44 protein-coding genes and 1 tRNA gene are annotated in these 57,671 nt (G+C 66.1%); 14 read left to right on the top strand and 31 right to left on the bottom strand.

Translation table 11 applies throughout. From position 1 onward, the window contains the following. Positions 1-59: 59 nt before the first annotated feature. Positions 60-575: a CvpA family protein gene (locus tag NLR35_RS32020; RefSeq protein WP_257170538.1), complete on the bottom strand. Its 516-nt coding sequence runs from the start codon at positions 573-575 to the stop codon at positions 60-62. Between the two features lie 112 nt (positions 576-687). On the opposite strand from NLR35_RS32020, the gene NLR35_RS32015 reads away from it, so the two are divergent. Then, complete coding sequence (locus NLR35_RS32015; protein ID WP_257170537.1) at positions 688-1,449, top strand: SDR family NAD(P)-dependent oxidoreductase; 762 nt, start codon at positions 688-690, stop codon at positions 1,447-1,449. Here NLR35_RS32015 and NLR35_RS32010 read toward each other — a convergent pair. Both NLR35_RS32010 and NLR35_RS32005 read right to left on the bottom strand, forming a co-directional pair. Continuing rightward, positions 1,446-3,050, bottom strand: coding sequence for a GMC family oxidoreductase (locus NLR35_RS32010; RefSeq protein WP_257170536.1), 1,605 nt, complete (start codon positions 3,048-3,050; stop codon positions 1,446-1,448). The genes NLR35_RS32015 and NLR35_RS32010 overlap by 4 nt on opposite strands. A gap of 170 nt (positions 3,051-3,220) precedes the next feature. Continuing rightward, positions 3,221-4,654 carry a coniferyl aldehyde dehydrogenase gene (locus tag NLR35_RS32005; protein ID WP_257170535.1) on the bottom strand — a complete coding sequence of 478 codons (1,434 nt, stop codon included), beginning with the start codon at positions 4,652-4,654 and terminating at the stop codon, positions 3,221-3,223. Between the two features lie 502 nt (positions 4,655-5,156). Here NLR35_RS32005 and NLR35_RS32000 point away from each other — a divergent pair. Further along, a tRNA-Met gene (locus NLR35_RS32000) sits at positions 5,157-5,233 on the top strand. 189 nt (positions 5,234-5,422) lie between these two features. Here NLR35_RS32000 and NLR35_RS31995 read toward each other — a convergent pair. From NLR35_RS31995 to NLR35_RS31980, 4 genes are all read right to left on the bottom strand, one after another. Continuing rightward, positions 5,423-6,373, bottom strand: a complete 951-nt coding sequence (locus NLR35_RS31995; RefSeq protein WP_257170534.1) for an oxidoreductase — start codon at positions 6,371-6,373, stop codon at positions 5,423-5,425. 1 nt (position 6,374) lies between these two features. Further along, entirely contained in the window at positions 6,375-7,043 is a 669-nt protein-coding gene (locus tag NLR35_RS31990) for a DsbA family oxidoreductase (protein ID WP_257170533.1), read from the bottom strand. Positions 7,044-7,192: 149 nt separating this feature from the next. Continuing rightward, on the bottom strand, positions 7,193-7,810 hold the full coding sequence (locus NLR35_RS31985) for an FMN-dependent NADH-azoreductase (protein WP_257170532.1): 618 nt from the start codon (positions 7,808-7,810) through the stop codon (positions 7,193-7,195). A 16-nt stretch (positions 7,811-7,826) separates the two neighbouring features. Beyond that, entirely contained in the window at positions 7,827-8,468 is a 642-nt protein-coding gene (locus tag NLR35_RS31980) for an SDR family oxidoreductase (protein WP_257170531.1), read from the bottom strand. Between the two features lie 191 nt (positions 8,469-8,659). On the opposite strand from NLR35_RS31980, the gene NLR35_RS31975 reads away from it, so the two are divergent. After that, a complete protein-coding gene (locus NLR35_RS31975; protein ID WP_257170550.1) occupies positions 8,660-9,043 on the top strand; it encodes a helix-turn-helix domain-containing protein in 384 nt (127 codons plus the stop codon). A gap of 195 nt (positions 9,044-9,238) precedes the next feature. Here the strand turns inward: NLR35_RS31975 and NLR35_RS31970 are convergent, their stop codons facing one another. The 12 genes from NLR35_RS31970 to NLR35_RS31915 form a co-directional block, all read right to left on the bottom strand. Further along, positions 9,239-10,948: a GMC family oxidoreductase gene (locus NLR35_RS31970; RefSeq protein WP_257170530.1), complete on the bottom strand. Its 1,710-nt coding sequence runs from the start codon at positions 10,946-10,948 to the stop codon at positions 9,239-9,241. Beyond that, positions 10,938-11,606: a gluconate 2-dehydrogenase subunit 3 family protein gene (locus NLR35_RS31965; protein ID WP_257170529.1), complete on the bottom strand. Its 669-nt coding sequence runs from the start codon at positions 11,604-11,606 to the stop codon at positions 10,938-10,940. The genes NLR35_RS31970 and NLR35_RS31965 overlap by 11 nt, the downstream gene beginning before the upstream one ends. Further along, the gene (locus NLR35_RS31960) at positions 11,599-12,573 is read right to left on the bottom strand and encodes a hypothetical protein (protein ID WP_257170528.1); all 975 of its coding nucleotides are present in this window, start codon (positions 12,571-12,573) and stop codon (positions 11,599-11,601) included. Before NLR35_RS31960 ends, NLR35_RS31965 begins: the two co-directional genes overlap by 8 nt. Continuing rightward, on the bottom strand, positions 12,570-13,676 hold the full coding sequence (locus NLR35_RS31955) for an enolase C-terminal domain-like protein (protein ID WP_257170527.1): 1,107 nt from the start codon (positions 13,674-13,676) through the stop codon (positions 12,570-12,572). The genes NLR35_RS31960 and NLR35_RS31955 overlap by 4 nt, the downstream gene beginning before the upstream one ends. Then, positions 13,676-15,451 carry a thiamine pyrophosphate-requiring protein gene (locus NLR35_RS31950; protein ID WP_257170526.1) on the bottom strand — a complete coding sequence of 592 codons (1,776 nt, stop codon included), beginning with the start codon at positions 15,449-15,451 and terminating at the stop codon, positions 13,676-13,678. Before NLR35_RS31950 ends, NLR35_RS31955 begins: the two co-directional genes overlap by 1 nt. Positions 15,452-15,730: 279 nt before the next feature. Then, entirely contained in the window at positions 15,731-16,729 is a 999-nt protein-coding gene (locus NLR35_RS31945) for an FAD:protein FMN transferase (protein ID WP_257170525.1), read from the bottom strand. A 10-nt stretch (positions 16,730-16,739) separates the two neighbouring features. Further along, the gene (locus NLR35_RS31940) at positions 16,740-17,282 is read right to left on the bottom strand and encodes a nitrous oxide reductase accessory protein NosL (RefSeq protein ID WP_257170524.1); all 543 of its coding nucleotides are present in this window, start codon (positions 17,280-17,282) and stop codon (positions 16,740-16,742) included. Beyond that, a complete protein-coding gene (locus NLR35_RS31935) occupies positions 17,279-18,109 on the bottom strand; it encodes an ABC transporter permease (RefSeq protein WP_257170523.1) in 831 nt (276 codons plus the stop codon). The genes NLR35_RS31940 and NLR35_RS31935 overlap by 4 nt, the downstream gene beginning before the upstream one ends. Beyond that, complete coding sequence (locus NLR35_RS31930) at positions 18,106-19,026, bottom strand: ABC transporter ATP-binding protein (RefSeq protein ID WP_257170522.1); 921 nt, start codon at positions 19,024-19,026, stop codon at positions 18,106-18,108. Before NLR35_RS31930 ends, NLR35_RS31935 begins: the two co-directional genes overlap by 4 nt. Further along, a complete protein-coding gene (locus NLR35_RS31925) occupies positions 19,023-20,426 on the bottom strand; it encodes a nitrous oxide reductase family maturation protein NosD (protein WP_257170521.1) in 1,404 nt (467 codons plus the stop codon). The genes NLR35_RS31930 and NLR35_RS31925 overlap by 4 nt, the downstream gene beginning before the upstream one ends. 2 nt (positions 20,427-20,428) lie before the next feature. Next, a complete protein-coding gene (gene nosZ, locus NLR35_RS31920) occupies positions 20,429-22,348 on the bottom strand; it encodes a TAT-dependent nitrous-oxide reductase (RefSeq protein ID WP_257170520.1) in 1,920 nt (639 codons plus the stop codon). A gap of 10 nt (positions 22,349-22,358) precedes the next feature. Next, complete coding sequence (locus NLR35_RS31915; RefSeq protein WP_257170519.1) at positions 22,359-24,626, bottom strand: NosR/NirI family protein; 2,268 nt, start codon at positions 24,624-24,626, stop codon at positions 22,359-22,361. Positions 24,627-24,876: 250 nt separating this feature from the next. On the opposite strand from NLR35_RS31915, the gene NLR35_RS31910 reads away from it, so the two are divergent. Then, positions 24,877-25,746: a ferritin family protein gene (locus NLR35_RS31910; RefSeq protein WP_257170518.1), complete on the top strand. Its 870-nt coding sequence runs from the start codon at positions 24,877-24,879 to the stop codon at positions 25,744-25,746. A gap of 21 nt (positions 25,747-25,767) precedes the next feature. Here NLR35_RS31910 and NLR35_RS31905 read toward each other — a convergent pair whose 3' ends face one another. Then, positions 25,768-28,926, bottom strand: a complete 3,159-nt coding sequence (locus NLR35_RS31905; RefSeq protein ID WP_257170517.1) for an efflux RND transporter permease subunit — start codon at positions 28,924-28,926, stop codon at positions 25,768-25,770. Then, positions 28,919-29,929 (bottom strand): efflux RND transporter periplasmic adaptor subunit, encoded by a 1,011-nt coding sequence (locus NLR35_RS31900; protein ID WP_257170516.1) that lies wholly within the window; start codon positions 29,927-29,929, stop codon positions 28,919-28,921. The genes NLR35_RS31905 and NLR35_RS31900 overlap by 8 nt, the downstream gene beginning before the upstream one ends. Positions 29,930-30,592: 663 nt before the next feature. On the opposite strand from NLR35_RS31900, the gene NLR35_RS31895 reads away from it, so the two are divergent. The 3 genes from NLR35_RS31895 to NLR35_RS31885 are packed head-to-tail and all read left to right on the top strand — an operon-like array spanning position 30,593 to position 37,926. Beyond that, positions 30,593-35,794 carry an AAA family ATPase gene (locus NLR35_RS31895; RefSeq protein ID WP_257170515.1) on the top strand — a complete coding sequence of 1,734 codons (5,202 nt, stop codon included), beginning with the start codon at positions 30,593-30,595 and terminating at the stop codon, positions 35,792-35,794. A 32-nt stretch (positions 35,795-35,826) separates the two neighbouring features. Then, the gene (locus tag NLR35_RS31890) at positions 35,827-37,302 is read left to right on the top strand and encodes a formylglycine-generating enzyme family protein (RefSeq protein WP_257170514.1); all 1,476 of its coding nucleotides are present in this window, start codon (positions 35,827-35,829) and stop codon (positions 37,300-37,302) included. Between the two features lie 9 nt (positions 37,303-37,311). Continuing rightward, positions 37,312-37,926, top strand: a complete 615-nt coding sequence (locus NLR35_RS31885; protein ID WP_257170513.1) for a DUF4399 domain-containing protein — start codon at positions 37,312-37,314, stop codon at positions 37,924-37,926. 323 nt (positions 37,927-38,249) lie between these two features. Here NLR35_RS31885 and NLR35_RS31880 read toward each other — a convergent pair whose 3' ends face one another. After that, positions 38,250-38,768, bottom strand: a complete 519-nt coding sequence (locus NLR35_RS31880; RefSeq protein ID WP_257170512.1) for a hypothetical protein — start codon at positions 38,766-38,768, stop codon at positions 38,250-38,252. Here NLR35_RS31880 and NLR35_RS31875 point away from each other — a divergent pair. The 4 genes from NLR35_RS31875 to NLR35_RS31860 all read left to right on the top strand — a co-directional run bounded on the left by NLR35_RS31875 (position 38,749) and on the right by NLR35_RS31860 (position 42,747). Next, the gene (locus tag NLR35_RS31875; RefSeq protein WP_006611581.1) at positions 38,749-39,027 is read left to right on the top strand and encodes a PepSY domain-containing protein; all 279 of its coding nucleotides are present in this window, start codon (positions 38,749-38,751) and stop codon (positions 39,025-39,027) included. The genes NLR35_RS31880 and NLR35_RS31875 overlap by 20 nt on opposite strands. Positions 39,028-39,037: 10 nt before the next feature. Then, positions 39,038-39,835, top strand: a complete 798-nt coding sequence (locus NLR35_RS31870) for a cytochrome b/b6 domain-containing protein (protein WP_257170511.1) — start codon at positions 39,038-39,040, stop codon at positions 39,833-39,835. 597 nt (positions 39,836-40,432) lie between these two features. Continuing rightward, positions 40,433-40,774: a cupredoxin domain-containing protein gene (locus NLR35_RS31865; RefSeq protein ID WP_257170510.1), complete on the top strand. Its 342-nt coding sequence runs from the start codon at positions 40,433-40,435 to the stop codon at positions 40,772-40,774. A 107-nt stretch (positions 40,775-40,881) separates the two neighbouring features. Further along, the gene (locus NLR35_RS31860) at positions 40,882-42,747 is read left to right on the top strand and encodes an outer membrane beta-barrel protein (protein ID WP_306577827.1); all 1,866 of its coding nucleotides are present in this window, start codon (positions 40,882-40,884) and stop codon (positions 42,745-42,747) included. 501 nt (positions 42,748-43,248) lie between these two features. On the opposite strand, the gene NLR35_RS31855 is transcribed toward NLR35_RS31860, so the two are convergent. The 8 genes from NLR35_RS31855 to NLR35_RS31820 all read right to left on the bottom strand — a co-directional run bounded on the left by NLR35_RS31855 (position 43,249) and on the right by NLR35_RS31820 (position 54,162). Further along, positions 43,249-44,037: an energy transducer TonB gene (locus tag NLR35_RS31855; RefSeq protein ID WP_257170508.1), complete on the bottom strand. Its 789-nt coding sequence runs from the start codon at positions 44,035-44,037 to the stop codon at positions 43,249-43,251. Between the two features lie 27 nt (positions 44,038-44,064). After that, on the bottom strand, positions 44,065-44,514 hold the full coding sequence (gene exbD / locus NLR35_RS31850) for a TonB system transport protein ExbD (protein ID WP_006611586.1): 450 nt from the start codon (positions 44,512-44,514) through the stop codon (positions 44,065-44,067). 6 nt (positions 44,515-44,520) lie between these two features. After that, entirely contained in the window at positions 44,521-45,564 is a 1,044-nt protein-coding gene (exbB, locus tag NLR35_RS31845) for a tonB-system energizer ExbB (protein WP_257170507.1), read from the bottom strand. Positions 45,565-46,669: 1,105 nt separating this feature from the next. Continuing rightward, a complete protein-coding gene (locus NLR35_RS31840) occupies positions 46,670-47,359 on the bottom strand; it encodes a Fe2+-dependent dioxygenase (protein WP_257170506.1) in 690 nt (229 codons plus the stop codon). A 45-nt stretch (positions 47,360-47,404) separates the two neighbouring features. Next, the gene (locus NLR35_RS31835) at positions 47,405-49,936 is read right to left on the bottom strand and encodes a TonB-dependent siderophore receptor (protein WP_257170505.1); all 2,532 of its coding nucleotides are present in this window, start codon (positions 49,934-49,936) and stop codon (positions 47,405-47,407) included. Between the two features lie 18 nt (positions 49,937-49,954). Continuing rightward, positions 49,955-50,206: a hypothetical protein gene (locus NLR35_RS31830; protein ID WP_257170504.1), complete on the bottom strand. Its 252-nt coding sequence runs from the start codon at positions 50,204-50,206 to the stop codon at positions 49,955-49,957. A gap of 162 nt (positions 50,207-50,368) precedes the next feature. Next, entirely contained in the window at positions 50,369-52,777 is a 2,409-nt protein-coding gene (locus tag NLR35_RS31825; protein WP_257170503.1) for a TonB-dependent siderophore receptor, read from the bottom strand. Positions 52,778-53,046: 269 nt separating this feature from the next. Further along, positions 53,047-54,162: a ring-opening amidohydrolase gene (locus tag NLR35_RS31820; protein WP_257170502.1), complete on the bottom strand. Its 1,116-nt coding sequence runs from the start codon at positions 54,160-54,162 to the stop codon at positions 53,047-53,049. Positions 54,163-54,284: 122 nt separating this feature from the next. On the opposite strand from NLR35_RS31820, the gene NLR35_RS31815 reads away from it, so the two are divergent. The 3 genes from NLR35_RS31815 (at position 54,285) to NLR35_RS31805 (ending at position 56,312) form a co-directional block, all read left to right on the top strand. Continuing rightward, positions 54,285-55,088 (top strand): MBL fold metallo-hydrolase, encoded by an 804-nt coding sequence (locus NLR35_RS31815; protein WP_257170501.1) that lies wholly within the window; start codon positions 54,285-54,287, stop codon positions 55,086-55,088. 109 nt (positions 55,089-55,197) lie between these two features. Then, positions 55,198-55,686 (top strand): DUF427 domain-containing protein, encoded by a 489-nt coding sequence (locus tag NLR35_RS31810; RefSeq protein WP_257170500.1) that lies wholly within the window; start codon positions 55,198-55,200, stop codon positions 55,684-55,686. A 143-nt stretch (positions 55,687-55,829) separates the two neighbouring features. Next, on the top strand, positions 55,830-56,312 hold the full coding sequence (locus NLR35_RS31805) for a hypothetical protein (protein ID WP_257170499.1): 483 nt from the start codon (positions 55,830-55,832) through the stop codon (positions 56,310-56,312). A gap of 294 nt (positions 56,313-56,606) precedes the next feature. Here the strand turns inward: NLR35_RS31805 and NLR35_RS31800 are convergent, their stop codons facing one another. Next, entirely contained in the window at positions 56,607-57,260 is a 654-nt protein-coding gene (locus tag NLR35_RS31800; RefSeq protein ID WP_257170498.1) for an HAD-IA family hydrolase, read from the bottom strand. Between the last annotated feature and the right edge of the window lie 411 nt (positions 57,261-57,671).

Below are 57,671 nucleotides of genomic sequence, written 5' to 3'. Positions count from 1 at the left end.
CGTCCCGTGCCAATTTGCATGGCTCCAGATTTCATGGCTCCAGATTTCATGGCTCGCGATCAGATGCGCCGTTCCTGCTTCAACCTGTCGATCAGGCCCGCGACCTCCGGCGGCAGCGAGCGGAAGCCCTTGGCGCCTGCGAGCGAGAGGATCGGCCGCAGCCGCGAGCCGTCGAGGAAACGCGGCTGACGCTCCGGCGGAACGATCCGGTCGAACACCAGGACCAGCGTGATCGCGACCATGCCGACCCTGATCGCGCCGAGCAGGGCGCCGGCCAGGCGGTCGCCGAAGCCGGCTTCGGAACCGATCGCCTCGTCCAGCATGATGCGCCCGATCTTGCCCAGGGCGACGCCGATGACCACGAAGGCCGCGAAGAATTGCAGCCAGTTCTGCGCCAGCGGCGCCCCGTGCGCATCCTGAAGCTGCGGGCTCATGGCCGCGACCGCGCCCATCGCAAGCGGCATCGCGAGCAGATAGGCCAGGATCGTGATCGCACTGCGCAGCAGTCCAGTGGCAAAGCCGCTGTACACGGCGACCATCAGGGCAATACAAGCGGCAAGGTCGAAAGGATTCATGACTGATATGCTGCGGTTGTAGGACCCGCCCGGTAAACAAATCCGGTTTGCGCTGCTTCAAATCGTCTGTATCAATGCGCCGCAACAAAAGACGGAAACGCAAGGTGGTGCCATGTCCGGCCTGTTCGACATCAGTCAGGAAGTGATTCTGATCACCGGCGCGAGCCAGGGGCTCGGCCGGCAGTTCGCCCGGGTGCTGTCCGCCCATGGCGCCGCGGTCGCGCTGGCCGCGCGGCAGACCGGCAAGCTCAAGGCACTGGAGGACGAGATCAAGGCCAAGGGCGGTCGCGCCGTCGCGGTCGAGATGGACGTGACGAGCAATGCGTCGATCGCACGGGGACTCGATGCCGCAGAAGCCGCGCTCGGACCGGTGACGGTGCTGATCAACAATGCCGGCATTGCGGTCGAGAAGCTCGCCGTCGAGCAGAGCGAGGCCGACTGGGACGCCGTGATCGGCGCCAATCTCAAGGGCGCCTATTTCGCAGCGACCGAGGTCGCACGCCGGATGATCGCGCGCAAAGCGGGCGGCAACATCATCAACATCGCCTCGGTGCTCGGCTTCAGCGTGGTGAAGTTCATCTCGCCTTACGCAATCTCCAAGGCGGGCGTCGTGCAGGCCACCAAGGCGCTGGCGCTGGAGCTCGCCGCCAACAACATCCGCGTCAATGCGCTGGCGCCCGGTTATATCGACACCGACATCAACCACGACGTCTGGGAGACGCCGGCCGGCGAGAAGCTGATCAAGCGCATCCCGCAGCGGCGCGTCGGCCATGAGAGCGATCTCGACGGCGCCATCATGCTGCTGGCGTCGAATGCGTCGCGCTACATGACCGGCAGCGTGGTCACCGTCGATGGCGGCTTCCTGCTGACCTAATTGGCTCGCATCTCGCCCCGGATCACGTCCGCGGCCTTCTCACCGATCATGATCGTTGGCGCATTGGTGTTGCCGCCGATCAGGGTCGGCATGATCGAGGCATCGACGATGCGCAGACCGGACAGGCCGTGCACGCGGAGTTGCGGATCGACCACCGCGAGAGGATCGGCCGTGCCCATCTTGCAGGTGCCGACGGGGTGATAGACGGTATCGACGCGGGCGCGCAGGACGCTGCGGATATCGTCGTCGGTCCTGACATCGGAGGTGAACAGGTCGCGCGTGGCGAGGCTGCGCATCGCCGGCGTCTCCATCAGCCGCTGCGTGGTCTTGTAGCCCGCGACCATGGTCTCGACGTCGTCCTCCTCGCCGAGGAAGTTCGGATCGATCAGCGGCGCCGCCAGCGGATCGGCTGTTTTCAGCGACACCGTACCGCGGCTCTTCGGCCGCAGCAGGCAGAAGTGGCAGGAGAAGCCGTTGCCGTGGCGCTTGCGGCCGTGATCGTCGGTGACGGCCATGCCGAAATGCAGCTGGATGTCCGGGGTCTCGAGATTGGGATCGGTCTTCAGGAAGCCGCCGCATTCGGCGAAGTTCGAGGTCAGCACGCCCCGCCGCTCGCGCCGGTACTGACCGATTCCCGCGAGCAGCCTGCGGATGCCCTTCGGCGACAGCGACGAGAAGTTCGGGTTGTCGGAGGTGTAGGCGAAGATGAAGTCGGGATGATCCTGCAGGTTCTGGCCGACGCCCGGCAGATGGTGCACGCTCGCAATACCCAGCTTCGCGAGCGCCGCGGCATCGCCTACTCCTGAGAGCATCAACAGTTGCGGCGTCTGGAATGCGCCCGAGGCCAGGATCACTTCACGGCGGCAGCGGATCTCCTTGATCTCCTTGCCCTGGCGATACTTCACGCCGACGGCGCGCTTGCCGTCGAACAGGATCAGAGAGGCGTGCGCCGCGGTCTCGACGCGGAGATTGCGGCGGTGACCCAGATGCGGCTGGATATAGGCGCGCGCCGAACTCCATCGCTCGCCATTCTTCTGGGTCACCTGATACAGGCCGAGGCCCTCCTGGGTCTCGGCGTTGAAGTCCTCTCGGATCGGAAACTGCGCCTCGCGTGCCGCCTGAAGGAAGATCTCGTGCACGGGGTTGCTGGTGCGCAGGCGGTTCACCGGCAGCGGTCCGGCTTGGCCGTGATACTCGCCATTGAACTCGGCATTGTTCTCGGCGCGCTTGAAATAGGGCAGCACGTCGTCATAGGACCAGCCGGTGTTGCCGAGCGCGGCCCATTGATCATAGTCGGCGCGGTGGCCGCGGATGTAGACCATCGCATTGATCGCCGAAGAGCCGCCGAGCCCGCGACCGCGCGGCTGATAGCCGATGCGGCCGTTGAGGCCCGGCTGCGGCACGGTCGTGAACGACCAGTTGTTGACGGGGCCGGCCACCATCAGGAACAGCATGTAGGGCGTGGTGACGATCCAGTTGTCGTTGCGCCCGCCGGCGTCGAGCAGCATCACCGACGTGCCCGGATCCTCCGACAGCCGCCCTGCAACCGTGGCGCCGCCACTGCCGCCACCCACGACGATGAAATCGACTTCCTCCGCCACGCGCTATATCTCCCTGATTGACTTGTTGTTGTGCCGTTGTTGTTTTGCCGTCATTCCGGGGCGCCGCGCATCTGCGCGGCGAACCCGGAATCTCGAGCTTGGCTTGCGTCTCAATCATCTCGAGATTCCGGGTTCGCTGCGCGCGCCCCGGAATGACGATGACTGTGGCGCTAGCTCAGAAATCGCAGCAGCTTCTCGATCCGGGCGATGCTGGCGCCATAGGGTGGATAGAGATCCTTCATGCGATTGAAGGGCGAGCGGTAGAACACCGGCTTCAGCTTGCTGAAGCTGTTGAAGCCCCATTCGCCATGATAGTGGCCGATGCCGGAGGCGCCGACGCCGCCCATCGGCTGGTTCATCTGCGCGAAGTGCAGCAGGCAGTCATTGATGGTGACACCGCCGGACACGGTGCGCGCCAGCACGTTGTCGCGCGCCGCCTCGTCTTTGCCGAACCAGTACAGCGCCAGCGGCCGGTCGTGGGCGTTGATGAAGCGGATCACCTCGTCGGCGTCGCGATAGGTCAGCACTGGAAGCAGGGGGCCGAAGATCTCCTCCTGCATGATCGCCATCTCGGCGGTCGCGCCGACCACGACCGTCGGCGGGAATTTGCGCAGCTTCTTCCAGGCGGGATCTTCCGGGCTGGTTGCGCTCAACGGCCTGGCGCCGCGTGCGATCGCATCGCGCAGCAGGCCTTCAAGACGCTGATAATGCCTATCGGAGATGATCGAGGTGTAGTCGCCATTGGCTGGGTTGGTGCCGAACATGCTGAGCATGTGGCCGTGGAGCCTGCCGGCGAACGCGTCTCGCCGCGCTTCCGGCACGAACACGTAGTCGGGTGCGATGCAGGTCTGTCCCGCATTGAGCAGCTTGGCATAGGCGATGCGCTCGGCGGCCTCGTCGAGATCGGCGGAGACATCGACGATGGTCGGCGACTTGCCGCCGAGCTCCAGCGTCACCGGCGTCAGATTGCGTCCCGCCGTCTCGGCGACGATGCGGCCGACGCGGGTCGATCCGGTGAAGACGAGATGATCGAACGGCAGGCCTGCGAACGCCTGCGCGACACCATCCTCGATGCCGGTGACGGACAGCTCGGTCGGATCGAATGCCGCGGCGATCAGCTCCCGCAGCAGCGCCGAGAAATGCGGTGTCAGCTCGCTCGGCTTGATCAGCACGCGATTGCCGGCCGCGATTGCGCCGATGGCCGGCGCGAGTGTCAGCTGGAGCGGATAGTTCCAGGGCGCGATGATGCCGACCACGCCGAGCGGCTGCGGGATCAGCCGGTTGCGGGCAGGGAAGAACTGCAGCGAGGTTGCGATCCGCCGCGGCGCCATCCAGCGCGGCAGCCTCTTCAGTGTGTGCTTGAGCTCGGTCTGCAGGAACAGCGTCTCTGCGATGGTGGTCTCGACCGCGCAGCGATGGCCGAAATCCGCCGAGATCGCCTGCTCCAGGCGTTTCTCGTTGCCGGCCAGCATGGCCCGTAACCGCCTCAGGCTGTCCTGTCGCGCAGCCAGGTCGGGCGGCGACGTCCCGCGCGAGGCCTCGATCATGGCGTGAAATGCGTCGTCGAGCGCGGTGACCGGGGGGCTCTTCAGGGAGTGGTCCATCGACGTCTCCTCGCATGGGCTGCGGCCGCGATCCGGCCGTCGTTCTGGTTCGTCGGCGAAGCTGCCGCGTTGCGGAACTGTTGGCAAGCGCGGTGACGTGCCGGATTTGGCCGACTGGTTACGGAAGGAGTCGGCGGCTCCGTCGCAGGGGCTACTCTCCCTGAGGCGGCCTTCGCAAGCCGCCAGGGACTTTGCGCCGCCGCTGAACCAGTGGCCGGCTCGCGCCGGGCAGCACGTTCCGCGCCTTCATCCATAATTATATGATTTCACTCGAGTTTTCCGGAGGCTCGAATTCCGCCGGCCGCTGTCACAATCCGGCAAAAAAACTTCCAAAAGGCCCTTTCCAAACCAGCCTCGCATTGGTACATACCGCCCGCACCCGATGGCCGAACCGGCCGACGGGCTCAAGCCTTCTCAGGAAGCCTTTGGGATGTACTCGGCGGCGCTCAGACGCGTCAGCCAGGAGCACCCGATAATTCCCTGAAGGCCGTGCAGAAGTTAACGCGGGGTGGAGCAGCCCGGTAGCTCGTCAGGCTCATAACCTGAAGGTCATAGGTTCAAATCCTATCCCCGCAACCAACGAAACGGAGCCCCTGAAATCGTGAAGATTTCAGGGGCTTTTGTATTTCGGCACCCTTTGAGCCCGCAACCAAATGAATTTGATGGTGGCTGCGCGCTGCTGCTGGCCATCTGCGCTCTGAGCCTCTTTGAGTGCTTTCGAAGAGTCCGGGATGAACTCCAAAGCCTTGATTCTTGCCGCTTCCGCATTCAGTTGCCGGAACGCGCGTGGTGCCCGGCAGGGACGGATAGATCGAAGCGCAGACCTATGAGGTTCTCGGTCTTGACCCACAGGCGTTTCGCAACGTCCTCGTCCAGGGCTCGCTCATTGATCCGCGCGCGCACGGGCGGGCCTTTGTGCTCGAAGAAACGACCGGGGCCCCAGTAACTACCCGGCTCTGCATTTGGATCTGTCGCGGCGCGCATGGTGTTAAGTGCGCCTTGAGTCGTTGTCAGCTGCAAGATCGGGTTGAGCACGCTCGCCATGAGACGCTCGTGGGGGCGCAAATGGCGCTGAAGATCAGACTTCGTCCAGCCAGGGTGAGCCGCCGTGACGCGTGCGTCCGAACCCGAGACTGTAAGCCGTCGTTGTAGTTCGAGTCCGAACAGCAGGTTTGCGAGCTTGCTCTGTTGGTACGCCTTCAGAGGGTGGTAGGGACGGCTATTCCAGTTCAGGTCGTCGAAGTCGATGACCCCGCCATGATGGGCCATGCTGGATACGATGACGAACCGTGCGCCTGGTGTCCGGAGCACCAGCGGGGCAAGGCGTGCCGTGAGCGCGGCGTGGCCGAGGTGGTTGGTACCGAACTGGAGTTCGAAGCCCTGCTTAGTGCGGGAGAGCGGCGGAAGCATCAGGCCCGCGTTGTTGATAAGCAGATCGAGCCTGTCGTGAGACGCCGCAAAGCGCCCGGCGAAAGCCGCGATGGAATCGAGGTCTGCAAGATCGAGCATATCGAGCGCAATCTTGCCCTTGGGCTTCTCTTCGTGAATCCGGGCGAGTGCGTCCCTGCCCTTGTCCGGATTCCTGCACGCAAGCACGACATCGGCGCCGCGCCGGGCAAGCATGCGCGCCGTCTCGAAACCCAGGCCCGTATTGGCCCCGGTCACGATCGCCGTGCGCCCGGTCTGATCGGGGATGTCGTTGAAGGTCCAGGCGGTCATGCTATCTTCCAATTGATTGACGCTGGTTCACCCGAGCGCGCGCGGCGTCTTGGATGTGCAGAGCGATCTCGTCTTCGCTGCGGCCGCCGTTGATCGCGGCGCGTCCGCCAAAGATGAAATGGGGCACCGAGCGGACGCCTGCTGCCGCAGATCGGGCCGCCTCCTCCTCCACGCGCTTGTGCTGGATGGGATCGACGGCGACTGCGCGTGCTTCCGTACGCTCGAACCCATGGTCTGCGGCGATACCGGCGAGCACATCTGCATCACCGATATTCATGGCATCGAGGAAATATGCCTCGGTGATCGCCACCGCGAGCCGATGCTGTGTGCCACGTTCCCTTGCGGCAAGGATGAGGGCGTGGGCAGGCTGCGTGGCATAGGCCCAAAGCTGGCGGCTGAGGTCGAGCTTTAGCCCCGAGGCTCGCGCTTCGCCTTCGGGCCGTGCAAACGCCACCTTCGGATCGGTGATGCCGTAGCGCGAGCGAAGCAGGTCGGGAATGTAGAGCCCTGCGGCAGGCACTCCGGCGAGCAGCAGGACGGGATGATGGTGGATGTCCACGGCAAGATGGGGGAAGCGCTCCGCCAGAACCTTATCAAGCCGGAATTGCCCGACCAGGCACCAGGGGCAGGTGATCTCCGTATAGAGGTCAATTATCAAGGCATCGGTCATGACGGGGAAGCCTGCGAACGAGCGGAGACCGCCCAAATGCCGAGATGCGAGCCCATTGCGGCGCGGGGTGTGGATGCATGTGTTGTCTTTAGCGAACTCATCGTTGTCTCCTGGTCATCCTGAACCGCTTGTCGCTCATTCGCAGGCCCTCAGGCGGCGCCTTCGAGCGCAGTGCGGATCTGCGCTTCAGCGGAGACCATCGCCGCCCTTACGGCGTCGGGGCCGTAAGCGGTGCCTTCGACACGGATCAGCTCGATATCAATCAACCCGATGAAGCGCAGCAGGTGCATGAGGTAACCGGTCTGGAAGTCGAACGACGCGTATTGTCCTTCAGAGAAAACGCCGCCGCTGGCTGTTACGAGATAGACCTTCTTGCCGGACAACAGACCCTTTGGGCCGTTCTCGTCGTATTTGAACGTGACGCCCGGCCATGTGACGTGATCGATCCAGGCCTTGAGTTGCGAGGACGGACCGAAATTGATCATGCTCGAACCGATGACAATTGTGTCGGCGGCCTCGATCTCATCGACCAGCGCTTCGGCGAGCCCGACGGCCTGCGCCTGCTCCGGCGTACGTGCTTCCGACGACGCCATGCGGCCGTTGATGTAGGCCGGTGTGATATGCGGAAGCGGCTCCGCCGAGAGATCCCGCGTATTGAGCGTGCCGCCTGAGCGGGCTTTGATCTGTTCGGCGACATCGGTTGCGACGCGGCTCGACAGGCCTTCGGCACCGCGTGGGCTCGACGTGATGAGGAGGATGTTGGTCATGCTTGCTCCGGATTTCTCAGTGATTGGCGATTGCAGGAGCAGCGCGAACGAACTCCCTGTTTGACACCTGCTCGACGAGGAACTTCGCGAGATCGCCTCTCGACAATTGCGTACGGAGCTTGGACTTTCCGTACCAGCCGACGTCGATGGTCCCGCTGGCCGGGCCATCCTTGAGGTTTGGAATCCTCACCAGCGTCCAGTCCAGCCCCGAATCCCGAACCAATTCGCCGGTGGCCCTGATGTCATCGACGGCCTTTGGTACGATGAGCTTGAACACCATCAGAAGCGATTGGGCCTTGAGGTCGAAGCCATCTTTTGGATCGCGATAACTCGCCGTGGAGATTTGAATCAGGCGTTGAACACCCAACCTCTTCATCACCGAGACGATGTTGCCGACACCGTGCATGATCGGACGGTCGCCCTTGATCTTGAGGCTGTTGGGTCCCAATGCGCTGATGACCGCCGTAGAATCACGGATGCACTCGGCCATCGCCGTCACGTTCGTCAGGTCGCCGACGACGGTCTCAATCGTCCCTTGGTAGTCCCTGAGTTTGCTGGCATCGCGCGTATAGACCGACAGGCTGTAGTTTTGCCTGAGCGCCTCCTCGATGAGGTACCGTCCGGTTGGACCGGTGGCGCCGAATAGCGAAATCTTCATTGCGCTTCCTCGCGAATTCAACGCGGCGAGGCAGAGCTGCACCGATGGCGGTGCTGGTGCCCAGGTTGGAAGGTGTCATCTTTGTCAGCCATACACGCATTCCCTTGGTTGGTATGTTCTGCTGACTAGATGATTGGAGTAGACTGCCCGATAGACAAGAACGTAAATTTTTGAGGCCTAGTCACATGCCTATGACCGACCCCATTCCACTCCAGCCGGGAACGAATCCCGGCTGCGGACCAGTCAAGGAGGTCCTTGGCCGCATGGGCGACAAGTGGACCATTCTCGCCATCACGATGCTGGCCGAGCAGCCACGCCGCTTTAACGAGTTGAAGCGGCTGATAGGTGGGATTTCGCAGCAGATGCTGACCCGTACGCTCAAGGCCTTGGAGCGCGACGGGATGGTGACACGCAAGGTTCATCCGAGCGTCCCGCCTCAAGTCGAGTACAGCCTTACCGATCTAGGGAAGTCGCTTGCCATACCGTTGATGCAGCTGGCCACCTGGGTGCTGGATCACATGAGCGACATCGAAAATTGTCGGGCACGACACGATGAGGCCGCTCACCACCGATGAGTAGATCGGCGCGAATATGCACCGGCCAAGTGAAACGCTCCGGCCCAAGTCGCGCTGCTCGCAGGCATTTAAAACCAAGGTAATTACGATCGGTGGAGTTCGAGAGGAGCGCGTGTGTAGGCCCCGCTACCATCAAGACAGCAACGCCCGCAGCCTTGGCCGCGGGCGTTTTAGTTCGTGCGTCCTCCTTCCAGCTCAGGCCATTTGGCTGGCGGTCCTCGTCTGTGCTGCGCGCCTGCTCGAGCCCGTCAACTCTCCGCGCCGTGCCATCGCGTGAATGCGGTCGGCGGTGCGGCAGGCGATGGCCTGGATTGTGAGTGATGGATTGACGCCGCCGACGGTCGGAAATACCGAGCCGTCGCAGATCCAGAGGTTCGGGATGTCCCAACTGCGGCAGTCGGCATCGACGACGCTGCTGCGCGGATCGTCGCCCATGCGGGCCGTGCCGTTGAGGTGGCAGGTGTCGTCCTCCTGGGCCCAGATATCCTTGGCACCGGCGGCCTGCAGGGCGCGTGTCATGAAGGCGAGCGAGTGGTCGATCAGCCGCCGGTCGTTGTCGCACCAGGAATAGGTCACGCGGGGAATGCGCAGGCCGTATTGATCGACCTCGTCCGCCAGCGTCACGCAGTTGCGCTCCTGCGGCAGCATCTCGCCGACGATCTTCAGGCCGGCGACGTGATTGTAGTTCGTCATCTCCTCGACCAGCCGCGCGCCCCACAGCCCGCGCGCCTGCGCCAGCGTGTTGGCCCAGAGCTGCGGCAGCGGGCCCTGGCTCATATAGGCGTAGCCGCCGAAGAAGTCCTTGCCGTTGTCCTCGTAGTTCCAGTGCTCAGTGATGGCGAGAGACGGCGGCCCCTTGTAGGAGCGGATCTCGTCGTCCATCAGCCCCCACACCGCCTGGTTGGATTGCGTCATGAGATACTTGCCGACGAGGCCGGAGCTGTTGGCGAGCCCGTCGCGATGGCGGTCGGTGGCCGAGTTCAACAGGAGCCGCGGCGTTTCGATCGCGTAGCCGGCGACGACGACGTTGCGGGCGCGCTGGAAGCGCCAGCGTCCCTCGCGATGATAGTGGACGCCAGTGACGCGGTCATCATCATCGACCTCGATGCGGCCGGCCATCGCGAGATCGCGGATTTCTGCGCCCGCGGCCAGCGCGCGCGGAATCCAGGTGACCAGCGCGCTCTGCTTGGCGTTGGTCGAGCAGCCGGCGACGCAGAAGCCGCGATACACGCAAGGGTGCGCGAGGCCGCGTGGCGCCGAGAGCGTGGCGAGCGGCGTCTCGGTCCAGGAGATGCCGAGCGCCTCGCATCCCCTGGCGAGCACGCGCGCGGCGGCGTTGAGCGGATGGGCGCGATAGGGATAACGTGGCCGCTTGGGTCCCCAGGGATAGGTGATCGGGCCTGAGATCTTCAGCGCCTGCTCGACCTCCTCGTAGTAGGTCCACATCTCGCGCCAGTCGATCGGCCAGTCAGCGCCGTAGCCGAGCAGGGTCCGCGACTTGAACCATTCGGGGCGCAAGCGCAGCGACACCATCGCGAAATGCACGGTCGAGCCGCCGACCGCCTTGCCGCTGTTGTTGCTGCCGAGCTGCAGCGGATTGGCGCCGTCGGTGATGCGATCGTCGGTCCAGTACAGCTTGGTCTGCTCGGCCTCGTCGGAGGCGAAATCCTCGAGCGGGCGAAAGTAGGGGCCGGCATCGAGTGCGACGACCGAGAAGCCGTATTCGGCGAGCTTGCAGGCCAGCGTGCCGCCGCCGGCGCCGGTGCCGACGATGACGAAGTCGACCGGCTCGTCGTCGCGATGGCAGCGCATCGGCACCCAGCCGCCGGGACGAAACACGTCGGGCGCGCGGCCTGCCATGGCGCGCGGTGTCGCTTGCGGGTCATCGGAGATGTCAACGAACATGGCGGTTGGTCCTCGCGGCGTCGGCCTCGTGGCCGGGTTCGGCTTCGGCTGCCTCCCACGGATCGCGCTCGTTGGCATCGAGGCGCACATAGCCGCGCGGGCTGGCGGGGCCGCCCCATCCGATCTCGTTCCATGCGGCGGGGTGCGAGTAGTAGGCGAGCACGACGTCACGCAGCAGCCGGCGCTTGAAGAAGTCGTCGGAGCGCATGTCGCCCCAGTCGGCAGCCTTGAGCTCACCGGCTTCGGCGCGCTGGAGCAACTGATCCTGCATCCCCTCGGAGAGCTCGGTGAATGGCCGGTGGAACGCCGTGAGCGCCTCCGCTTCGAGTGCGCGCAGGCCGCGCCGCCACGCTTCGCGGTGACGGGGCATTCCGTCGGTGCGATAGCCGTCGGCGATATCGGCGTGCAGCTTGCGATCGACCAGCGCGGCGACCGGAATCGGCGGCCGTGTCGATGGCTGAGGCACGATCCGGGCGGCGACGGCTCGGACCAATTGGAATTCGCCGGCTGAGAGGAACAGCGGCGTCGCGGTGACCGACAAACGCTCGGCGATCACCTCGCGTGTCTTGTCGTTCCACGACGGACCGCTGCGCTTGGTGAGCACGTCGTAGCCGGGGTAACGATCCGGAATGGCAGGAGGGCGCGAACGGTCATGCATCGGGGTGCTCCCGCATCAGGCCGAGCGCTGCCAAGCCGGCGAGGGCGAGGCCGGTGAAGCTCGGCGGCGCCGGCAGCGGCGGTCCCGCCAGGATGTTCTGACTCCAATTGCGCCACCCGCCCATGTTGCGCGACACGCCATAGGCGTGGAAGCCGACGCCGGCAAAACCCATCGCGGCCAGCAGCCACATCCAGGCGCGTGTCAGCGGGTGCCTGCGGGTTTTGTCGTCACCGGGATCGCGCGCGGCGGCTTTGAACAGCAGTGCGGCGCCGACCGGCGGCAAGGTCACGGGGACCGCCATGAACGGGTTGTGAAACGCGCCGCGGAAATGCAGCAGCCCGGCTTCGCCTGACGTGCCTAGCAGTCCGGCCGCGGTGACCGCTGCGATCGTGCGCGCGGCCGGCAGGCCGAACACATGCGGCCGCTGCGCGCGGCTGGTGTCGCGCACGCGCTCGGAGCAGAAGCCGAGCAGCCCCGACAGCAGGATGGCCATCGGTGCGCCGAGCGGCGCGCCGTAGAACAGGTTCTGCCAGCTGAAGCCGCCGACTTTCCTCGTGACGTTGTAGACGTGAAAGCCAGTGCCTATCAGGCCCGTGGCGGCGGCGAGCAGGTAGCTGCCGTCGCGCAGCCGGTGCGCCCATGGCCGCCGGTCGGCGGTGCCGTGCGCGCTCATCGCGAGCGTCAGCGCCGAGACCGCCAGCGGCGTGTACATCGCCTTGTTCTTGAACGAGCCGCGATAATGCTCGACGCTGCTGTCGGCCAGCACCGAGGCCGCCAGCATGCCCGCGGCGCGATTGAGACGGCGTGCGGCGCGGACCGATGCGCGCGGGTGCGGTCCTGGTCGCGACGGCAGGCTTGCCGGCTTGCGCTCGAGCCTGCGTGGCGGGCTCGGCTGCAGCATCGCCGTCGCGGCGATGGCGGAGAGGGCGAGGCCGGCTCCCACCAGCCAATCGGTGTCGTTGCTCATGTCGCGCTCACTGCATAGCGCGCCGCATCGGCGTGCTTGAAGACCAGGCCATGGCCGGGACGGGTGAGATCGGGACGGATCTTGCCGTCCCGCGGCTGGGGTGCACCGTCGAACAGCATGTGCTCGATGCGCACGTGATCGTGAAACCATTCGAGATGGCGCAGCCGCGGCGCGGCGCAGGCGGCGTGCAGATGCAGGGACGGCGCGCAGTGTCCGGAGAGATCGGTGTGAAACGCGTCGCACAGCGCGGCGATCTGCCGGAAGCCGGTCACGCCGCCACAACGGGTGATGTCGGCCTGCTGGACGTCCACTGAGCCCGCCTGCAGCATCATCCGCACCTGATCGGTCGTGTAGCTGTATTCGCCGGCGGCGACATCCATGCCGGCAGGAGCGTGCTCGCGGACGAGCCGCAGGCCGGTCAGATCATCCGAGGACACCGGCTCCTCGAACCAGCTCACGCCCAGATCCGAAACGGCTTGCGCGAGCCCGAGCGCCTGCTTTGCGCTGTAGGCGCCATTGGCATCGACGAACAGCGCGGCGCGGTCGCCGATCGCGAGCCGCGCCACCTCGACCCGATGCGGATCGCGTGCGGGCTCGGAGCCGACCTTCATCTTGACATAGGCGCAGCGTTGCTCGGACACCCAGCCCGCAAGCTGCCGGCGCAGCTCGTCGTCCGAGTAGCTGGTGAAGCCGCCGCTGCCATAGATCGGGACTTCCTCGCGATAGCTGCCGAGGAGCGCGCAGAGCGGCAGATCCAACAGCCGGGCCTTGAGATCATACAGGGCGGTATCGAGAGCCGAGATCGCGGTGGCCACGAGACCCTGCCGCCCGAGATTGCGGATCGCCCGCTGCATCGCAGCCCAGCTGTGCTCGGGTGCGAGCGCGTCGCTGCCTTCGACCAGCGGCGCCAGGGTCTCGGAGATCAGCCGGCCGATGCAGGCATGCGCATAGGTGTAGCCGATCCCGATCTTGCCGCGCGCGAACACCTCGACCAGCACCATCGTCGTCGAGGTCCAGCTGATCGTTCCATCAGCCTCGGGCCGATCGGTCGGAATCTCGAAGGCGCTGACAGCGACGCTTTCGATCGGGACCGCCGCGCGCATCAGTCTTTCCCTGGCAGGATGCTGGTGACGAGCTCCTTGGCGCTGTTCTTGAGCACGCTGCCGAGCTCCGGCTCCGACGGAATCATGCTGATGAAGTTCTTGGCGTCCTTCAGCGTGATATGCGGCGGCAATGGAGGCACGTTCGGATCGGTATAGGCCTCGAGGATGACGGGACGGTCGGCCGCAAGCGCTTCGTCCCAGGCGGCGCCGACGTGATCGGGATCGTCGACGAAGATGCCCTTGAGTCCGATCAGCTCGGCATAGCGGTGATAGGAGAAATCCGGGATGCTCTGGGTCGAGAGCGTCTTGCCGGTGCCGAGCTGGATACGCTCCTCCCAGGTCACCTGGTTGAGATCGCGGTTGTTGAGCACGAGCACGATGAGGCGCGGATTGCTCCACTCGCGCCAATATTTGCCGATCGTGATCATCACGTTCAGCCCGTTCATCTGCATCGCGCCGTCGCCCATGCAGGCGATCACGGTGCGCTCGGGATAGGCCATCTTCGCGGCCAGCGCATAGGGCGTTCCGGCGCCGAGCGAGGCGAGGCCTCCGGAGAGCGAAGCCTTCATGCCGCGCCGCATCTTCAGATCGCGCGCATACCAGTTGGCGGCCGAGCCGGAATCGGCGGTGATGATCGCGTTGTCCGGCAGCCGCGGCGACAGCTCCCAGAACACGCGCTGCGGATTGAGCGGATCGGCCGAATCCATCGCGCGCCGCTCCAATTTCTTCCACCAGTCGCGCACGCCGTCCTCGATGCCGCTGCGCCAGCTGTCCTTCGGCTTCTGCTCGAGCAGCGGCAGCAGCGCCCGCAACGTCGCCGCGCTGTCGCCGACGAGATTGACCTCCATCGGATAGCGCAGGCTGAGCCTGGTGCCGTCGATGTCGATCTGCACGCCGCGCGCATCGCCGGGCTTCGGCAGGAACTCGCTGTAAGGAAATGCAGAGCCGACCATCAGGAAGGTGTCGCACGACTTCATCATGTCCCAGCTCGGCTCGGTGCCGAGCAGGCCGATCGAGCCGGTCACGAACGGCAGATCGTCGGGGAGCGCGGCCTTGCCGAGCAGCGCTTTCGCAACCCCGGCCTGCAGCCGCTCGGCCGCCGCAATGACCTCGTCGGTGGCGTCGAGCGCGCCGGCGCCGATGAGCATCGCGACCTTGCGCCCGCCGTTCAGGACCTCCGCCGCCGCGCGCAGCTGCGCATCGTCCGGAACCAGTGCGGGTGCGGCGTAGCCGAGGCCCGTATGCGTGGTGCCATGCTTGAGCGGGGGATCCTCATACTCCATCTCCTGCAGGTCCTTCGGAAGGATGATGCAGGTTACGGCGCGCCTTGTATGCGCGATCCGCACAGCGCGATCGACGAGATGGCGGACCTGCTCCGGCACGGTCGCCTGTTCCACATATTCGGCGACGTCCTTGAACAGCGTCTTGAGATCGACCTCCTGCTGATAGCTTGCGCCGATCGAGGCTCGCGCAGCCTGGCCGACCAGCGCGACCACGGGGACGTGATCCATCTTCGCATCGTAGAGCCCGTTGAGCAGATGGATCGCGCCGGGCCCCGACGTCGCGTAGCAGAGCCCGACTTGGCCGGTGAACTTGGCATGCGCGGAGGCCATGAACGCCGCCATCTCCTCGTGCCGCACCTGGACGTAGTTCATCACGTCCTTTGCCTTGTCGAGCGCAACATCCAGTCCGCCGACACCGTCACCGGGATATCCGTAGACACGGTGGAGACCCCATTCGGACAGGCGGTGCCAAACGAATTCGCTGACGTTCATGGACGTGATCCTCGATCAGATATGGCGGGAGAGCGGCGCTGCTGCTGTCCATCAAACGTACCGTGACGGCAAACGTTGCCAGTTTAACGAGAATTCATGTTGGTGCTTGAACTAACAAGGAAGCGGCGTGGGCGACCGGTTCCAGGTGCGCGGCCGGCCCCGCCAACGGCGCGGACAAATAGTGCGCCGCAGCGCGCGGCTGCACGTGGCGTGCGTGACGACATCCTCGTCCGCAGAACGCCTGGCAATAGCGACTTCAAGTTGGCGCGATTGACGCGCTTAGGCGACGAGATCGACGGCCGCTCCGTCGGAGTCGATCAAGTGCACGCGTTCGATCCCGGAGCGCGGTAACAAGGCGCTGATCTCGGACGGCGCCATCAGGCTGAAGGCGGTCGATAGAGCGTCGGCCACGGTGGCGTTGGCCGCCACCGTCGTCACGCTGCGGTAGCGCTGCGCGCAGCCGCCGTCGTGCGGATCGAACAGATGGTTGAAGCGGCCTTGCGGGTCGAAACGGAACCCGTAGGCGCCCGACGTCGAGACGGCGCGGTCGACGATCGGCAGCATCGCGGCGGTGCGTCCGGTCTGTTCCGGATCCTCGATGGCGACGTCCCAGGGCTGCCCGTCCGGACGTGGTCCGATCGCGCGGGCCTCGCCCATATCGACGAGGCTCTGCTGCACGCCTTGGCTCCGCAGGAGGTCGACGACCTTGTCAGTGACATAGCCTTGCGCGATGCCATTCAGGGTCAGCGTCGTGCCGCGGGGCATGACGACACGATCACGATCGATCGAGAGCTTGCGGTAGCCTATGCGCGCCAGCGCATCGCGCACGGCCTGTTGTGGCGGGCCGTTTGGATTTGCATCGGGCCGCGAGAAGTGATCGGCGTACAACGTCCACAGCGGCTGCACCGTCGGGTCGAAGCGCCCATCCGTCAGCTCCGCGTAGCGCTTCGAGCGCGCGAGGATGTCGAGCAGCTCCGGAGCGGGATCGAGCAGCACACCCGTGCGGTTCAATGCGACCAGGGCCGAGTCCGTCAGGTACAGGCTGAACAGCCGCTCCAGCCGGCGTGCCTCGGTGATCGACAGCGCGATCAGCCGCTCCGCCTCCCGGCGATCCCCATGGTGCAGCTTGATGGTCGCGACGGCGCCGAGCAAGGTGCCGCGCCATTCGACCAGACCCGTGTCGGCCTTGGCGCGAGGCGTGCCGAGCGAAGCGATCGAGAGGCCGGCCACCGCAGCACTGATCTGGATGAAGCGGCGGCGCGAGAGATGCTGTGTCATGACGGCCACCTCAATTCGTCTTCCCTGCGTCCGACTCGGCCGCGCTGGCGCTCTCCTCCGAGCTCAGCACGTAGTCGCGCGGCACATCGCCGAAGCTGACGACGCGGCCGCCATGCTCGGCGGCGAAGCGCTCCGCCGCTGATCGTTCCGAGAACGGCACCGCCTCGTCGCTGCCCATGCCGCTCTTGAGTCGGCTACCGATCACGAACAGCGCCTTGCGGGCCTCGATCCAATTGTCCGCGCCAGGATTGTCCCAGCTCGCGGCCTTACCCATGTCGGAGACGTAGATCGCCTGGATGTCCTTCGGCTCGTCGGGCAGCATCGTGAAGGCGATGGCGTCGCGCGCCGAGGAGAACCACACCGGCTCGATCAGGCTGGCGGCGAAGATCTGCCCCTTGGGGCCGGAATGCTCGAGCAGGTTCATGCCGCAATAATGTCCGATCGCCTGTTGGGTCAGCTTGATCGGCGGCGGCGGCGCGGCGGCCTGCTTCTCGTTGCAGCCCGTGAGGACGAAAGCGGCAACGAGCGCGCAGGCGAAAGCGAGGCGTTTCATAGCTCCCTCCGGGAAAAGGCCAGCGTGGCGCCGGCAAGGGGGACCACGGTCCACAGCACGAGCGCGGTGAGCAGCGCCTGCACCGACAGCGTGCTGCTGGCGGCGAGCCCGGCCATGCCGGAGAACAGGCTGACATTGGCGAAGCCGGTGAGGTTGAACAGCCGGTAGGCGTCGGCCGGGTTGAGCAGCAGCAGCGCGCTGAGCACGCCGCCGGAGATGTTGCGGCCCTGATCCAGCACCAGCACGCCGAGCAGCGCCATGTCGTAGATCAGCACCAGCACGAGCCACAGCCCGATGCACAGCCCGGCGGCGGTGCCGCGGTCACGGACGACAGCGCTGACGAGATAGCCGATCGCCACGAACACCGCGCCGAGCAAGACGGACGAGCCGATCATCGCGGCGAAGGCGGCGAGGCCCTCGGCATCGAAGCTGCTGCCGGTGATCAGCAGCGCCACGGCCGCGGCGCCATAGCCGAGGCACGTGGCGAAGGCGAGCACGGCGAGATGGCCGAGGAACTTGCCGAGCAGCACCTGCCAGCGCGCCACGGGGTAGCTCAGCAGCAGCAGCATGGTGCCGCGCTCCATGTCGCCGACGATGGCGTCATGCGCGATCAGCAGCGCGATCAACGGGATCAGGAAGATCGTCAGGCTCGACAGGCTGACGATGACGACATCGAGCGCGCGGGCGCCGACGGTGCCGGTGGGCGCGCTGCCGAGGAAGGTCAGCGACAGCGAAAGCCCGGAGAGCAACAGGGTCGCGGCGAGCACCCAGCGATTGCGGATGGCCTGCTGGATTTCCTTGGCGGCGATGGTGATCAGACTGTTCATTGCGTCCGCTCCGCGTGGCGCAGGAAGTGCGCATAGAGTTCGTCGAGATTGGGCGGAATGAGCTCGAGGTCCTGCACGCTGTTGCCGTCGGCGGTCGCGCGTCGCAGCAGATCGATCTTCTCGTCCGGCGCCGCGTCGATCTCGACGATGTGGCCGTTGATCCGGCGATAGGACGTGGCGGTGGGCAGCCAGGCCGGTGCGCCCGACGTCGGCAGGTCGGCGACCTTGACCCGGATCCGCGTCGGCAGCCGCGCAAGGCGACGGAGCTCGTCGAGCGTGCCGTCGGCGACCTTGAGGCCGCGGTTCATGATGATGACGCGACCGGCGCGCTCTTCCAGCTCGGTCAGCGCGTGGGAGGACAGCAGCACGGTGGTGCCCTCGGCCGCGAGCCTCTGAATGACATCGTAGAAGGTCTGGCGCAGCTCCGGGTCGAGGCCGGTGGTCGGCTCGTCGAGCAGCAGCACGCGCGGCCGGCCGATCAGCGCCTGCGCCAGGCCGAGGCGCTGGCGCATGCCCTTGGAATAGGTGTTGACCCGGCGCTTCGCGGCCTCGCCGAGGCCGACGACATCGAGCAGCGCCAGCGAATCCTTGACCGGCTCGCGCTTGAGTCGGGCATAGAATGCCTGCGTCTCACGGCCGGTGAGGGCAGCGTCGAACGCGACATTCTCCGGCAGGTAGCCGAGCTGGCGCCGCGAGGAGAACTCACCAGCGGCGGGATTCTCGCCGAGCACGCTGATTTGGCCGTGGGTCGGACGGATCAGACCGAGCATCATCTTCATCAGCGTGGTCTTGCCGGCGCCGTTGTGGCCGATCAGCGCCACCATCTCGCCCTCAGCGAGATCGAACGACACACCCTTCACGGCTTCCACCTTGCCGTAGTGCTTCACGACATCGGCGATATGAACGGTCGCGCTCATCGGGGCGTGCTCCCTGCAGCGGTGCGGCGCGCTGGCGGCGACATCAGCGGATGGCTGTCGACGACGCCGCCGGGCAGGATCGCCGGGAATTGCGCCTGCGCCCAGCGGATCACCTGCACGGCCGGACTGTTGACCAGCACCTTCGCGGCCGGCGCCGTCCACAGCACGCGGTCGAACAGGTCGTTCGGCCGGTAGGCGGTGTCGGCGACGCCGTCGCCATTGAGGTCGAAGCCGGGATTGTCGCTCCAGTAATTGCCGCGGCCGTTTTTCGACCAGTCGAGATGCCGGGTGCCGACATATTTGATCTGGCTGGCATTGTTGACGAAGGCGTTGCCACGGATGTCGTTGCCCTCGGAGCCCGCGGTGAAATGCACGCCGATCTCGCAGCCCTCGAACCAGTTGTCGGTGATGCGGTTGTTGTTGGTGTTGTAGACGAACACGCATTTCTCCGGACCAGGTTTCTCAAGACCTGGGCGAAGGCCGCTGGTCGGCGCGACCGCGCGCGTCTCGGTCTGCGGCACGCCTTCGTCGGAGCCGCGATTCTCGGCGGTGGCCCAGCGCTCTGCCGGCTGCAACCCGCCGATGACGCTGTTGCCCGAGATCTGCGAGCCGTTGGTCGCATTGAACAGCATGCCGCGGTCGCGGTCATGATCCGAGACGTTGTCCTTCACCACCAGATTCTTGGAGAACATCAGCGCATAGCCGATGATGTTGCGGGTCGAGACATTGCCGGTGATCTCGCCGTCATTGGCGTACATGTAGTGGACCGCGAAGCGCAGATCGCTGAAGCGATTGCGGCTGAAAATGTTGTTGCGGCTGGTGATGGCGAACACGCCATCGCGGCCGTAGCGGATGTCGTTGTCGATCACCTTGGCGCCCGGCGCGTTCCACACCGAGACGCCGTTGCCTGTGCCGCCGGGATGCGTCGTGCGCAGGCCGATGATGCTGTTATGGCGCACAAGCGCGTTGGCCGAGCCATGCAGGTAGACGCCGAACAGATTGCCGTCGATGTGATTGTTCTCGATCAGCGTGTCGTGCGCGGCCTGTTCGACGAACACACCGGAATTCATCTGCTCCAGCGAGCGGCCCGAGCCACGGATCGTCAGGCCGCGGATGATTGTGCCCGGCGCGGTCACGGTGATGACGCTGCTCTGACCGTCACCGGTAATCACTGTCCCTGGAGAGCCGGTCAGGGTGATGCTGTGCGTGATGCGCAGCGGCCCGCGATACGCTCCATCGGCCAGCGAAATCTCGTCACCGTCATCGGCACGATCGAGCCCGCCTTGCAGGTCATTGGTATCGGCTGTGACCTGGAGCTTTGCCGCGCGAGCAGGCAAGGCGAGGCCGGCGGCGAGAACCGCCGCCAGCCCCCATGTCGTGATATGGCGCATTCGCCGCATCGTCAGGCGTTCCGCGGCGAGACCAGCATGCGGCCGCGCATTTCCATGTGCATGGCGTGGCAGAACCATGTGCAGAAATACCAGTAGACGCCGGGCTTGTCGGCGATGAACGTCACCGACGAGGTCTGCTGCGGATCGATCTCCATATTGACACCGTAGTTGACGATGCAGAAGCCGTGCACGAGGTCCTCGACGTCGTCGATATTGGTGACATAGACCGTCACCTCGTCGCCCTGCTTGACCTCGAACTTCTCGAGCGCATAGGCCGGCGCGCTGGACCACATGTAGACGCGCACCTTGTTGCCGTCGCGGATGACCTTGGCGTCGCTCTCCAGCGTGACACCGTCGGCCGCCGCCTGCTTGCGGGCGTCGGCGAAGAACGGGTCGTCGCGCTTCCAGATCGAGGTCACACGGCCCTCGAGCTTGGAGCGGTGCACGATCACGGCGTCATGCGGCTCGGCGAAGCTCGGGCCGTCATGCACCAGCTCCATCTTGTCGCCGGAGATGTCGATCAGCTGATCATTCTCCGGCTTGAGTGGGCCGACGTTCAGGAAGCGGTCCTTGGAGAACTTGTTCAGCGACAGCAGCCATTTGCCGTCGGCCTCGCGGGTCTCGCCCATCGAGGCGTGGTTGTGGCCCGGCTGATACTGGACGTCGAGCTTCTGGATGATCGGGTTGACCTTCTCGCCCTTGAAGGCGCGCTTGGCGAGATCGAGGCTCCATTTGCAGACCTGGCTGTCGAGAAACAGCGTGGTATAGGCGTTGCCGCGGCCGTCGAAGGCGGTGTGCAGCGGGCCGAGGCCGAGCTCCGGCTCGGCGACGACGATGTCGCGCGGCTTGATCTTGTCGTCGAACAGGCCGTCGATCAGGCGGACGTCCATGACGGTCACGGTCGGCGCCAGCTTGCCGTTGGCGACGACATGAATGCCGTCGGGCGCGGTGTTGAGGCCGTGCGGGCTATTGGAGACCGGCACATAGCGGGTGTAGGGCGAGCCCTTGCGGCCGTCGATGACGGGAACGCCGTTCATCTCCTTGAAGTCGCCCTTCTTGACGGCTTCCTCGATGCGCTTGATGTTGAAGATCGTCACCCAGTCCTGCTCGCTCGCCGTCATCTCGGCCAGCGTCACGCCCTTCTCGGAATTGTAGCAGGTCGCGAAAGCGTATTTGCCCTGGTAGTCGCAATCGGTGTTGTCGAGATTGCCGTCGACGATCACCTGCCAGGCGACCTTCATGGTGTCGCCGTCGACCGCCGAGAACATCGACCAGTATTTCGACTTGTCGTCGAGCACCTTGCCGTCGTTCGGCAACGGCACCTCATACTCGCCGTTGCAGAACAGGTAGCCGGTGCGCGGGAATTTCTGCGGCCGCATGCCGTGGATGGTGTACTGGTTCGGCAGCTCGATGATCTTGTCGCACTTCATCACGTCGGTGCGGATGCGGGCGAGGCGGGTGTTGGCCTTGTCGTTGATGAAGATGTAGCGGCCGTCATAGGTGCCGTTGGTGAACGACATGTGCGGATGGTGGGTGTCGCCGTTCATCCAGATGCCGAGCCTGTCCTTGAGCCGCTCGCGCGTCTCCGGCAGCAGGCCCTCGGTCATGATCTTGCGGCTCTCGTTGGTCTGGCCCCAGCCGGTGGCGCTGCAGCGGTTGAACACGGGAATCCGCATCAGCTCGCGCATCGAGGGCATGCCGACGATGCGCAGCTCGCCGGTCTGGCCCGAGGAAAAGAACACGTAGTATTCGTCGAGCTGGCCGGGCGCGACCTCGGCCTTGTTCTGCGCGGGGCGCGGCTGTGCCGCGGCCGGCGTGGTCTCGAGGCTCTTGCCGAGGCCGATGCCGCCGGCCACGCCGGCTGCGCCGAGCGCGGCCGTACCGACGATCTGCCGGCGGCTGAGTTTGTTCTGGTCGTCGTCGTGCGCCATCGTCGTCTCCTTATGATGGGCGATTGAGATCGGGGGATTGAGCGGGCGCCGTGAGCGGCTGGCCGGCATGGGTGATGAGCGTCTTCGGGCCGGCCTTTGGGGCACGCATCGTGGGCGACGACATCGCCTCGAACTTCTCGCGCTTGAGCCGGACCTGGATCATGTGCGGGCAGCGGTGGTCGTCGTAATAGAGCTCCTGGCAATGCATGCAGTAGATGCATTCATTGACGTTGATATGCCCCTCGGGATGGATCGACTGCACCGGACATTCCTTGGCGCAGCGCTGGCAGGGCGAGCCGCATTCCTTCCAGCGCCGCAGCCATTCGAAGGTGCGGATGCGGCCGGGAATGGCAAGCGCGGCGCCGAGCGGACACAGGTAGCGGCAGAAGAAGCGCTCGATGAACAGGCCGATGCCGAGCAGGGCGACGGCATACAGGACGAACGGCCAGCCGCGCGCGAATTTCAGGATGATCGCGGTCTTGAACGGCTCGACCTCGGCGACCTGCTCGGCCAGCGCCACTGAATACAGCGACAGGCCGAAAAGGCCGAGGAAGATGATGTATTTGATCGGCCAGAGCCGCTCGTGCAGGCCCCATGGCACGGTGATCTGCGGCACCTTCAGCAACTTCGCCACCGTGTTGGTCAGCTCCTGCAGCGCCCCGAACGGGCACAGCCAGCCGCAGAACGGCCCGCGGCCCCAGAACAGCAGACCTGCCGCCGTGGCGGCCCACAGGATGAAGATCAGGGGAGCTGCGAGGAAGAACTCCCAATGGAAGCCGGTCAGCAGCGAATTGGTGAAGGTGACGACGTTGACGACGGAGAGCTGGGCGTTTGCGTACCAGCCGAGCCAGACCAGGACGAATAAGAGATAGGCGCGTCGCACCCAGGTGTAGAGTTGCGCACGGCGCACCAGCACATTCTGAAAGAAGAAGATAGCGGTGAGGACCGCGAGAGCGACAGCGGTGATGCCGATGTTGACGGTCTGCGTGCGCCAGATGCGCATCCACAGCGGCTCCTCCGTCTCGTCTGCCGAGGTTTGCGTCGTCGTCGCCGCTGCGGGCTGTGCCGCGGGCGTCTTCGCTACGGGAACGGCAGGGCGCGTCTCCCGCTTCAGATAGACGTCGGGCAGCGTGTAGTTGAGGTCGAAGGTGAGGAACGCCTTGTCGCGGCTGCCGGTGGCCCGCTGCACCAGAAGCTGCAGCTGCCAGGGCTCGGTCGGATCGAGCGTGAATTCGGGCGGCGTGACGAACAGCCCGATCTCGCGCAGGTCAGGGGCGCCCGCGGCATTCAGCTCACCGAGGCGTGTATGGTTCTTGTCGCGGAACCGCGTGCTCGACCCTTCCTGCAGCACCTCGATGCGATCGAAGATGCCGCCGCGGACATAGGCCGAGCCCTTGAACGAATAGGCGCCGTCGCCGGCGACGATGACCGCCTGCTGCCCCGGCTGCAGCCGGGCCTTGAGTCGCTGATAGCCGTCGTCGCCGAGCAGGCTACGGCCGATCGTCGGCACGCTGGCGAGCGCGACATAGAGATCGATGAAGGTGTCGTCCGCGCTGCCCGGCTCCGGATTTTGCGCGGCCGCTGCGTTGCCCGACTTCGCGAACGCGTCGTTGACGTCGCCGATGCTTAGATGCAGCCGCCGCACCGAGCCGTCGCCGAGCAGGCTGGCCCAGTCGCGGATCTCGCTCTTGTCGGGATCGATCGTCTTGATCACGCTGGGCTGCGCGGCAGCCGCTGCTCCCGCGCCGGCGGCGCCGATGCGGCCGCTGCGGATCAGGCGGCTCGCCGAGCGTACGATGCTGTCATGCATCACCAGCACGGTGACGGTCGCGCCGGAGACGATGTCGGCCTGCGGCGGATGCTCCGCGCCTTGCGCGATCGGCGTCATGTCCTTGCCGAGCAGGCCGTTCAGCGCGGCGACGATGCGCGGCTCGGGAATGCCGATCAGCACGATCGGTTCCTTGTGATCGACCAGCTTCAGCCCGGTGATCACGCCCTTCGGATCAATGCCGACGAGAATATGGATCGGCTTGCCGGAGTAGCCGACCGCATTGGCGAAATCGGAGTTGAGATAGACGTAGCCCTTGAGCTGATCGGCGCGATAGACCGGTGCGATCGGCGGCTCGCCTTGCGGCGCGCCGAAGCGATCCGCGTCGGGGAAGAACGAGCCCGGCGTGATCTTCGACAGATAGTTCGCGAGATCGCCGGCCGCATGCGCCGTGCGCGGCGCTGCGATCATGCAGAGCGCGACAATGACGGCCACGATCGCGGCAGCCATGCGTCCTCGATTGGTGGCGACATGACTCGCAACCATTGATCACCTCAAGCGGAACGGCCCGCCCCCGAAGGACGCGTATTCCTATCAGTACTGTGTCTGGGAAAGAGGGATCGTCGCCGTTGGCGACCCCCGAGCAAATCGAGCCAACCTAAATTGACTCCTGATGTGGCAAGATGTCTAGTGGGTCTGGTTGCGACAAACGTTGCGCTGGATCAAACAGACCCGGGCGAACACACAGGCCGATCCCATCATGTTGTTGTCACGAACGCTTCTGCTCAGGTCGGAACCGGCCGGAAGCCTGCATTCGCTCGAGGAGATGTTTGCCCTCGCGAACGCGATGGAGCAGGAGGCCGCCGATCGCTACACCGAGCTCGCCGAGGAGATGCAGCGGCAGGGACGGGGCGATCTAACAAAAGTGTTTGCCGACTTGGCTGCGGCCGAGCGCGAGCATGTCGATAGCGTCGTCAAATGGTCACACGCGCGCACCGGGCGCGCGCCGGATGCGTCGATGGTGCGCTGGCAGGCGCCGGAGACCTTCGATGCCGATGCCGTGGCGGAGATTGAGAGCTCGCGCCTGATGACGCCCTACCGCGCGCTGTCGATGGCGGTGCGCAACGAGGAGCGCGCCTTCGCGTTCTGGTCCTATCTTGCGGCGTATAGCGACAGCGCCGACGTCAAGACCGCGTCGGAAGCGATGGCGCGCGAGGAGCTCGGCCATGTCGCGGCCCTGCGCAAGGAGCGGCGCCGCGCCTATCACCTTGAGAATGAGGCCAGGCGCGCATCGTTGACGGTGACGCCCGGCGGCAACGCGACGGCGGGCCAGCTCGAGCATCGTCTTGCCGGGCTGCTCTTCGAGATGGCTGCGCGCCGCCGCGGTCCGCAAGCGGATCGTCTGCGCGAGCTCGCGCAGGACGCCGAGATGATGGCGGCTGACGCAGCTGATGTGATGGATCTGCCGGCTGCGCTCGCACAGTCGGATGCGCCTGTCATCGCCGAGGCGCTCGCGGATGCCTATCTCGATTACGCCGAGCGTGCGACGGAGCCTGACCAGCTCGATCTGCTGCAGCGGCTCGCCTCACAGGCGATCGCGCGTCTGGCCTGGCTGCGCTCGCTCACTTGAGTGGATAAGGCCGGCCGTCGATCAGGCGACGGCGGCGTCTGCGTCTCGCTTCGCCGTCGCATCGGCAATGAACCGCCCGAAGCGCAGGGCGAGCGCCGGCAGCACCAGCAGGTTCAGCGCCATCGAGGTCAGGAGGCCGCCGAGGATGACGATGGCCATCGGTCCCTCGATCTCGCGGCCCGGCTCGCCGGCGCCGAGCGCGAGCGGCAACAGGCCGAGGCCGGTCACCAGCGAGGTCATCAGGATCGGCACGAGGCGGTCGGCCGCTCCGGCGATCGCAGTCTCCAGCCCCCAGCTGCGTCCTTCCTTGATGACCAGGTGCTCGTAGTGCGAGATCATCAGGATCGAGTTGCGCAGCGCGATCCCGAACAGCGTGACGAAGCCGACCATCGATCCCAGCGACAGCACGCTCCCCGTGAGGGCGACGGCGATGACGCCGCCGACGAAGGCGAAGGGCAGGTTGATCAGCACCAGGACGAGGTTGCGCCAGTGGCCGGTGACGAGCGACAGCAAGAGCACGATGCCGATCGTCGCCAGCAGCGAGTTCACCAGCAGGTCGCGGCGTGACTTGGCTTGCGCCTCGGCGGCGCCGGTGAACTCGACATGCGCGCCCGCCGGCAGCTTGACCTCCTTGGCGATCTTGCGCTTGGCCGCGGCGACGAAGGATTCGAGATCGCGCTCGCTGACATTGGCGGTCACCGTCTGCACGCGCTGGCCGTTGCGATGGAGCACGACGTAGCGTCCGGCCGTGCCGTAGACGTCCGCCACCTGCTTCAGCAGGATGTAGGCGCCGCTGGGCGTCCGGATCGGCATGTTGCCGATCTCGGTCGGACGGGCGCTGGCGTCGGGATCGAGCTTGACGATGACGTTGAAGACGACGTTGCCCTCATAGGCCTGGCCGACGACGTCGCCCTGATAGGCGGTGCGGATCAGCTCCAGCACCTCCACCGCATCGAGTCCCCAGGACTGCAGGTCGGTCGGACGCAGGGTCACGTTGACCTGCGGCATGCCCGGCGGCGACTGCTGCTGGATGTCGATCGCGCCCCAGACCTCGCCGAGCTCACGCGCGATGTCGTTGGCTGCGCGCTCGAGATCGTCGAGATCGGGACCGAACACGTTGATGACAACCGCGGCGTTGAAGCCGGACAGCGTCTCCTCGATGCGCTCGGTCAAGTAGGTCTTGATCGACAGGTTGATGCCCGCGAAGTTGGCGAGCGCGGCGCGAATGTGCTGCTCGGCGCGCTCCTGCTCGTCGCCGGACAGGCCGGGCTTCAGGTCGACCTCGATCTCGCTGGAATGCGTGCCCGCGGTATCGACGCCGGCCTCGGCGCGGCCGGCATGCTGCGCCACGCTGCGCACTTCGGGCACGTCGCGCAGCGCCGCGGCGATCAGCGTGCCCAGCCGCAGCGATTCATCCAGCGAGGTGCCGGGAAGCGTCGAGACGTGAAGGATGAGATGGCCCTCCTTGAGGTCGGGCAGGAACGTGCCGCCGAACAACGGCACCAGGCCGGCGCCGCCGATCGTGACGAGCAGCGCCACCGCCATGACCAGCTTGGGAAAGCGGCTCAGCCGGCGCAGCAGCCGCTCGTAATGCCGGCGCGACCAGCGCACCAACGGCGGCTCGCGACTGGCGCGCGGCTTGCGGCCGGCCAGCAGCAGCATCGACAGCGCCGGAGTCACCGTCAGCGCCACGAGCAGCGAGGCGATGACGGCCAGGATGTAGGCGATGCCGAGCGGACCGAACAGCCGGCCGGCGAGCCCCGGCAGCGCCAGGATCGGAACGAACACCAGCAGTACGGCGAAGGTCGCATAGGCCACCGCGCTGCGCACCTCGAGCATCGCGTCATAGACGACACGGGTCTCGCTGCGCGGCAATGCCAGAGCGCGGTTCTCGCGCAGCCGGCGCACCACGTTCTCGACTCCGATCACGGCATCGTCGACGACCTCGCCGATCGCGATCGCGAGACCGCCGAGCGTCATCGTATCCAGGCTCTGCCCCATCCATTGCAGCACGAGCACGGCGGAGAACAGCGACAGCGGAATCGCGGTGCAGCTGATCACCGACGTCCGCCAGTCGTACAGAAACAGGAACAGCACGATGACGACCAGCGCGCCGCCGATCAGCAGCGCGACCAGCACGTTTGTTGTCGCGGAATCGATGAACGTCGCTGGACGAAACAAATCGGCGTGCAGCTTGACGTTCTCGCTGTCCAGGGCCGGGCGGAGCTCCTGCAGCGCGGTCTCGACGCGCGCGGCGACATTGCGCGTGTTGGCGCCATATTGCTGGCTGATCATCATCATGATGCCGGGCTGGCCGTCGATCAGCGCGCCACCGATCGGCGGCTCCGGCGCATTGACGACGGTCGCGACATCGCCGAGCACGACGCTGGCGCCGCCCTGATGCAGGAGCACCGTGCGTGCCAGCTGCTCCGGCGTCAGCGACTGGCCTTGCGTCTGCAGGATGACGCGCTGATTGGCGGTATCGACGAAGCCGGCGCCGCGCACGCCGGTCGCCTTGCGCGCCGCCGCCACGACGTCGTTCATGCCGACGCCGAAGCGGACCAGATCGTCCGATCGCACCTGGACCTGCAGGGATCGCACGTCCCGGCCGTAGGTCGTGACCTGCGCGACCCCGGGGACTGCGAGCAGCCGCCGGCTCACGGTCCAGTCGGCGATCGTGCGCAGGTCCATCAGCGATCGCTGCTCGGAGGTCAGGCCGATCACAAGCACCGTGCCGGCCGCCGGCACGAGCGGCGTCATCGATGGAGTCCGGACGCCCTGGGGCAGGCCGTTCGTGATGACGGTGAGCCGCTCCGTCACCAGCTGTCGCGCCCTGAACACGTCTGTTCCGGGCTGGAAGATGACGGAGACGACGGAGAGGCCTTGGATCGAGGACGAGCGCATGCTCTCGACGCCGGCGAGACCGTTGATCGAGGTCTCGATCGGCTGGGTGACGAGCACCTCCACCTGCTCCGGGCTGAGCCCGGGCGCCTCGGTCTGGATCGAGACCTGCGGCGGCGCGAATTCGGGGAATACGGCGTATTTGGCGCTGCCCAGCGAGAAGATGCCATGAATGAGGATGGTGCAGGCGAGCGCCAGCATCATGCCGCGAAAGCGGATCGCAAAAGAGACCAGCGCGGCCTGCGGTCCCGTCGCGGCCAGGCGAACGCCGTCAATCATCATCGCCGCCGCGCAGCTCGCTCTTGGCTTCTTCCGACAACAGCACCTGCGCGCCGCGCATCACGAGCTCGGAGCCGGCGGGGATGTCCTGCACGACGTAATCGTCGTCGGACACCGGCTGGTCGGTGCGGATCGGATACCGCTTGAAGGTCTCGGGACCGGCGCGCAGATATACCCAGGCGCGGCCCTGCCATTGCACGATGGCGGTGTCCTCGACGAAGACGCCAGCGTAGGACTTGCCGGAGGGCACGTAGGCCGTCGTGTTCATGCCGGGCAGCAGTCCGCTGTCGCCGGCCGCGACGAAGTAATAGCTCACGCCCTGGATGCGCGGGTCCGTTCGCGGCGCAGGCGACAGATAGCGCAGATCGATGTTGGCGCTCCGCGTCGGTGCCTGCGCGAGCGCCGAGCGCGGTGGCTCGGCCAGGGTTACGCCCGGCGGCAGCGTGACCTGAACCAGCAGCTGCTCGCGCTCGATCAGCTGCACCAGCTGCGGCGAGCGCTCGATGATGCCGCGTCCGATCACCGCGCCCCATTCCTGCCGCGCGGTGGCCATCAATGTCTTCACTTGCGATTCCGCGGCGGCCAGCGCGGCCTGGTCGGTCCGGAACGTGCCTTCGGCGGCTTCGGCATCCTTCTTCGGCATCGCGGCCGATTGCACGAGATCGCGGGCGCGCTCGTAGGCGAGCCGGGCCACCTCCAGCCTGGCTTGCGCGGTCTGCAACTGGGCCTGGGCGTTGGCGTAGTTGTTGGTGAGCTCGGTGAGCCTTGCCACATCCAGCACCGTGCCATAGGCGCGGATCTGTTCGGGGTGCGACTCCGCCGCCAGCACCGCCGTCTGCAATCCGACCTGCTTTTGTTGCGTTGCGGAAAGCTTCACCGTGGCGGGCTCACGCCCTCCGGCATTGCCGGTCTCGGCTAGCGCATATCTGCTCGAGGGCGCAGAGATCAGCGCCCACAGGATTGCACCGCATGCGGCCACAGCTCTCATCGGATGCCTAACCATGCAGTGCCGGACCGACCGCTCTGGGGCCGTCTGGCGGCGTTATTGTCATTGAAAACAACAGCTACTTCAGCTCTTGCGCTGTTTCAAGCAGCGCCGGCCGGAGGCCCGCATCCGGCTCCGATGCAGGGCCCGGCGGCAGTTTGTGGCGTCCTTGTCGACGGCGCCGCCCTATGCGCGGCATGGCGATGGCCGAACATGGGCCCGGGCCTTGCGGCGGCGTGGAGACGGGATGCGCGGTATACGTCCGCATGTTTCTTCTTGAGTGTTAGAAGTATTCTTAGACATGTTCTACCGTATTCGCCCGCAGCACGCGCTGACCGTGCCGATCGAAGCTGGCGCTGAACAAAAACCCAAGACCAGCCGCTTGTTACAGGTCATTTTCATCAGCGTGTAGTCCGGGAGTTTTTCCCGAATTCCCTGCAAGATCGAGAATCGTCACATTCATCTACCTGTCGGGTCATTGATGTGACCTACCTTCGCCATACGCCTCCGCAACGAGTCGGGAGTTCCACGACGTTGCAGCGAGGCAAGCTTGTCCAGACTGAACCCACGCTCCGATCGCCCGGCGAACCGTGATCATCACGGTCAGGGCCGTCCTTGTCGGTCAGCCTCTCGCCGAGCGCGAGCCGGTGTTGCAGCGCAGCTGAGAGGGGGATCGGCACGATGAGCCATCCAGTGCACATGCGACCGAATGACGGCAAGGCGACTGATCGCGCCGCGTCGCTCGTCTCAGCCGATCATGGCAAGCGGCTGCTTGGCGCTCTCGGGGCTGCCGGGTCCGTCACGCCGGAGACCGAGGCGGCGCCGGACGCCTGGGGCACGCAGACCAGCGAGGGGGGCGGGACTGCGGCGTCCGTCGAGCCGCTGCGCGATGTGCTCGGCAGTCTGACCGAGATCATTCGCTCCGAGAGCTCTCTCGCCGAGCGGCAGCCGGATCATCTGTTCGTCGATGATCATGGCCTTGCCCTCGGTCGCGAGGAGCTGGAGCGCCTTCCCGGGATCGTGCTGAACACGTTCGATGTCGATGGTCCCGTGTGGCTGGCCGTGGAGGCGCTCGCTGCGACCGAGCCGCCGGCCATCGACGCCGATCTCGAGATCTGGGTCGAGCTGTCGTCCGATCCGGAGCGTCGTCCAGCATCGCGCGAGAGCATCCTGGTCACGGTCGACGAGATCGAGAAGAACCGCCTGACCTTCGCCCGCCATGCGCGGCCCGAGGATTTCTCGCCGGCCAGCACACTTGGCGCCTGGACCGGACGGCTGCGGCTGGAGCTGCGTCCGGATCTCGTTCAGCGCATCGAGCGCTACGTCAACGGCGGCTGGAGCGACTGGGCCGAGACCGAACGGATGCGCCGCCGCACCATGGTGGTTCATCAGCGGCTGCGCGAGATGGCCGCAGTGACGCGCGCCGACCAGGCGACGGAGATCATGTGGGGCATCGCGTTGTCGTCGTGGCGACAAAGCGGTCGCGAATGCGAGCTGCCGCTGTTCGAGCGCCCGGTCGAGATCGAGATCATCGAACGTCCCGATGCCGAGGTCCGGGTCCGGCCGCGCTTCGCGGCCGCGACCGTCAATCTCAGGGCGCTCGATGCTGTTGCACCCGACGCGGCGCTCGCGTTGCGCGGCCAGTCCGAGCGGCTGATCGATGCGCTCGAGGAGCGCGGCGAGCTGTCGCCGTTCATGCCGATCAGCCTCGAGCAGATCGCGAGCGCGGCCGGCACGCAAGGCGGCCGCAAGCCGTCGCGCGAACCGGAAGCTGCGGAGACCGCCGAAGCCCAGATCGCGACCGGCCGCTGGCTGATCGCGGTGCGGCGCCGTCCAGAGAGCCTCGCGTTGCGCGACATCGATCGCCTCAAGACGGCGATTGAGCATGCGCCGCAAACCGAATGCTGTCTGTCGACGGCCGTCAGCGCGCTGGTGGCGCAGCCGGACGGACGAGGGCACGCCAATGCGCGCCGGCAGCTCTCGGGCATCGTCGGCGGTCCGATCGATCTTGCGCCTGCGCCGAAGCCTGAGGTCGTCGAGCACGGCGATCTGTTCTTCCCGCTGCCGGCAATTGCCGAGGATGCGGAAGTCGTGCGCGAGTTCTCCCGGGCCGACGGCCTGGTCGTGCAGTCGGGCGCGCGCGAGGATCGCATTGCGGCCCTCGTCAATGTGGTGTGCCATCATCTCGCGCTCGGTGCGCGGGTGCTGGTCGTGTCGAGAGACGAGACTGCGCTGTCGCTGCTGCATCAGAAGCTGCCGTCCGGCATTCGCGAGCTGACCGTCAGTTCGACCGGCACCGACAAGGAGGTGCTGAGGAAGGCCGAGGCGCTGGCGGGCCGGCTGCAGTCCATCGTCGAGGCGCCGAACCTGCGCGATCATGTCGGCCAGATCGGCCGGCTCGAACGCGACATCATTTCCAAGCGAACGCAGATCGCATCGCTCGACGATGAGATCTCCGACGTCGTCCGGCGCAATCTGCGGCTTGCCGGCGCGGTGCCGGAGCTGCCGTTCGAGTTGTTTGAAGGTTTGATCGGCGCGCAGGACTCCTGCGCGTGGTTCATCGATCGCCCGAAGCGTCTGCTCGATGCCGGCGACCCTGTGGTCGTGGCCGTCGACCGAGCGCGCGAAGCCCGGCTGCGGCTGGGGGATCGCCTCACGCATATCGATGACGCGTTGCCCGAGGCCTCGGCGCTGCCCGACACCGCGACTCTCCTGCGTCTGCACGAGGAGCTGCGGCAGCAGGCTGCGCTGACGTCCGAGGACGGCCGCGACGAGGATCTGGCGCTCGACGCCATCGCGACCTTCGGGCTCGACGCGACGGATCGCCTCGCAGCCGATCTCGATGCGCTCGCCGCCGGCCATCGCGCCATCGCCGACGACAACTGGCTCGCAAAGCTGTCGCCGCTCGGAGCCGGCAAGACCGACGCGCCTGCCGGTCTCGACAAGGTCGTGGCCTGGGCGCGCGACGCCTCGTTCCAGCTGTCGCGCAGCGCAGAGTTCGCCAAGCGACAGGTGCAGGCGCCGGTCGAGGCCTTCACCAAGCGCGATGCCATCCGTGTCGTCGAGCGGCTCGCGGCCGGTGAGAAGCCGTTCGCACGCTTCACGCCGTCGCGCCGCGCCTTGAAAGCTGCCGTCGACGCCATCACGGTGGATGGGATTGCGCCGCAGGCGCCGACGGACTGGCAGGTTGTCGCGCGTTTCCTGCTGTGGCGGCATGAGTTGCATGCGCTCCGGTCGCGATGGACCTCGATTGCGACCAAGATCGACGCCCCGGTGCTGCAACTGGAATCGGCGCGCGCCTTCGATGACCTCGAGCGCATCGTCAAGAGCGTCGACGCGGCGATGGTGACCGCGGCGCTCGCCATGCGCAACGTGGTCGACGCCTGCCGCAAGCTGTCGATGCAGGACGCCGAGGTCAGCGCGATGCTGGCCGACATGCAGCGGCCGATCGCCTTCGCCGCCGCGATCCGTAGCGTGATGAAGCGCGTGTCCGGACCGCTGGTCGAGCTGGCGCGTCTCGGCGAACTATTTGCCGGGGCCGGCGAGCTCGCCGCCGTCGTGCAGACGGACGTGCTGTCACGGGTCGGCGATGCCGAGGCTGATGCCCATGAGCTCGAAGCGCGCTGGGCCGGCATTCTCGCGGCCATGGACGAGATCCGCGCAGCCGGTGCGGACTACGAGCTGATCAGGACGGCGTGCCGGCTGACGGTCGCTGCCGGCGCACCGAAACTCGCGGAGCGGCTGCGATCGGTTGCGACGCCGGGGACCGAGGACGCAGAGAAATTGTCCGATTGGATGACGGCCTGGAACTGGGCCGTGCTGATGCGGATCGAAAATCCCGAGGAGCGGCAGCTGCTGCACGATCTCGCTGCGCAGCGCCTGCGGCTCGAGAAGCGATCGCTGGCGCTGTTCGAATCCGTGATCAGCGCCCGCATGTCGCTCGGCATTGCGCAGAATGCGAGCGGCGCCGTCAGGCAATCGCTGAAGCAGTTCAGCGATACGATGCAGAAGATGGCACAGGCCTGCTCCGGCCCGAGCGCCCGCCGTCTGCGCTTCGCCGCGCGCAAGTCGCTGGATGGCTGGCTTGAGGACGTCCCGTGCCACATCATGCCGGCCCGGCGTGTCGCCGAACTGCTGCCGGCTCGGATCGGCACCTTCGATCTCCTGGTCGTCGACCATGCCTCGCGCTCCGATCTGCGCGAGCTGACGGCGATGCTGCGCGCCCGCAAGGTGCTGGTCAGCGATGAACGTCGCGACGCCGTGCTCACCGCGGCCGGCAGGATCGCTGCCGCCGTCGGCCGCAGCGATCCCAAGATGCTGCGGGGCATTCCATCGCCGTTGCGACGGCTGCTGTTGCCGGATGCGTCATTGCGCGATCTCGCCGAGATCCTGTTTCCGGATCGCATCATCGAGCTGCGCTCGCGGCCCGCGGCTGTCGATCCGGCCCCGCGGATGGCGGAGATCTCCAAGCCTGCCGACATGCGAGCCGCCGAACTGCCGAAGCCGGCACGGAGCTCTGCGGCCGGAGCGGCGCGACGGCCGGCGCCGCGCTCGGTGAGCACGACGCATTCGCTCGAGGAGGAGATCGCCACCGTCGCGAAATATCTCTCGATGGCGCGCCGCTCCGGCGCCGACGGCATCGCGCCCGCCGGCAAGGTGAGCGACAGGGCGGTACCGCAGCGGCCGGACACCAGCGCGCCGGCCAAACCGTCGCCCGAGATCCGCGTGCTGCGCCGGCGTCCGCCACGGGCGCCTGCCGCCGAGGTTACCGTCCCCGCGGTGGCGCCGCCGACACCGCCTGCACTGCCGCCCGTGGTGCCGCCGGTCAGCCCCGAAAAGACCGAGCTTCACGCCGTCACCGTGCGCGAAGCGCCGCGGGTCGTCGTCGACACGCCCGCGCCGGTCGCGCTGCGCCCGGCCGAAGAGAAGCCCGTGGCAGTTGTGGTGGAATTGCCGGCCGCGAGTGCCGAGCCGCCGAAGTCCGATGTGGTCGCGACGCCGGCGCCCGCTGCACCGGTCGAGGAGACCAAGATCCATCCCTCGCTCGTCGCGGTGGCGTTCAAGGCGGCGGAAACCACGGCTGCGCCGCGCCGCCGCCTGCCGAGCCGGCGGGTGATGGCGGTCGCGGCCGCCGGACTGCTCGTGATCGTCGGCGCGGCCGTGTCGTGGCAGCGTGCGTCGGAATGGCTGCAGGTGCCGTTGAGCGATGCGACCGCGGCTGCGACGCTGCCCGCCGCCGGCGAGCCGGGTGCGCGCAAGGTCAGTGCCGAGCGCATCATGCCGGACGGCAAGCCGGTCGTCGCCGCTGCGGCCGAAGAGCATGCCACCGTCGGCATGAGCGTGCCGGTCAGCACGCCCGCGCAGGCCTATCTCTACTACGAGGATCCGCAGGATCCGAAAGGCAAGCGCTATCCCGGCAAGGTGACGTGGTCGGTCGAGCAGGGCAAGGGACCGCGGGTCGATGCGGCGCCCGCGATCAAGGGCGAGATCGAGATCGAGAACGGCACCAAGGTCACGCTCTCGTTGCGGCGGAACGCCGAGATGGAGATGCCGGCGAGCCACGTCATGGAGCTCAAATTCGACTGGCCGGATCAGGCGGTGACCGGACTGACGAGCCTGCGCGGCATCGGCCTGAAGGGTGAGGAAGCCGAGCGCGGCACGGCGCTGGTGACCCAGACCGCCAAGGTGACGCCGAAGTTCTTCATGGTCGCGCTGTCCGCCAACGAGGTCGATACCAAGCGCAATCTCATGCTGCTCAAGGGCAAGCAGTGGTTCGACATCCCGATCGTCTACGAGGGCGGCAACCGCGCGCTGCTGTCGATCGAGAAGGGCACCGAGGGCGACCGCGTGTTCAAGGACGCCTTCGCCAACTGGGGTCAGTAACGGGATTGGCGGGCCAACGAGGCGAGGACGGCATGAGCGAGACTTCAGCGTTGCAATGGCTGCGGGCGCCCCGGCTCGCCGAGGACAGCCTGCCGTCGGATTCCCGCGCGGTCGCGTGCCGGCGTTGTGGCCGCACGGTGCAGGTCTCGCTCAGCGCAATGCGTCCGCCGAGCTTCCTCAGCGTCGAGGACCAGGTCGAGTGCCCCGAGGTGCAGGAGCGCTGGACCGGCAAGAGCGAGGGCGGCCTCCTGCTGATGATGTGCGGCGCCCTCGAGCAGTCGCTTGAGCCCGAGTGGGAGGCCGGCGAGGCCGATGCAATGGCCGGGCACGAACCGCCGCCGCTGGTTTCGCCCGCGCGTCCGCAACTGGTTCCTGAGCCCACGCCCGCCTTCACGGAGCACTGGGAGGACAGCCTCCACGATGATCACGAGGACGCCGCGCGAGCCGGCTGGTGGCGCTCGCTGCTCGCCCGATCGGCAGGATTTCGCAAGACGCTGATCCGCGCCGCCGTCGGCGTCCTGGTCCTCGGCATCGTCTTTCTCGGCGGCGTGCTGCTGCCGCTGCGCGAGATCAGGCTGCTGATTCAGCCGCCGCCTGGATGGACGGGCTCGTCCGGCACGCAGCGCGACGCGCTCTCCAGCGCGCCGCCATCGTCGCCGCGGCGGATTCCGCTGGAGACGGCGTCTCCGCCGCCGGATTCGTCACCCGCCTCACGGCCGCCGTCCAGCAGCTTCGTCGCTCCGCGTCCGACCGCGAGCACGGACGTTGCTCCGCCGGTTGCCGAGCCCGCGGCCCCGCCGCGCGCCGCGCCGGAGCCCGAGCCGAAGCTGCGCGTGCCGGAGTTGGTCGCAATCGCCGGCGGCAGCTTTTCGATGGGCGGTGACGACGATTCCGAGCAGCCGGCGCATCAGGTCAGCATCCGGCCGTTCGCGCTGAGCAAGCATCCCGTGACCGTCGGCGAGTGGAAGCAGTGCGTGGCGGCCGCCAGCTGCCCCGACATCGCCTCCGGGCCCGATGATCGTCCGGTCGTCAATGTGAGCTATGACGACACGCAGGCCTATCTCGCCTGGCTCTCCAGGGCGACCGGCAAGTCGTTCCGGCTGCCGACGGAGGCCGAGTGGGAATATGCCGCGCGCGGCGGCCAGCGCACCCGCTATTGGTGGGGCGACCGCATGCGTCCGGGCATGGCCAACTGCAAAGGCTGCAACGGCGGCAGCGATGCGGACTCCGACCAGCCGCCGAAGATCGGCAGCGCGCCGGCGAATCCGTTCGGCCTGTTCGACATGGGCGGCGGCGTCGGCCAGTGGGTCGCGGACTCCTGGCACAAGAACTACAAGGGCGCGCCGGCCGACGGCTCGGCCTGGCTCGAAGAGGGCAGCTACGCGCGCGTCATCCGCTCCGGGTCGTGGAAGAACGGTTCGGCCGAGGCACGGGCAGGAAGCCGCGATCGCTACGACGGCCGCATCCGGCATCAGACCTTAGGCTTCCGCGTCGCGTCGTCACCATAGGGGCACTGAATGTTGCGGATCACGTCCAGGCGATTCTGTTTGATCTTGACCATCTCGCTCGCGCTCGCGCCGTCGCTGCTGTCGGCCAAGGGCACCAAATCGGCAAAGGACGCCCGCGTCTACTTCATCTCGCCGGCGGACGGCGAGACGGTGAGCGGTCCCTTCATCTGCCGCTTCGGCCTGCGCAACATGGGCGTGACGCATGCCGGTGACGATTTCGCCGGCAGCGGCCATCATCATCTGCTGATCGATGTCGACGAGACGATGCAGGCGGGCGAGGCGATACCCCGCGACAAGAAGCACATCCATTATGCGGCCGGCGAGACCGAAGCGCGCATCGAGCTGCCGCCCGGCAAGCATACGCTGCAGCTCGTGCTGGGCGATACCAAGCACATCAACTTCGATCCGCCCGTGGTCTCCGAGAAGATCATGATCACGGTCGGCAAGTCGAGCGGAGAAGAGCAGGCGCGCGCCACCCGGAGCACCAATGAGCGGCGCAAGCTGATGGAGCGCGCCGCCGCGCCAGCAGAGCCGTTGCCGCTGCAGCCCACGGTAACTCCGGAGATGACGAAGTCGCCGGAGAGCTCCGACTTCATCAGCCGCGTCTTCTCCGGCACGCGCTGATCGCTCCCAGGATGGATCGCGGCTGGTCGCGGCGCGGCCGGCTCTTGCGCGTCATCGATCCCCAGCGCGTACGCGCTGTCGTGAGCTGCGCCGGCTGCTGTTTCAGGAGCGATCGATCACAGCAGCGCTTGCTCGACACGAGCGGCGTAGCCGAGGCCTCCGATGAGTCCTTCTCTGCAGCGATCCGCCATGCTGTAGGTTGTCCGCATCGGCAAGGGCGCCGGTCGCGGTTGAAGCGGCAGCCCTCAGCGCGAGCGCGCGTTGCTTCGCCCGGATGTGCGCAGAGTGGCCAGGGCAGCGTCGTGGTCGCGTGACAGTCGCTTTCACGTATCGTCGCTGCGCTCCGGCGAGCAAGGAATCGCTGAGCTCAAAAATTTTTTCTGAGGCCTAAGGTCGCAGCTCGCCGCTGTTAGCTTCCTTCTCGCCGCACCGTCGTCACAGCTACAATCGGGCAGGAGTGTGATCCTGGATCTGTCTGCAGCGTTACGTCGCGCGCGGAGAGAACGCCGATGGTCCATCGCGTCGGCGATACCTGCTTGCGAATCAATATCACTTGCAAGCGAACGCAACGACGCGAGCCGCGTGGCATCAGAAACCATCAGCGTTGCGCCGACATCGTTCGATCTTGCCTGCAACGTATATGCGTCCGCCTGCCAGCGACAATGCGGCCGCATGCGGGACGAGTTGCGACGCGCATGCGGATCGCAGGCCGCGCGGCGCAGCCGGCGCTGTCCAAGTTTCGTTGAAATCTCCCTCCCTTTGTAGCTCGCGCATTGAGCGCTGGAGGCGCCGACGGCGCAGTCTTCGAGGAGGATTTGAATAATGAAGGTCATCAAGATCATGGTCGTTGCATTCGCGATGGGCGCGGTGTCCGGCTCCGCTGCACTCGCCGACGGCTACAAGGATTGCACCAAGCTCGACAAAGCGTCGTGGAAGACCGTGGCCGACGCCGAAGCCAAGGCGAAGGCGGCGGGCTACGAGGTGCGCCAGACCAAGATCGAGGGCACCTGCTACGAGGTCTACGGCGTCAAGGGCGGCAAGCTGTTCGAGCTGTTCTACAGCCCGGAGGACCTCGCGCTGAAGCATACCAAGGCGAAGTGATCTGACGATCATGCGTGACGCAGGACAGGCACACCGGAGCGTCTCGTCCGAGGCCCCGGCGAACTCACGTTCGGACACCGTTGCGGTCTGGGACTTTCCGCTGCGCGTCTGGCATTGGGCTCTCGCAGCCTCGGTGCTCGTCGCCTGTGTCACGCCCAACACCTACGATCGATTGCATCGGACGGCAGGCTATGCCGTCATCGGCCTGCTCGCCTTCAGGCTGATCTGGGGGCTGATCGGCAGCCGGCATTCGCTGTTCGCGCGCATCAGCCTCAAGCTGCGGGCAGCGCCTCAGTATATCCTGGGCATGTTGCGCGGAGAGACGGGGCGCTATCTCGGCCTGAATCCGGCCGGGGCTGCGATGCTGGTCGTGATGCTGGCGCTCCTGATCGTCTCGACCGTCAGCGGGGTCATGCAGGTTTCGGTCCGGTTCTTCGGCGTCGGCTGGATCGAGCAGGCGCATGCGCTGTCGTCCAATGCCATCATTGCATTGATCGCCGTGCACGTGCTCGGGACGCTGTGGATGAGCCTGCTGCAGCGTGAGAATCTGGCGCGTGCGATGCTCACGGGACGCAAGCGCGTGCCGGGCGTCCTGCGTGCGGCGCCGTCTGCGGCACGCCCCATCATGGCTGAGAGACGGAAGCCGGCAGCCGAGCCTGCCGTCGAAGAGGAGCACATTTCGGTCGTGCCGGATCTGCCGCCGCTGCGTGCGAATCCGCAAATTGCCGCCGCGGCGAAGCCGCCGGGACCGGCGCGCATGCCGCGTTCGCTCAGCGTTCACGACAAGCGGCTCGGGGTCGGCAGGTAACCTCGCTGCGTCCCGATGGCATGTCCTCGATCGGCAATTAGCAGGCAGGCGAGGGTGCGCCCGCCGCGATCGATGGACGCGCCGCGCCGGGAAGGCGCAAGGATGCATGGGGCGTGCGGAGGTCGGCGATCGGATCGAACGCATGTTCGGCGCCGGAGCCGTCCCGATGATTCGGCGGCCGGCGTCCTGATGATGCCGCAAGCTCGCCGCGATCGGCATGAGCCGTCGTCGGCTTCGTAGTGCTTCGCCAGCTCCGCGACCGGCCGTGATGTCTCAGATCAGAACAGTCCGGAACGCGAACTAAGTGGCATCGAGCAGCCATTGCGATTCGTGCGGAAAAAGCCGCTATTTTCCTGGTCTTCGGCACATGACGTCGTGCGCGCCGGCGTCGGCGAGTGCGCTGCATGTCACGTCGATGCTGTGAAACTAACAAATCGACGCGCTTTGTCGCACACAACGAGTTTGCCAAAGTTCGGCACGGCAAATTGCCGCATTCGAAACTTTATAGTCGTTCTACGAAGTGTCGGAGCCTCGCCGGGAGCGGTGGGCAGAGAAGACATCCGGCACACGGGTGAATTCGGGACAGGGACATACATCATGAAGCTCTTTCAGAACGTACTCGCCGCAGGAGCCGTCACGCTGCTGGCCGCGGCGGTTGCAATGCCTGCCGGCGCAGCCGAGACCACCATCGAGATTTCGGTGAAGGACAACAAGTTTCAGCCGGCCGAGCTGAAGGCGCCGGCCGATACGCCGATCGTGTTCAAGGTCAAGAACCTGGATGGCGCGCCCGTCGAGTTCGAGAGCGAGCCGCTGCAGTTCGAGACGGTGATCAAGCCGAACATGGAAGGCGTCGTGAAGGTCAAGGCGCAGAAGCCCGGCCGCTACGAGTTCTTCGACGACTTTCACCAGGGCAACAAGGGCACGCTGGTCGTCGAGTGATGTGACCCCAGGTGACCTCACGGCTTTCGCGGCGTCCTGACCCACGGCACGTCACCGCGGAAGCCTCAGCTTCGAAGAACTGCCGCACGCGATGGAGACGGTGCTTTTTGGAACGAGCAGGACGAGAGACAAGCGCGCCGGGACGTCGCATTCGTGGCGACGTCCTGCGGTGTCGGGAGGAGCCGGTGGCGATCACCGTGCTGCTCGTGACACTGTTCGGGATCGCGCCGTCCTACGGCCAGACCGTCATCCCCGGCACGCAGGCCCGGGCCTATGCAGATCCCGGGACCACGGAGGGCGGGCCCGTCGTGGTCGTCCCCAATCGCCGCCGCCAGCCGGCGCGGCCGGCGAATGGCAGCGGCCCGCTGGTCATTCCGCAGGTGATCGTCTCGCCTGGCGGGACCGATCCTGAGCAGAAGGCGCCGGAGCAAATGGAGGAGCGACCGCCGGCGCGGACGACGCGCTCGCCGATCGATCCGGGAGCCGGTGCGCTGCCTCAGGCGGCGCGCCGCGAGCCCGCACCGCGTCTCGCCCCCGTCCGCAACGGCTTCTTCGGCGCGCCCTCGGCAGGCCTTCTGGTCGGCGGCTGCCTGTCGACGCCGGGCCGGCTGTCGACGACGAATGTCCCCAATCGCTGCCTCGATGCGCTGGCCTTCGCCGTCAGTCCGCCGCCGGCGACGCGCGGCGTGCTGCCGCGCAATCTGCCGCCGATTCCGCGGCAGGATGCGCAGCCGATCCCGCCTGTTCTAGCCGACAGGCCGAAGATGCGGCTGCCGCCCGTCAATCGAGGACAGAAGCCTCAGGAGCAGCCGGCGCAGACACCGCCGATGATGGAGGAAGACCCTTTCGAGCCCAAGGGCATCACGGTGGGAAACTTCATTCTGAAGCCTGCCTTCGAGATGTCCTCCGGCTTCGACAGCAATCCCGGGCGTGTGCCGCAAGGCAAGGGCTCCGCCTTCGTCAGCGTTGCGCCGGTCCTGCTCGTGCGCTCTCAGTTCGAGAAGCATCTGCTCAACGCCGATGTGCGCGTCGGCTACATCGACTATGCCAAGCTCCGGCAGCTCTCGAGGCCCACCGTCGACGCGAAGGTGAATGGGCGCTACGACATCACCGATACGTTTGCGCTCAACGGCGAGGGCCACGTTGCCGTCGATGCCGATGATCCCGGCACGCCGCGTTTCGCCGGCCGCTTCGCCAAGATTCCGCTGGCCTCCACCGTGGGCGGCTCCGCCGGCGTCACCAAGCGGTTCGAGGATTTTGAGGTCTCGACCAAGGCCGCCATCGACCGGGTCGCGTTCCAGAATGCGACGCTGATGGACGGCCAGATCGTCAGCAACGCCGATCGCAACTTCGTGCAGTACGGCTCGCAGAGTCGCGTCACCTATAATCTCACCCCGGAGATCCGGCCGTTCGTCGACGTCGCCGTCGACCGCCGCGTTCACGACATCGCGGTCGACGCCGAGGGCTTCCGCCGTGATTCCACCGGCACGGCGGTCGAAGCGGGCGTGACCTTCAACTACGCGGACAAGCTGACCGGCGACGTCGCCGTCGGCTATCTGAATCGCCGCTATCAGGATCCGATGCTCAAGCCGGTCAACGGCTTCATTGCGGACGCCAATCTCACCTGGCAGTTCGCCAAGGAGACGGCGATCGCGTTCGGCGCGAAGTCGCAGGTGGTCGAGATCACCGAGCCCGGCATCTCCGGCGTGCTCAAGCGCGACGTCACTGTCGGCGTCGAGCACCAGTTCGAGCCGTGGCTGGTCGGCACCTTCCTCGCCGGCTACGGCCAGGACGCGTTCACCGGGACGACCCGGGTCGACAACCGCTATCTCGTCGAGCTCGGCATGCTCTACAAGTTCTCCCGCCTGCTCCAGTTCCGCGCCAGCGTCCGGCGCGAGGAGACGCGCTCGAACTTCCGCGAGAACAATCTGTCGGCGACGGTGGTGCAGGTCGGCGCCAGGGTGCAGTACTGATCGGCCCTAGCATCACTCCCGCGCGATCCAGCAGATTTGCCCGCTCTCTCTCCGTCGTCATGGCTGGGTCTGCCCGGCTACCTAGGGCGTCCCTGCTTGCTCCGGGGGGGCCACATGCAACGGCTCCAGCCTCGTTACGATTGTCTTCTGAACTTCCAGGCTCCCAGATCCCATCAGCTGCTCTTGCCGTCATTCCGGGGCAATCGCTGATGCGCTGTTGCGCATTGGCGATTGAACCCGGAATCTCGAGCTTGTCTTGCATGAATCCTGACAACTCGAGATTCCGGGTTCGAGGCCTGCGGCCTCGCCCCCGAATGAAGGTGGTTGTGAGGGAAAGTAGGCGCGCATAGCGCTCTGCGCACACAGCTCCAAAGCCAGAGGCTCTTGAGAAACGCTCGGTTCCGAGATCCCGATCACGACGCATTCACACACGAAAAGACGGCGTCCGCAGAATCGCGAACGCCGCCGAGTCCGGAGATCTGCGCGTCGAACGACGCGCGACTACTTCTTCTGATTGAAGTTCACGTCGAGGCTGAAGCTGAACTGGTCGTCGGTCAGTCCGGACGGCGGCGCCGGGACCGGATCGGAGCGCCGGATCATCGAGATCGCCGCGTCGTCGAACATCGGGTCGCCGCATGACTGCATGACCGAGGCCGACATCACCTTGCCGGCGCGGCTCAGCACCAGCGCGACCTTCACCGTGCCGGCGTGCTTCTTGCCGTCGGGGTAGCGCTTGTGCAGCTCGAAATAGGCGCTGATCTTGCGGCCCCAGTTCTCGGTCAGCTTCTGCTTGTCCTTGCCGAGGCCGACATTCGGCGCCTTGGCCGTCTCCGCGGGCGGCGCGGCTTCGTCGAGCGCCTTGCGTGCCGACTCCTGCTGCGCGGCCGACGCCACCGAGGCTTCGGCCTGCTGGGCGGCCTCCTGCTGCTCTTCCTTCTCGGGCTTCTTCGGCTCGTTCTGCGTGACGACGCGGTCGGCTTCTTCCTCGGTCTCGGTCGGCTTGTCCTTGACCGCGTCCGTTTCCTTCACCTCCGCGGTCTGCTGCATCTGTTCCGGCGCGGCCTCGGCCGCGTCGCTGTCGGGACCGGGCGGAAGGTCGTTCTCCTCGACCTGAGGCGAGGCCATCTCGAGGGCGAATTCGGCACCGGCCGCGCCGAGGCCGCCCTCGGTGTCCTGGCCGCTGAGATGAACCACCGCGAGCGCCGCGCCGCCGCCATGCAGCATCATTGCTCCGATCGCCGCCGAGATCCACAAGCGACGGGTCGCTCCTTGATACTTGTGTTCGACCATTCTGCTACTTCCGTCGGTTCACTGGTTTCAATGGGCGGCTTGCGCTGCCGCCTGCGGGACACCTTCGACCGTGACCAGCTTGATCTTCGGATAGCCGCCGGTCCTCAGCAGCTCCATCACGTCCATCAGCTCGCCATAGGCGACGCCGCGGTCGGCGCGCAGGAAGATGAACTTGTCCTTTGCGGCATCAGGGATGTGCTCGAGCGTGCTCACGAGACTGGCCCGCTTCACCTGCTCCTCGCCGACGAACAGCGTGAGGTCCGGCTTGATGCTGACATAGATCGGCTTGTCGGGCTTCTTCTGCGGCGTCGCGCTCGATGTCGGGAGGTCGACGGGAACGTCGACCGTCGAGAGCGGCGCCGCCACCATGAAGATGATCAGCAGCACCAGGATCACGTCGATGAACGGGGTGACGTTGATGTCGGCGGATTCACCGAGATCGTCGTCGCCATCGGCTTCCGAGAGAGAGACAGCCATGATCGGTTACTCCGCGGCCAGCGCCATCGGCGGCGACGAGTGGACGTGGATCGGCTCGAAGCTCCGGCCCTGCGGCGTGTGGTGGCTCTGGCCGCGATCGAGATCGCGCGACAGCATGCGGGCGGTGGCGCCGGAGGAGCGGTTGACGAGCTCCATGTAGCCTTTTGTCACGCGGGTGAAGTGATTGTAGATGATCACCGCGGGGATCGCGGCCACGAGGCCGATGGCGGTGGCGAGCAGCGCCTCGGCGATGCCCGGGGCCACCACGGCGAGGTTCGTGGTCTGCGACTTCGAGATGCCGATGAAGCTGTTCATGATGCCCCACACGGTGCCGAACAGGCCGACGAAGGGCGAGATCGAGCCGATGGTGGCGAGCAGGCCCATGCCGGTCCGGCAGCGGCGGCCTTCCGCGCGGACGATCTCGGAGAAGCTCGACGCGGCGCGTTCGTTGACGCCGTGCGGCGGCAGCTCCGACGACATCCTGATCTCATGCATCGCTGCATCGATCAGCACCGTGAGCACGCTCTGCTTCGAGCCCAGGGCGAGCTTGGCTTCAGACAGCCAGCGCACGTCGTCGACCTTGCGCAGCGCGGTGCTCAGCTTGCGGCGGAGAACGGCGAACTCGACGGTCTTGGCGATGAACACGGTCCAGGTGGCGAGCGAGGCCAGTGCGAGGCCCATCATCACCGACTTCACCAGGATGTCGGCAGCGAGGAACATCGACCACGGCGACAGATCATGCGGCACGTGGGCTGCTGCTTGTGCAGCGGATTGCGCCGGCTTCTCAGCCTGATCCTTCGGCTTGTCGGCGGCGGCCGCGTCCGTCACGGCTTCCGTGGCGGCGGGCGCCTGCGCGTCGGACGGCGCAGCTGCGGACGCTTGGCCCGTGGTCGCGGCGGGCGTCGGCGCCGCGCTGGTCGTTGCTGCGGGAGTCGTCGCAACGGGCGCAGGTGCGGCAGAGGCGGGGGCGGTTACCTGCTGCGCTTGCGCCGTCTGCGCTGAAGCCGGCGACGTCGTTGCTTGTCCGGTGGTGACAGGCTTCGGAGCCATCGTCTGAGACGGAGCGGCATGTTGAGCGGTCGACGCTGCGGGGGCGCTGGTCGCCGCGGCCGTGTTGACGGGAGCCGGAGCCTGAGGTGCGGCTGCTGCCGTCGGAGTTGGGACGCTCTTCGCTGCGGCGGTGCTCGCCGGAGTCGTTGTTGCGGTCTGCGGCGCAGTCGCAGCCTGGCCAGGCTTCGGCGCGGCGGCCGGCTGCTCGGCATGCGCAAGTGCGCCGGCCGAAACGGCGGCAATCACCGCTCCTACGTAAAGAACGTTCCTGAACATGTTGCTGCACACCCCTTGGTAGTTAACTTCTCTGTAATGCTTCTAGTCTTAACGGGGCTGATTTGAGACGGCGCGTTGACTCAAAGCGGAAACATCGATGTCGGCAACCTCGTCGGCGCGTGCGATGCGATGGATCGAATCGACGCGTGCTGCCGTCACAACGCCGCGCGATGCGCGATGCTCGGGTCTAACTATCTGAAAGCCTTGGCTTGCGCGGGCGTGTTGCAGGCAAGGCACGGTCATCGCGACGGGGTGGCCACGCAAATGCCGCGGTTCGGACTTGCATCAATTCTAATTAGTCGCCGCCGCGGCCCCTGATCCACATGGCGCGCAATGCGGGCGGCGCGTTCGTTCAGCTTTGCTGTCGCATGTCGTGCTGATGATTCGGTGCCCGACACGATGGCGATGGTGCCTGATCATGCATCATCGTCTCGCAGCGGGATGTTGGGCTGGGACGCCTGAGCGTGTCGATGCGCGTTTCTATAATTCTGGGCACATTGATCATGTAGACCCGGCTGTCATCGTCCGCGAAAGCGAACGATCCAGTACGCCGCGACACCTCGGTTCAAATTCTGCTGCCGCGGAGGACTGGATGCTCCGCCTTCGCGGAGCGTGACAGCAGTGGAGACGGCGAAAAACTCAACCTGGAAACAATCGTCGGTTAAGGAACGCTGGTCTGGCCTCCATGGGGCCGCAGGGTGCCACAAAAATAGATGAACCGGGTTTGCCTCTGCAGAGGGCAACCGGTTCATGGCCGAGCAGGAATCAACGCGAGTAAGGGCGGTGGCCGCGGCACCGAGGCGGTGGGCGCAGCGTCAGCACATTGTGCTCAGGCCTCGGCCCAATAGCGGATCAGGTTGTGATAGAGGCCGGTCAGCCGCACCATCTCCTGATCGTCGCGTCCCAATCGCTGCGACAAACCCTGGATCGTGGTGTCGAGATCGAAGATCATGCTGCGCGCGAGCGGATCGCGGATCATGCTCTGCAGCCAGAAGAACGAGGCGACGCGAACGCCGCGTGTGACCGGCGTGACCATGTGCAGGCTGGAGGCGGGATACAGCACGAGATCGCCGGCCGGCAGCTTCACCTCATGCGAGCCGTAGAGATCCTCGATGACGAGCTCGCCACCATCATATTCTTCAGGCTCGGAGAGAAACAGTGTGACCGAGAGGTCGGTGCGGATGCGCAGGCCCGTCAGCTTGTCGCCGCGCACGGCATTGTCGACGTGAATGCCGAAATGATGGCCCGCGTCGGCGGCGTAGCGGTTGAACAGCGGCGGAAAGATTTGCTGCGGGATGGCGGCGGCGAGGAAGCGGGGATTGGCGGTCATCGCCGAGATGATGCGGTGGCCGAGCTTGCGCGCCACCTCGCTGTCGGGCGGCAGCTGCTCGTTGCGCTTGACCATGGCCGACTGGGCGCCGGCGGTCGAGCGGCCGTCCTCCCAGTCGCTTTGGTCCATGATGCGGCGGAAGTCCGCCACATCGTCTTTGCTCAGAATTCCGGGGACACAGATCAGCATGAACTCATCAACTCGATTTGTGCCCCGGTTCGGGTCGTCGGGCGATCAGAAGCGGCCCGACAGGACGATCGATGCGCTTCTTCCCGGTCCCACCAACGTGAACGGCGTGGCACTCTGATAGAAGGCGTCGTAGTAGAGCTTGTCGAAGATGTTGGCAACAAACAGCTTCGCCGTCCAATTCTTGTCGAGCTTGGCTTCGGCGAAGGCATCGAAGCGCCAGTAGCTCGGCAGCTCGGTGCCCTGGTTCGCCGCGAGCCAGGTGCCGCCGAAGATCTTCGAGCGATACACGGCCTGGCCGCCGATCTCCCAGGTATCGTTGATCTGGTACTTCGTCAGCAGGCTGAACGACTGGTGCGCGGTGTTGGCGAGCTGAAGGCCGACATTGCTGGTGAACAGCGCCGTGTTGGCCGGCAGGATGTTCGACTTCGTCACCTCGGACTGCATCAGCACGATGCCGCCGAAGATGCTCCATTTGTCGGTCAGCTTGCCGCCTGCCTGCATGTCGATGCCGCGGATACGGTAGGCCGCGCCCGCCGAGAGACACGGCACCGAGCCCGTGGTGACGTTATAGGGGCAGTTTGCCGTGGCATTCTTGGCGCTGGTGACGTTGAACGACTCGCGGGCATTCTCCTTCTCGGTCTGGAACAGCGCGCCGGTGACCAGCAGCCGCCCGTCGAGCAGCTCCCATTTGGTGCCGATCTCGATAGAGGTGTTCTTCTCCGGCCCGAAGACCTGGTTGGCACCGCCATTCGTCACGGCTGAAATGCCGCCGTACTGGGCGCTGAGACCGTCGAACTCCGCGCCGACCGGGTTCGACGACGTCGCATAGGCCGCATAGAAGCTGGCATAGGGCACCGGCTTCAGCGTCAGTCCCAGGTTGAAGTTCGGCATGCCGCTCGAGGCTGCCGTCGAGCCGGGCACGTTGGCAACACCGTTCACGGTGCCGAAACCATCCACACGCACGTCGTATTTGTCGTAGCGGACGCCGCCGTTCAGGATGACGAGATCCCGGTAGTTGACGCTATCGAGCGCGTAGAAGCTCGCGGTGTCGATCTTGATGTTGGTCGGGAATTGGCTCAGCGAGGGAATGCCGAACGGCAGATCCGTGAACTGCGGGTTGAACACGCTCACGCCCGACAGCGAGCCTGCGCCCGAGAACGCCAGGCCCTGCTGCTCGGAGGTCAGCCCGGTGTAGCTGTTGATGAGTGCCTTTTCCTGCGACACTTCGAGGCCGGCGACGAGGGTGTGCTTGAAGGCCCCGGTGTCGAACTTGTAGGTGGCATCGAGCTGGTTGGCCAGCACGTCGGTCTGCTGGAAGCGGCTCTGCGGGTTGGCGCGGATCACCGCCGCGGATGGCGGATTGATGTTGGTCGCACCTTCCGGCAGCGTGCCGATGTAGTTCAGAACCGAGCGCGACACCCTGACCTTGTCGGAGATCGTCAGGTCGGGCGTGATCTTCACCTCGGCATTGAACGTGCCGATATCCTGTCCGATCCGCTGGAAGTCGCGATTGAGGAAGCCATACCACGCGTTGCGCGGCGAGCCGACCTCCGGGAACGGTGCGCCGGGCGTCAGGTTGCCGGCCTGGCGATAATACGGCACGCCGAAGTCAGGACGTCCCGAGACCTCGGTGTGGATGTAGTTGGTCACCAGCGTCACGGTGTCGAGAGGCGTCCACTTGGTGGCGATGAAGCCGCCATTGCGCTTGTCGGTGACGAAGTCGCGTCCGGCGACGCCGGCATCCTGAAACAGGCCGCCGACGCGCGCCGCGAAGGTCGGCGTGATCTTCTGGTTGACGTCGATGACCACGCGCTTGGTCTGGTCGGTGCCAAGCGTGGTGTCGATGTTGTAGAAGCTGCTCTCCGGGGTGGCCTGCTTGGTCACGATGTTGATCGCGCCGCCGGTGGTGCCGCGGCCGGCGAAGGAGGAGTTCGGGCCGCGCAGGATCTCGACCTGCTCGGTGAAGAAGTTCTCGCGCACCGAGACGCCGGCGTCGCGCACGCCGTCGATGAAGACGTCGTTGCGGGCGTCGAAGCCGCGGATGAAGAAGCGGTCGCCGAACGCGTTGCCGCCTTCGCCGGTGCCGAGCGTCACGCCGGCGGTCGACAGCACCGCGGACTTCAGGCTGGTGGAGTTCTTGTCAGCCAGGATCTCCTTGCTGAGAACCGTCACGGTCTTCGGCGTGTTGAGCAGCTTCTCCGGGAATTTGCCGGAGGCCTGCAGCCGCTCGCCCTTGTAGTCCGAGGCGGGGCTGGAGAAAGGGTTGCGGTCGGGCGGCAGGCTGCTCTTCGGCGCGGCAGCCTGTTGCTGCTGCTGCTGACGGGCCGCGCGGCGCATCGCGTCGCGGGCGCGGATCTGCTCGGCGCTCGGGCGCGAGGCAGCCGGCTTGGGACGCGCCACCGGAGCTTCGACGTTGACGGACGGCAGCGGCGCCTGCTGGGCTTCGGCACTGGAGAAGGATGCGACCGCGATCAGGCTCGCGACCGCCGAGACCTTCACGCCGGACATCTCAGCGGACGGTTCCTCTGCGTGCCAGCTTGCTCCACGCAAGCTCCTTGGAAAGACTGCCTTACCCATACTCGACCACCCCATTCGTTACGCAACTTGAGACTTGGGCTTGGAACCCTGGAGTTCCCCCTTGGGGACCTCGGGTTCGTTGAACGCCGCAACCGGCGCGGCCAGTTGCGAATGCAAGTCAAGAAGCGGGGAAAGGGGTCCAAAGCTGGTTCCGCTCATGGCCGGAATGCGAAATGTTTCCTTCGATTGCTGATAATGACAATTGCTCGCAAGCTGTCGCGTCGCGGCAACAGATGAAACCTCCTGGTTGCGCGCATTGATGCGCTTCAATCCCTGATCAGGCGAATGGCAGCACCCGATACCACTGGATGATGCGAATACCTGCGTCGGAATGTCTCAGACTGCGGCGTTTCGTCTCGCCGTCGCACCCGCCGCACCGGCGGGGTGCGGCGGGAATCCGGCAACATCGTTGCGTGTTCGTGATCGGCCTGTTCAGAACTTCGCGGTGGTGATCAGGTAGAAGGCACGTCCCGGCGCGACCTGCGTAAACGGCACGTTGCTGCGGTAGAACGTATCGTAATAGAGCTGGTTGGTGATGTTCTGGGCGTAGAGCTTGGCGCTCCAGTTCTTGTCGAACTGCTTCTCGATGAAGGCATCGAAGCGCCAGTAGCTCGGCAGCTCGTTGCCGGTGTTGGCCGCGAAGGTGCCGCCGAACACCTTTGAGCGGTACACCGCCTGGCCGCCGATCTCCCAGCCGTCGTCGAACTTGTACTTGGAGAGCACGCTCAGCGACTGGTGGGCGATGTTGGCGAGCTGCAGGCCGGTGTTGGAGGCGACGCCGCTCTGCGTCACCTTGGACTGCATCAGCACCAGCCCGCCGAAGATGCTCCAGCGATCGGTCAGCTTGCCCTCGGCCTCGATGTCGATGCCCTGGATGCGATAGGCGGCGCCGGAGGTCAGCAGGCCGTTGACGGTCTCGCGGGCATTGTCCTTGGTGGTCTGGAACAGTGCGCCGGTCACCAGGAGATGGCGATCGAACAGCTCCCATTTGGTGCCGATTTCGGCGCCCTTGTTGCGCTCCGGCCCGAGGATGATGGTGCTGTTCGGCGGGATGCCGCCGTAATCCGTCGCGGTGCCGTCGAGCTCGGAGCCGAACGGATTGGCCGAGGTCGCATAGGCCGCGTAGAGGCTGCCGATCGGCAGCGGCTTGTAGACCAGGCCGAGATTGTAGTTGATCAGGTCGGAATCGACAGACGCCGACGCCGTGTTGTTCGACGAGCGCATGGCATAGCCGTCATAGCGCAGGCCGCCGGTGAAGATCAGCGTGTCGCGCCAGTTCGCGGTGTCGATGACATAGGCGCTCTTGCTGTCGACATCGTAGCGCGTCGGATTGCCGGTCAGATAGGGCACGGTGGTGAACGGCAGGTTGGTATAGCCGGGGCTGAACATGCTCTGGTTCTGCAGTCCGCCGCCGGTGGTGCCTTGGCTGCCGAACGCCTCGGAGGTCAGGCCGGCGTAGCGGTCGATCGAGATGTTCTCCTTGGAGAACTCGGTGCCCATCACCGTGGTGTGCTTGACCGGGCCGGTGTCGTATTTGAACGTCAGATCGTTCTGGTTGGCCCAGTTGTCGACCAGCTGGTAGCGGCTCTGCGCGCTGGCGTTGAAGATCCATTTGGTCGGGTCGGCGTTCGCCGTCCCCGCCACGCTCGCATTGGGCAGGGTGCCGATATAGTTCAGCTCGGAATGCTCGCCGCGCAGCTTGCTCGAGAAGGTGACGCTGTCGCTGAGCTTGAGCTCGCCCGCCAGCGTGCCGAAATCCTGCCGCGCCGCCTGGAAGTCGCGGTTGAGGAAGCCGTACCAGGTGTTGCGGGGGATGCCGGCCGAGGTCGCCGGAATGTTGCCCTGCTTGTAGAACGGCACGCCGAAATCCGGATAGCCTGAGAGATCGGTGTGGACGTAGTTGGTCGTCACCTTCACCGAATCGTTCGGCGTCCACTTGGTCGAGATGAAGCCGCCCCAGCGGTCGTCGGTGACGTGGTCGCGTCCCGCCACATTGGCGTCCTGGAACAGGCCGCCGGTGCGCACCGCGAAGGTCGGCGAGATCGACTGGTTGACGTCGAGCGTCACGCGCTTGGTCTGGTCGGTGCCGATGGTCGACTCGGCGTTATAGAAATTACGGTCGCCGGCCTGCTTGGTGATGATGTTGATCGCGCCGCCGGCGGTGCCGCGTCCGGCATAGGCCGACGCAGGCCCGCGCAGGATCTCGACCTGCTCGGTGAAGAAGTTCTCGCGCACCGACACCGCGGGATCGCGGATGCCGTCGATGAAGATGTCGTTGCGCGCATCGAAGCCGCGGATGAAGAAGCGGTCGCCGAACGCGTTGCCGCCCTCGCCGGAGCCGAGCGTCACGCCGGCGGTGGAGCGGCCGACCTCCTTCAAGGTGGTGATGCGCTTGTCCTCCATCACCTCCTTGCTCATCACGGTGATCGTCTTTGGCGTGTTGACCAGCTTCTCGGTGAACTTGCCGGAGGCGACGCGGTCGACCTTATAGGGCGCGGCTGCGTCGGCATAAGGATTGGCATCGGGCGGCGTCTGCGGGCCGGCGGGCGCCTGCTGTTGCTGCTGCTGGCGGGCGGCCCGGCGCAGCGCGCTGCGGGCGCGGACCTGGTCGGCCGACGGCCGCGAGGCCGCCGGCTTGGTGCGCGCAGCCGGTGCTTCGACGGTGACGGACGGCAGCGGCGCCTGTTGCGCCTCGGCGCCGGAGAACGATGCCACCGCGATCAGGCTTGCCACCGCCGACACCTTCACCCCGGAGATGTCCCTCCCGGTCAGATCGGGGGCGGCGCCCCCTCGATGCGCCGCCCCGGCGCGCAGGCTTGCTGGAAAAACGGCTTGTCCCATACTCAACCACCCCATCGGTACGCAGAACTGAACTCTGGTTCGTGGCTCGCAATCGGCCCGTTCCAATTGCGAACGCCTCTCAACAAGGAGGCGCAATGGGACCAAAACTGGTTCTGTCGATGGCTGGACTGGGAAGATCGTACCTCATGCATGTGATAATCAGTCGCATCTGGTGCTGATGCCGCGCCGATAGGTTCTGAGATACCGTGATCTCAGCGAAAGGGCGGAGTGGCCGCAGGCTTCTCCACTTCCTGCAGCCGCCCCCGCGATCAGCCTCGGTCGGCGATGATCGCGATCGGTCCGCCGCCGTCCGGGCCCTGATGCTCGGCGCCGCCGGAGACGAACAGGTCGGTGAAGCCGAACAATCCGGCCAGGGCGCCCCCGACGAAGGCGCGGGCATGGCGGGTCGAGGAGATGTCGCTGTCGTCGAGCATCGTATGCCGGCGTCCCCGCAGCTTGCCGCTCTGCGCCGCCTCCGCCTTGGCCAGCACCGCGGCGATGCGGCCGCGCGCGGCCTCCGGCACCTGGCCCGCCACAGTCAGGCCGAGCCGCGCCAGGGCGGCCCGCGCGGGCTCGATGTCGATCGCATCGCGCATGACGGCGTGGTCGATGCCGAGCGGGCCGGTCCAGTCGGCGGACATGCCGGCCACCATGATCTCGTGATCGAGCAGCTCGACCCCGCCCGAGGTCGCGGCGCGCTCGCTGTAGCGCGCATAGTCCGCGCAGATATCAGCATCGGAGATGTCCGAGAGCGCGATCTCGTCGAGCGCGACGCCGACACCGAGGGCTGACGCGCCGCGTGAAAAGCCCATCGACTTCAGCGTATCGCGCACGGCCGTGCGGGCACCGCGCGCCTCCGCCGCCTCGATCCGCTCCATCGTCAGCAGCGGGCATTTCACCTGGACGTAGTGGACGTCGACAGGATCCTTGATGCCCGCATCGGCCATCGCGGCGCGCACGCCGGCTGCAACCTGCTCGACCTGCTGCAGCCGGCCGAGATGCTCGCTCGGGAGCACCGGCGTCCGCGCGCGCCCCAGCGCCAGGGATGTCGGGTGGGCGCGCGGCGTGCCGGCGTCATCCTTGCGGGCCTCGAACACGATCATGTGCGGCGACAGCGCGCCCTCGGTGCCGCCGGACATCACCATCGCGATCTGCCGGACGGCCTCCGCCGGCAGATGCTGTCCGAGCAGCGTCTCGAGCGAGCGCACGGCGAAGGCGCGGGTGAAGTCGTTGACGCAGCCATTGCCCTCGGTCTTGCCGAGAATGGCGACGATGCCGGCCGGGTCGATCGCGCCTTGCGCGATCGCCGCCTGCAGCGCGCCGACATCGTCGGGCCCTCGCATCGGCAGGCGGTGAACGGCGGCGCGGCGATAGGCGGTCGGCATGTCCGGGAGCTCCGATGAGTGTCGCGCCGACGATAGGCAATCACGATGCCGCGCGCGATGCTGTTGCGGGATGGCCGGCATGCTATCCTCGCCTTATCCCACTTCGAACGTCCCGGTGATCCATGGCTCTCTGGACCTGCTCACAATGCGGCGCGCAGTTTCCCGACAAGCCGTCGCCGCCGGCCCATTGCGTCGTCTGCGAGGACGAGCGGCAATATGTGAACTGGAAAGGCCAGAGCTTCCTCAGCCGCGACGAGCTCGCGGCGCGCCACAAGGTGGTCTGCCGCGAGGACGATGGCCTGACCGGCCTCGCCCTGGAGCCGAGCTTCGCGATCGGCCAGCGCGCGCTGCTGATCCCGGAGCCGGACGGCTGCGTGATGTGGGACTGCATCCCCCTGGCGACCGAGGCGGCGATCGCGGAGGTGCGGGCGCTCGGCGGGCTCAAGGCGATCGCGATCTCGCATCCGCATTATTATGGCGCGGTCGCCGATTGGAGCGCGGCCTTCGGCAACGCGCCGGCCTATCTGCATGGCGATGACGCCGCCTTCGTCACCCGGCCACATCCCTCCATCGTGCCCTGGACCGGCGACGCGCTGCAGATCTCCGACGACATCAGGCTGCTGCGCACCGGCGGCCATTTTGCGGGCGCGACCATGCTTCATTGGCGCAACGGCGCCGGCGGTAAGGGCGCGCTGTTCGCCGGCGACATCGCGATGGTCGCGATGGACCGTCGCCACGTCAGCTTCATGTATTCCTATCCGAACTACATCCCGCTCGGCCCCGCCGCCGTGCGCCGCATCGCCAATGCGGTGGCGCCGCTGGCGTTCGAGCGGATCTACGGCGCGTGGTGGCAGAAGAACGTCGCCGAGGACGGCAAGGCAGCCTTCGACCGCTCCGTGACGCGCTATCTCGCGGCGATCGCCTGAGGATGCATGAGGCCGCGCTGAATGCGCTGCTTCCCTGATTGATCCTCATTGCTGCCTCCCTCGTTATCTCGCTGAAGGCGGCCGTGCGGCCGCACAGGGAGACATGGTCATGCAACGCATCGCGCCAGGACCAGGCCAGGAGTCGGTGTGGGATTATCCGCGGCCGCCGCGCCTCGAGCGCTGTACGGCGCGGCTGCGCGTCGTGTTCGCAGGCGTGACGATCGCCGACACCCAGGACGGTTATCGCGTGCTCGAGACCAGCCATCCGCCGGTCTATTACCTGCCGCCACAGCATGTTGCGATGCGATGGCTGCGTCCTGCGCCCGGCCGCTCGTTTTGCGAGTTCAAGGGCGTCGCCGGCTATTGGACGCTGGCGGTCGATGGCCGCCTGTCGGAGCAGGCGGCGTGGAGCTACGAGCAGCCGACACCCTCTTTTGCGCCGATCGCGGGCCATTTGGCCTTCTACGCATCCCGCGTCGACGACTGCTTCGTCGGCGATGAGCGCGTCGCGGCGCAAGAGGGCGATTTCTATGGCGGCTGGATCACCTCGGCCGTGGTCGGCCCGTTCAAGGGCGCACCGGGCACGCGATACTGGTAGACGGCGAGATCGGATGAACCGCGGCGGCCGATCGATCGTATAGTACAGTGTGGCCGGCGCGTGCGCTTTTGCGCCGCAGCGGCCACGGATGGGACCAGCGGCCCCTCCGACTTCCCTGTTCGCGACATCCGGGGGACGACGCCATGCGACGGCTGATGAAGTTCCTGCATACGATGGGCGCGATCGGCATGATGGGCGCGATGGCCTGTCTCGTCGTGCTGCTCGGCCTGATCCCGCAGCCCTCGGTGTCCCTCTCGCACTACGCCGAAATGCGTGCCGCGATGGGCGCCATCGTCCGCTACGTCTTCTTCCCCTCGCTCGGCCTGACGCTGGTGGCCGGCCTGCTCGCCATCGCCATCAACCGTGCGCTGCACAGCGCCGGCTGGGCGCTCGCCAAGCTCGCCTCCGGCATCCTCGTCTTCGAATGGGGCTTTGCCGCCGTGCAGGGCCCGATGCAGGAAGCCGCCGACGAAGCCGCCCGCGCCGTCGCCGGCCAGATCGATCCCGCCACGCTCGCCCCCAATTTCGGCACCGAGCAGGGCGCCATCTGGGTCATGCTCGGCGTCGCGACGGTGAACGTCATCCTCGGCGTCTGGCGGCCGAAGTTTACGAATCTGCCGGATTGAGACGCGGCGGAGGTGGTTCTTTGTAGCAGATCCCTTTTAGTCCTACCGCGGGTATGATGGCCTTGACTGTGCCCTCGCCCCCAAGGCGAAGCGAAGCTTCGCCAGGGCGGGAGAGGGCATGTAGGACAGCGCTGCGGGCTCGGTTGGGTGAGGGGTTCTCTCCACGCGCGTTGTTCGCTGAGAGAACCCCTCACCCGAGCGAATTTGAGGCTCTGCCGGTGCTGCCCTCTCCCGCAAGGGGCGAGGGCACTGTATCGCACAGCGGTGCGGAGGCCGCCCTGTTTCATTGGACATCTAACGCAGCTCTCCCAGCCGCGCCCGCAGCTCACTCACCGTCTTCACCACCCCACTCGCGCCAGCCTCCTCGAGCTGCTCAGTCGTGTGATAGCCCCAGGTCACGCCGATGCCTCTAACTCCCGCAGCCTTGGCCATCTGCATGTCAAAGCTGGTGTCGCCGATGAACACGGTGTCGCCGGCCATAGCGCCGGTCGCCGCCATGGCCTGCAGCAACATGGCGGGATGCGGCTTCGACGGTGCCATGTCGGCGGCCTGGATGGTGCTGAACCAGTCGCGCCAGCCGAGCGCCGCGAGCGCGGGTACGACGGCTGTCGAGGTGTGACCGGTCGAGATGCCGAGCTGCGTCTCTGATCTGCGGCTGAGGTCATGGAGAAGCTCTGCGACGCCGCCGAACGGTGCTTCCGCAAATAGCGGATCGGCCCGCAGCCGCGGCAGCCGCCGCCCATAGGCGCTCACCATGTCCTGCACAGGTGCGTCAGCGCCTGCGAGTTCGACCAGCACGAGCTCCAGCGAGCGGCCGATCAGGGCAAGGCTGTCCGGTGCGGACGGCACCGGCAAGCCGAATTCAGTGAAGACGGTGCGATGGCATTCCAGGATCAGCGCGCGGCTGTCGACCAGCGTGCCGTCGAAGTCGAAGATGATGAGCGGCACGCAGAGACGTCCTGGGCAGGAGAGGGTGAAGTGGGGATGCCTATAGCATCCACTTCGTATCCGCAGTGGCGGTTCGGGAAGAGATGTTGGGTGTGCTCTTTGCGCACTCATACCCTTTCGGTCGATATCGCCGCGCCGCACGGAACGTTCCTGACGTGAAATTCTGAAAAATATAAATATCTTGCGTTTTTATGGAAGGTGTGGTTATCTCACTCCACCCCGCCTCGAGCAGAGGGACGGACGCGTCGTCACGAACGTGAGGTGGGCTGCGATGGACGTGGTGGCGGCGCTCGACGAGCGCCTTGCCGACACGGACGGCGAAGTCGTGTGGTCCTGGCCTCTCGATGCTGAGGTCAAGTTCGCTGTCGATGCTGTGACGGCTCGCGCGGGCGATGGGGGCAAGAACGCCGA

Origin of the sequence: Bradyrhizobium sp. SRS-191, from assembly GCF_024586915.1 — a bacterium.
Taxonomy (GTDB): domain Bacteria; phylum Pseudomonadota; class Alphaproteobacteria; order Rhizobiales; family Xanthobacteraceae; genus Bradyrhizobium.
The sequence above is the reverse complement of the archived record's forward strand: the minus strand, read 5'-3'. Positions and strand labels throughout refer to the sequence as shown.

What these genes read in the sequence shown, in the direction of transcription:
- NLR35_RS32020 (WP_257170538.1), bottom strand. Translation starts at nt 575, where the DNA reads ATGAATCCTTTCGACCTTGCCGCTTGTATTGCCCTGATGGTCGCCGTG.
- NLR35_RS32015 (WP_257170537.1), top strand. Translation starts at nt 688, where the DNA reads ATGTCCGGCCTGTTCGACATCAGTCAGGAAGTGATTCTGATCACCGGC.
- NLR35_RS32005 (WP_257170535.1), bottom strand. Translation starts at nt 4,654, where the DNA reads ATGGACCACTCCCTGAAGAGCCCCCCGGTCACCGCGCTCGACGACGCA.
- NLR35_RS31995 (WP_257170534.1), bottom strand. Translation starts at nt 6,373, where the DNA reads ATGACCGCCTGGACCTTCAACGACATCCCCGATCAGACCGGGCGCACG.
- NLR35_RS31990 (WP_257170533.1), bottom strand. Translation starts at nt 7,043, where the DNA reads ATGACCGATGCCTTGATAATTGACCTCTATACGGAGATCACCTGCCCC.
- NLR35_RS31985 (WP_257170532.1), bottom strand. Translation starts at nt 7,810, where the DNA reads ATGACCAACATCCTCCTCATCACGTCGAGCCCACGCGGTGCCGAAGGC.
- NLR35_RS31980 (WP_257170531.1), bottom strand. Translation starts at nt 8,468, where the DNA reads ATGAAGATTTCGCTATTCGGCGCCACCGGTCCAACCGGACGGTACCTC.
- NLR35_RS31975 (WP_257170550.1), top strand. Translation starts at nt 8,660, where the DNA reads ATGACCGACCCCATTCCACTCCAGCCGGGAACGAATCCCGGCTGCGGA.
- NLR35_RS31970 (WP_257170530.1), bottom strand. Translation starts at nt 10,948, where the DNA reads ATGTTCGTTGACATCTCCGATGACCCGCAAGCGACACCGCGCGCCATG.
- NLR35_RS31965 (WP_257170529.1), bottom strand. Translation starts at nt 11,606, where the DNA reads ATGCATGACCGTTCGCGCCCTCCTGCCATTCCGGATCGTTACCCCGGC.
- NLR35_RS31960 (WP_257170528.1), bottom strand. Translation starts at nt 12,573, where the DNA reads ATGAGCAACGACACCGATTGGCTGGTGGGAGCCGGCCTCGCCCTCTCC.
- NLR35_RS31955 (WP_257170527.1), bottom strand. Translation starts at nt 13,676, where the DNA reads ATGCGCGCGGCGGTCCCGATCGAAAGCGTCGCTGTCAGCGCCTTCGAG.
- NLR35_RS31950 (WP_257170526.1), bottom strand. Translation starts at nt 15,451, where the DNA reads ATGAACGTCAGCGAATTCGTTTGGCACCGCCTGTCCGAATGGGGTCTC.
- NLR35_RS31945 (WP_257170525.1), bottom strand. Translation starts at nt 16,729, where the DNA reads ATGACACAGCATCTCTCGCGCCGCCGCTTCATCCAGATCAGTGCTGCG.
- NLR35_RS31940 (WP_257170524.1), bottom strand. Translation starts at nt 17,282, where the DNA reads ATGAAACGCCTCGCTTTCGCCTGCGCGCTCGTTGCCGCTTTCGTCCTC.
- NLR35_RS31935 (WP_257170523.1), bottom strand. Translation starts at nt 18,109, where the DNA reads ATGAACAGTCTGATCACCATCGCCGCCAAGGAAATCCAGCAGGCCATC.
- NLR35_RS31930 (WP_257170522.1), bottom strand. Translation starts at nt 19,026, where the DNA reads ATGAGCGCGACCGTTCATATCGCCGATGTCGTGAAGCACTACGGCAAG.
- NLR35_RS31925 (WP_257170521.1), bottom strand. Translation starts at nt 20,426, where the DNA reads ATGCGGCGAATGCGCCATATCACGACATGGGGGCTGGCGGCGGTTCTC.
- nosZ (WP_257170520.1), bottom strand. Translation starts at nt 22,348, where the DNA reads ATGGCGCACGACGACGACCAGAACAAACTCAGCCGCCGGCAGATCGTC.
- NLR35_RS31915 (WP_257170519.1), bottom strand. Translation starts at nt 24,626, where the DNA reads ATGGCTGCCGCGATCGTGGCCGTCATTGTCGCGCTCTGCATGATCGCA.
- NLR35_RS31910 (WP_257170518.1), top strand. Translation starts at nt 24,877, where the DNA reads ATGTTGTTGTCACGAACGCTTCTGCTCAGGTCGGAACCGGCCGGAAGC.
- NLR35_RS31905 (WP_257170517.1), bottom strand. Translation starts at nt 28,926, where the DNA reads ATGATTGACGGCGTTCGCCTGGCCGCGACGGGACCGCAGGCCGCGCTG.
- NLR35_RS31900 (WP_257170516.1), bottom strand. Translation starts at nt 29,929, where the DNA reads ATGGTTAGGCATCCGATGAGAGCTGTGGCCGCATGCGGTGCAATCCTG.
- NLR35_RS31895 (WP_257170515.1), top strand. Translation starts at nt 30,593, where the DNA reads ATGAGCCATCCAGTGCACATGCGACCGAATGACGGCAAGGCGACTGAT.
- NLR35_RS31890 (WP_257170514.1), top strand. Translation starts at nt 35,827, where the DNA reads ATGAGCGAGACTTCAGCGTTGCAATGGCTGCGGGCGCCCCGGCTCGCC.
- NLR35_RS31885 (WP_257170513.1), top strand. Translation starts at nt 37,312, where the DNA reads ATGTTGCGGATCACGTCCAGGCGATTCTGTTTGATCTTGACCATCTCG.
- NLR35_RS31875 (WP_006611581.1), top strand. Translation starts at nt 38,749, where the DNA reads ATGAAGGTCATCAAGATCATGGTCGTTGCATTCGCGATGGGCGCGGTG.
- NLR35_RS31880 (WP_257170512.1), bottom strand. Translation starts at nt 38,768, where the DNA reads ATGATCTTGATGACCTTCATTATTCAAATCCTCCTCGAAGACTGCGCC.
- NLR35_RS31870 (WP_257170511.1), top strand. Translation starts at nt 39,038, where the DNA reads ATGCGTGACGCAGGACAGGCACACCGGAGCGTCTCGTCCGAGGCCCCG.
- NLR35_RS31865 (WP_257170510.1), top strand. Translation starts at nt 40,433, where the DNA reads ATGAAGCTCTTTCAGAACGTACTCGCCGCAGGAGCCGTCACGCTGCTG.
- NLR35_RS31855 (WP_257170508.1), bottom strand. Translation starts at nt 44,037, where the DNA reads ATGGTCGAACACAAGTATCAAGGAGCGACCCGTCGCTTGTGGATCTCG.
- exbD (WP_006611586.1), bottom strand. Translation starts at nt 44,514, where the DNA reads ATGGCTGTCTCTCTCTCGGAAGCCGATGGCGACGACGATCTCGGTGAA.
- exbB (WP_257170507.1), bottom strand. Translation starts at nt 45,564, where the DNA reads ATGGCTCCGAAGCCTGTCACCACCGGACAAGCAACGACGTCGCCGGCT.
- NLR35_RS31840 (WP_257170506.1), bottom strand. Translation starts at nt 47,359, where the DNA reads ATGCTGATCTGTGTCCCCGGAATTCTGAGCAAAGACGATGTGGCGGAC.
- NLR35_RS31835 (WP_257170505.1), bottom strand. Translation starts at nt 49,936, where the DNA reads ATGGGTAAGGCAGTCTTTCCAAGGAGCTTGCGTGGAGCAAGCTGGCAC.
- NLR35_RS31825 (WP_257170503.1), bottom strand. Translation starts at nt 52,777, where the DNA reads ATGGGACAAGCCGTTTTTCCAGCAAGCCTGCGCGCCGGGGCGGCGCAT.
- NLR35_RS31820 (WP_257170502.1), bottom strand. Translation starts at nt 54,162, where the DNA reads ATGCCGACCGCCTATCGCCGCGCCGCCGTTCACCGCCTGCCGATGCGA.
- NLR35_RS31815 (WP_257170501.1), top strand. Translation starts at nt 54,285, where the DNA reads ATGGCTCTCTGGACCTGCTCACAATGCGGCGCGCAGTTTCCCGACAAG.
- NLR35_RS31810 (WP_257170500.1), top strand. Translation starts at nt 55,198, where the DNA reads ATGCAACGCATCGCGCCAGGACCAGGCCAGGAGTCGGTGTGGGATTAT.
- NLR35_RS31805 (WP_257170499.1), top strand. Translation starts at nt 55,830, where the DNA reads ATGCGACGGCTGATGAAGTTCCTGCATACGATGGGCGCGATCGGCATG.